The sequence below is a fragment of the Streptomyces sp. NPDC048383 genome (genome assembly GCF_040651775.1).
Lineage (GTDB): Bacteria > Actinomycetota > Actinomycetes > Streptomycetales > Streptomycetaceae > Streptomyces.
This window is the reverse complement of the sequence record NZ_JBEZKS010000018.1, coordinates 1-57,210: the sequence shown is the minus strand read 5'-3', so window position 1 is coordinate 57,210 and position 57,210 is coordinate 1. Positions and strand designations below refer to the sequence as shown.

Below are 57,210 nucleotides of genomic sequence, written 5' to 3'. Positions count from 1 at the left end.
AGCGGCCACGTGGTGGACCGCCGGCAGCGCCGCCCGCATGAAGAACATCCGGGCCGACTCCGGGTCGGTCAGGTCCCGCTCCTGTTCCAGGTACGGGTCCATCTGCTGCTCGACGGCCCGGATCTCGGGCTGCTTCGCCACGTGGCGCAGCGCCGCCGTCAGGTCGCCCTGCACCTCCACGGCGCGGACGACGCGGTTGCCGTACATGAACAGGGACGTGCGCAGCAGCCGGGTGTGCTCGTCGACCTGCGCGGCCGGCGAGGAGTAGGAGGACAGGATCTCGGCGACCTTCGCCTCGGTGCCCGGCTTCACCGTGAAGGTCAGCGCGTGGCGCACGACGCCCGTGCCCAGCCGGGGCGTGGTCTGGAGCCGGCCGCCGAAGCCCTTGGCGGGGGCGTCGTAGCGCCGGCCGGTCTCCTTCAGGACGGTGAACTGCATCGGCCGCATCGTCCGTACGCAGGCGCCCAGCGGGCGCACCTGCTCGGTGTGCTCCTCGCTGTTCACCCAGGCGAGGTACTGCGGGGCGCTCTCCCACTCGCTGGTGATCAGCCACTGCTCGGGGTTCTCGAACGACTGGCAGAGCTGGTCGCCGAGATGGCCGGGGACGGAGGCGATGTCGTGCCGCAGTTGCTCGTAGGCCTCGAAGAACTGCTGCTGGACCCCCTCGTGCAGGTCCATCAGCAGGACGACGCGGAGCATGGAGCCGTCGAAGGCCGACTGCGACACCCGTTCGGACAGTGTGGTTGTCATCTGCTCACTCCTTCGTGAGGGCCCGGAGTCCGGCGCGAACGCGCTCACGTGCGTCATCGGCGGCAACTGCCCGGGTCGTTTGGGGCCGGCGCCCCGCGCGATCGGGGACGGCGGGGCCGGGGAGCCACCGCTGTCGCTCATCGTCATCCGGCCGGGTACGGATCGCTACATCTCCGGATCAAGTGGGTGACAACCGGCGAATCACCACGGCATCGGGACTCATCGGGGGCATAAAACGACCACTGCCCCCAAGACGAAACAGGAGCCCGCAGCTGATGGAAGAGCATGCCGACGTTCGCGTACCGGTCCTGGTCGTGGGCGGCTCCCTCGTGGGCCTGTCCACCTCGCTTTTCCTGAGCCGTCACGGCATCAGGCACCTGCTGGTCGAAAAGCATTCCGGTACCTCCGTCCACCCCCGCGGACGAGGGATCAACGCACGCACGATGGAACTGTTCCGGACGGCGGGAGCCGAGCCCGCCATCCGTAAGGAGGCCTCCGCGCTGGAGGCCAACCAGGGAATCCTGCAGACCCACGCGCTGATCGGCGGAGAGCACAAGTGGCTGATCAAGGCGGTCGACCCCTCCGGGGCCCTCGCCCGCTTCAGCCCGACCGGCTGGTGCCTGTGCAGCCAGAACAACATCGAGCCGGTCCTCGCCGCCCAGAGCCGCGCCCAGGGCGCCGACGTGCGCTTCTCCACCGAACTGATGAACTTCGACCAGGACGCCACCGGAGTGACCGCCCTGGTCAAGAACCGCGACACCGGTGAGCACCTCACCGTCCGAGCGGACTACCTGATCGCCGCGGACGGCCCGCGCAGCCCCGTCCGCGAGGCCCTCGGCATCCGCCAGAGCGGCAACGGCGAGCTGTTCCACAACGTCAGCATCGTCTTCCGGTCCGAGAACCTCGCCGGTCTCCTCGGTGACCTGCGCTTCATCGTCTGCTACCTGATGCGCCCCGGCGCGGACGGCGCCCTGCTGCCGGTCGACAACGAGACCCAGTGGGTCTTCCACGCCCCCTGGCACCCGGAGACCGGCGAAACCCTGGAGGACTTCACGGAGGAGCGCTGCGTGGCGCAGATCCGCGAGGCCATCGGCGTGCCCGACCTGGACGTCGAGATCGGCGGAAAGGCCCCCTGGCACGCCGCCGAACGGGTCGCCGAGCAGTACCGCGTCGGCCGCGTCTTCGTCGTCGGCGACGCCGCGCACGAGATGTCCCCGACCGGCGCCTTCGGCTCCAACACGGGCATCCAGGACGCGCACAACCTCGCCTGGAAGGTCGCGGCGGTGCTGAACGGCTCCGCCGGCCCCGACCTGCTCGACACGTACGAGGCCGAGCGCCTGCCGGTCGCCAAGGCCACCAGCGAGCGGGCCTCCGCCCGGTCGGCCGAGCACAGCCACCCCGGCTACGTACCGCCCCCCACCATGGGCGGCGGCCCCGGCAGCGGCGTCCTGACCACCGCCATGGGCTACGCCTACCCGAAGGGCGCCGTCATCGGCGGCGACCGGGCACGGCCGATCATCCCGGAGAAGATGCGCCTCGCCGGCGACGTCGGCACCCGCGCACCGCACCTGTGGCTGACCCGGGCGGGGGAGCGGATCTCCACGCTCGACCTGTACGAGACCTCGTTCGTGCTGCTCAGCTCCCCGGGCACGCCCTGGCAGGAGGCGGCCGCAAAGGTGGCGCGCGAGCTGTCCGCCCGGCTGGACGCCTGGACGATCGGCTCGGCGCCCGACGCCGACCTGGTCCAGGCACCCGAGGCCGACTGGGCCGCGCTGCACGAGCTGCCGGTCGACGGCGCCGTCCTCGTACGCCCGGACGGGTTCGTGGCCTGGCGCGCCGAGGGCGCCGCGGCGGACCCGCGGGCGGCGCTGCTGGAGGCGATGACGCACCTGCTCGCGCGGTCCTGACCGACGGCGAGGAGTCAGGCGCAGGCCCAGCACCCCGACCAGCATCCGTGGCCCGTGGGCCGCGGCGGCGGGCGGCGGTGCCGGGCCTTCCCGGTGTCGGCGGGCGGTGCGGCGACCCGCCCCGCGAGACAGGCGAACACGACCGCGATCGCGGCCAGTTCCTCGGGTTCGGCGGTTCCCCGGTGGACCCGGAGCAGGCTGGATATGGGGGCGTCGTTTCGCATCGACACGGCCTCTCAGCAGGAGAGTTCACCTGGGCCGGGCCCTCGGGGCCCCGACGCTCACGACGCTACGAGCCCCCCGACGGCCTGTCGTGCCGGGGGACTCCGTCCACACCCATCCGTGCGACACGCCCGGGCCGCCGGGGCCGTGGCGGGCCACCGCCACGGGGGTCAGCGCCGGGCGTCCTGGCGCACGCCGAGTTTCACCCACTTGGCGGCGCTGGGAACGCCCCGCCCGTCGAGCAGGAACAGCATGTAGTAGCCGGGCGGCGCGTCCGCCGCCGACGGCGGGGTCCGCAGCCCGACGACCTCGCCCCGCACCCCGGTGAGACGCAGTTCCAAGTGGCGCTGACTGGTGTTCACCGCATGGGTCACCGTCGTCGGAGCCAACAGCACGGCCCGCCGGACCGAGGCGGCGTCCGCGCTGCGCACCTCGAACGCCGTGTCGTGGGCCAGCTCGCCGCCGGGCACCCTGTCGAGCGCGGGCCGGTGGCCCCGGTGCAGGTAGGCGGGTTCGTAGAGTTCGACGCTGCCGTCCATCGCGTCCCCGATGTCGGGGTCGTTGGCGATCTGCTGGAGCTCGTCCCCGGTCACCATGACCCGGCCGTCGGGCATCACCAGGGCGTTCGAGTGGTAGCCGCGCGGCAGCCGCTGCGCCGGTCCGAGCCGCCAGTGGCCCCGCGCGTCGCGCAGTTCCGTCTGCCGGTACTTGAGGTCGGCCTTCGGGTTGAACGGCCCGTTGCCGTAGTCCCGCGTGCTCAGGGCGCCGTTGACCGTGAGCAGCGTGGCGTCCGGGAGGATCAGCGTGTCGTCCTGGGTACGGCCGAACGCCCTCGGCTCCTCGGTGTTCCACCGGCCTCCCGCGAGCCGGTAGGTGTGGGGGTCGTGCGGGTCGCCGCCGAGGACGAGCACCGAGTCCGGACCGCGGAACCCGGCCGGGAGCGGTACCGCGGAGCCGTAGCCGCGGAAGTCCGCCGGCCGCCGCGGCAGGTCGCGGCGGGTCTCCGCGACGGGGTCGAACAACCACTGCTGGTCGGCGTCCCGGCCCAGCCCGTAGACCATGCCGTCGCGCAGCGAGAACAGGTGCGGGTAGTCGTTGCGGAAGGGCGCGTCGACGCCGAACCGCTCGGCGGCGACGTCCAGCGGGATGTCGTACGGCCGCCAGGGCACCGGCAGGCGCTTGGCCGGGAAACGCTCCACGACGGGCGTGGGGGTGCCCGTACCGCGCTCGGACTGGCCCGACATGATGAGCTGGCGGCCGTCCGCCCCGGTGACCACCGAGGGGTACCAGCGGCCCGCGGCCATGTCGCGGTTGCGGTACCAGGTCTCCGTCCAGGGGTCGAAGACGAAGGACAGCTTCGCGCCGCTGCCCCCCTTGCCGCCCGTGTTGCCGCCGAACACCGCGAGCATGCCGTTCGGCAGGAAGGCGTGCCCGGCGCAGAAGAACGGCGCGGGGCGCGGGACGTGCGTGCCGTCGGGCATCAGGACGGTCGGCGGCCGGACCTCCTTGAAGGCGCGGGCTCCCGTTCCCCGGGCCGGGTCCCACAGGAACGCGCGGCCCGCGTTCGTCGGGCCGATCCGGTCGGTGGGGCCGGTCTCCTTGGTGGGGTCGGTCTCGACGCGTTCGAAGGAGAACAGCAGCACCTTGCCGGTCGGCAACTGGGCGAGGTGGACGCCGAAGTCGGGGGAGGGGAAGAAGTCCGTGAACCGGCCCGACGCCGAGGGCTCGAACCCGGCGTTGGTCCACGCCTGCGATTCCCGCAGGGACTCCAGGCTCGCGGTGCGGGTGGCCTGTGGATACCCGACGGCGCCCCGGACGGCCGCGCGCCGGCCGGCGTGGGCGCGGGCGTGCTCCTCGCCGAGCAGCGCCACCTCATCGGCCGCGGGTTCGGCTGCCGAAGCCGCCGAAGCCGCCGAAGCCGCCGCGGGGCCACGGGAACGGTCGTGGGTCGTCGGGAGCCGGTGGTCGCCGGGGTCGGCCGAGGCCGGGACGGCCAGCGTGGCCGCTACGGCCAGGGCCGAGAGGAACACGCCTGCGGATCGTGCGGCGGACCGGTGTGCTCGGGACACGCCTCTCCTCGGTGCGACAGCCGGGACGGGACGCCCATGCTAGAAGAACCGGGACAAACCACCCCGTCCGACGCGAGGTCACTTCGCGGGGTCCCTCACCCGGGGCTTCGGGTGTCCGCTCCTGCCGGGACCCGTGCGCCGCCCGTCAAGCCTGCCGCCCCGCCCGCGCGTCCCGGATCGCGTTCACCAGTCCGGTGACGAGCCGGGCCCGTTCGGGCATGGCGTCGACGACGAGGTACTCGTGGTCGGCGTGCGCGCCGCCCCCGACCGCGCCGAGACCGTCGAGCGTCGGCACTCCGAGCGCCGCCGTGAAGTTGCCGTCGCTGCCGCCGCCGACGGACATGCCCTCGATGCCCGGCAGCAACTCCCGCGCCACCGCGAAGAGTTCGGCCGAGGCGGACTCGGGCATCGGGGGGCGGCCGATACCGCCCTCGACGGCGATCAGTGCCCCGTCGAGGTGGGGCGCCAGCGCGGCGAAGGCGGATTCGATCCGCTCCTTCTCGCCCTGCGACTCGACCCGCACGTCGACGACGACGGTCGCTCCTGCGGGTACGACGTTGTCCAGGGTCCCGGCGGCGGCGACGGTCGGGGTGACGGTCGTACCGACCTCGGGTCGGCCGAGCGCCGCGATCTCCAGTACCTTATGGGCCGCTTCGACGAGGGCGTTGATCCCGGCGGCGGGTTCCAGGCCGACGTGCGAGGCGCGGCCCGTGACGGAGACCCGGAAGGTGCCGCAGCCCTTGCGTCCGGTCTTGAGGCCCCCGCCGTCGGCGGCGCCCTCGAAGACGAGCACGGCTCCGCAGGCCAGGGCCCGTTCCTCGATGAGCGCGCGGGAGGAGTGGGAGCCGACCTCCTCGTCGGCGGTCACCAGGACCTCGACACCCGAGAGGTCGTCCAGCGCGGCCAGTCCGTGCACGGCCTGGACGAGGCCGCCCAGCATGTCGAAGACGCCGGGGCCGGTGGCGTGTCCGTCCGTGACGGTGAACGGGCGGCGCGCGAGGGTGCCGTGGGGGAACACGGTGTCGTGGTGGCCGAGGACCAGGACGCGGGGCGCGCCGCCGCCCGACCAGTGGACGTGGGGTCCGGCTTCGCTCTCGACGAGGACGGCCTGGCCGCCGAGCCGGCGGTCGAGGAGGTCGGCGACCGCTTTGGCCGACGCCGCCAGCGCGTCGGTGTCGCGGGAGGGGGACTCGATCTCGACGAGTGTCCTGAGGTCCTCGATCATCGCGTCAACGTTCACGTCGGCCGGGTTCTGCGTCGTCATCCCGCAAGAGTACTGCCGGCCCGCGCGGGGCCCGGTGGGCCCGCGGCGCAAAAAATTACCCCGGACGAATTGACGTCCGGGGTGCGTGCCTGCGTATATTCATTGTTTCACGTCATCTTCGCGAATAGGTGCACCATCATGTGCGACGAAGGCGTGAGGGAGTTTTGCAGTGGCATCGTATCGCGTCGGGAGTGGAATTGTCAAACGTGGAACATGAAAATGAGCAGCAATTCATCACCCGGCTGTACGCGCTCCTCGAAGACCGACGGGACCAGGCCGAACGCACGCTGCGGGCGGCCCTGAAGGAGGGCGGAAACGGGTTCCAGGCCCGCATGGAACGCGATGTCGTCGTCGCCGAACAATCCGAGCTGCTTTCCGTACTGAACTCGGCCGAACACGGTCTCTGTTTCGGTCGACTGGAGTTCACCGACGGCCGCGACCACCACATCGGCCGCATTGGAATCAGGCAGGACGACTCCGAACGCACCCCCCTGGTCATCGACTGGCGGGCCGAAAGAGCACGCCCGTTCTACCTGGCGACCGGACACGTCCCCATGGGGCTGCGCCGCCGCCGGCACATCACCACCCGGGGGCGCACGGTCACCGCCCTGCACGACGAGATCCTCGACCTCTCCGACACCGAGCGCACCGGCCACGAGGGCGCCGACGCCGACGCCGTCCTGCTGGCGGCTCTCGACGCCGCCCGGACCGGCCGCATGCACGACATCGTGCGGACCATCCAGGCCGAGCAGGACCGCGTCATCCGCTCGCCCCACCAAGGGGTCCTGGTGGTCGAAGGCGGCCCCGGCACCGGCAAGACGGCCGTCGCCCTGCACCGCGCCGCCTACCTCCTCTACGCCTACCGGGAACTCCTCGCCAAGCGCGGCGTACTGATCGTCGGGCCGAACCCCGCCTTCCTCGGCTACATCGGGGAGGTGCTGCCCTCCCTCGGCGAGACGGGCGTGCTCCTCGCCTCTCCCGGCGACCTCTTCCCCGGGATCCACGCCACCGGAACCGACCGCCCCGGCGCCGCGGCCGTCAAGGGCCGCGCAGCCATGGCGGAGGTCCTGGCCCGGGTCGTCGCGGACCACCAGACCCTGCCCGAGGGGATCCCGGCGGGCAGCGGCGAGGACAACGACGTGGTCCCCGAGCCCGCCCTGGAGATCGACCACGACGACTACGGCACCCTCCTGTTGGACCGCGCCATCGCCCACGAAGCCCGCGACCGGGCCCGCGGCACCGGCCTGCCGCACAACCTCGCCCGCCCCTACTTCGCCTTCTCCGTCATCGACGCCCTCACCGCGCAGCTCACCGACCGGCTCGGCGCCGACCCCTACGGCGGCCCCAACCTCCTCGGCCCGGACGACGTCGCGCAGCTCGGCAAGGAGATCGCCACCAGTACCGAGGTCCACGCGGCCATCGACAGCCTCTGGCCGCCGCTCACCCCCCTCGGCCTGATCGCCGACTTCCTCGCCGAACCGACCCACCTGCCGACGGACGAGGCCGAACTGATCCGACGCACCGGGGGCGACTGGACCCCCGCCGACGTCCCGCTCCTGGACGAGGCCGCCGAACTCCTCGGATTCGACGACACCGCCCGGCGGGCCGCCGAGGAACGCGACCGGCTGGAGCGCATCGCCTACGCCCAGGGCGTCCTCGACCTCTCCCAGGGCTCGGACTCCTACGAGTTCGAGGACGCGGAGAACGAGTACCTCGCCGCCCACGACATCATCGACGCCCAGCGCATGGCGGAACGACAGGAGGAGGCAGACCACCGCACCACGGCCGAACGCGCCGCCACCGACCGGACGTGGGCCTTCGGCCACGTCATCGTCGACGAGGCGCAGGAACTGTCCGAGATGGCGTGGCGCCTGCTCCTGCGCCGGTGCCCCACCCGGTCCATGACCCTCGTAGGCGACCCGGCCCAGACCGGTGACGAAGCGGGCTGCGGCTCTTGGCGGCGGATCCTGGAGCCGTACGTCGGCGACCGCTGGGAGCGGGTGCGCCTGGGGGTCAACTACCGTACGCCCGCCGAGATCATGGAGGTCGCCGCCGCCGTGCTCCGCGCCCACCGCCCCGACTTCGAGCCGCCGCGCTCGGTGCGGTCCACGGGAACACCGCCCCGGATCCGCGCGACGGACGACCTCACCGCCGGCGTGACCGAGGCCCTGCGCGCGACCCGGCCCGCCGAAGGGCGCCTCGCGGTGATCGCGCCGCGCCCGCTGCACGCCGCGCTGGCCGCGGCGCTGCCCGGCGTACGGGTGGGGGAGGAGCCGGACCTGACCCGGCCGGTGGTCCTGCTCGACCCGCGCCAGGCCAAGGGGTTGGAGTTCGACACCGTGATCGTGGTCGAGCCCGCCGACTTCCAGCCGAGCGACCTGTACGTCGCCCTCACCCGGGCCACCCAGCACCTCGACGTGGTCCACACCGGCCGGCTCCCGCAGGGCCTGGCCGACCCGGAACCGACGGTGTAGGCGCCGACCGGCCACCGCCATGCGGGGGAGTGGCCGGTTTCCCGCGCCTTCGGCGGCCGGGGCTCTCGTAGTGTGGCGTGATGGTTGTAGTAGACATCAGGACCGCCGCGCGGGACTTCGACGCCGACCCCCACTCCTTCTACGCCGAGCTGCGCGCCGCCGGGCCGGTGCACGAGGTCAGCGGCATGGCCATGGTGGCGGAGACGAACTGGCTGGTCGTCGGCCATGAAGAGGCCCGCCGGGCGCTGAACCACCCCGACCTCCTCAAGGACTGGCGGACCTCCGGGAGGTACCCGGAGCTCGTGGCCACGTCGGCGGGCACCAACATGTTGGAGTCCGACCCGCCCCACCACACCCGCCTGCGCCGCCTGGTGGCACGGGAGTTCACCGCCCGGCGGGTGGAGGCGATGCGCCCGCGCGTCCAGCAGATCACCGACGAACTGCTGGACGCGATGGCCGCCCGCCCCGAACGGTCCGCCGACCTCATCGAGGCGCTCGCCTTCCCGCTGCCGATGACCGTGATCTGCGAACTGCTCGGCGTACCCGACCTGGACCGCGAGCGCTTCCGCCAGTGGTCCAACGCCGTCGTGGCGCCCGTCGCCCCCGACCCGCACTCGACCGTCCAACAGGAACTGGGCGCCTACCTCGCGGAGCTCGTCGAGGCCAAGTCCCAGGCTCCGGGGGACGACCTCCTCAGCGCCCTGATCCGCACCCGCGACGAGGACGGCGACGCGCTCTCCCCCGACGAACTGATCGGCATGGCCTTCCTGTTGCTCATCGCGGGCCACGAGACCACCGTCAACCTGATCGCCAACGGCCTGCGGGCCCTGCTCGACCACCCGGCCCAACTGGCCGCCCTCCGCGCCGACTACGACGGCCTGCTGGGCGGCGCCATCGAGGAGACGCTCCGCTACGACGGCCCGGTGCAGAACGCCACCTACCGGCACGCCGCCCGGGACGTGGAGCTCGGCGGAAGCGTCATCCCCGCCGGCGCCGTGGTGTTCGTCTCCCTGGCCGGAGCCGACCGCGACCCCGCCCGCTACCCGGAGCCCGACGAATTCGACATCCACCGCGCCCCGCAGGGCCACTTGGCGTTCGGCCACGGCCTGCACTTCTGCATCGGCGCCCCACTGGCCCGCCTGGAGGGCCGCATCGCCCTGCGCGGCCTGCTGGAACGCTTTCCGGACCTGGCCCGTGACACCTCCGCCGCCCCCCTCGAATGGCTCCCCGGCATCCTGATGCACGGGACGACCCACCTCCCCGTGCGCTGGTAGTCCGGTCCCGACCACCACCCCCCTGCGCAGGGTGAACGGCGGCCGCCGCGGACCGTTTTGGATCGGTGCGGGATCCTCACTACGATCCGGCGATGATCACAACCAAACGGCTGGCGGCCGCGGCCTGCGGCCTGCTCGTCGCCCTCAGCGCGGGGCTCCTCCCGACGACCGCGGCCGCGGCCGACGGACCTCGGAAGGAACCGCCCAAGGTCGAACTCGTCCTCGACGTCAGCGGTTCGATGCGGGCCACCGACATCGACGGACAGTCCCGGATGGCCGCCGCGAAACAGGCCTTCAACGAGGTCCTCGACGCGGTCCCCGAGGACGTGCGGCTCGGCATACGGACCCTGGGCGCCGGCTACGCGGGCGAGGACAAGGCGCTCGGCTGCAAGGACACCGCGCAGCTGTACCCCGTCGGACCGCTGAACCGCACCGAGGCCAAGACCGCCGTCGCCACCCTCGCCCCCACCGGCTGGACCCCCATCGGCCCCGCCCTGCTCGGCGCGGCCCAGGACCTGGAGGGCGGCGACGCCACCCGCCGGATCGTCCTCATCACCGACGGCGAGGACACCTGCGCCCCGCTCGACCCCTGCGAAGTGGCCCGGGAGATCGCCGCGAAGGGCATCCACCTCGTCGTGGACACCCTCGGCCTCGTCCCGGACGCCAAGACCCGCGCCCAGCTGACCTGCATCGCGGAAGCCACCGGCGGCACCTACACCTCGGTGCAGCACACCGCCGAACTGTCCGGCAGGGTCAGACAACTCGTCGACCGCGCCGCCGACCCCGTCGTCACCCCGGTGGCGACCGAGGGCGCTCAGCGGTGCGAGAAAGCCCCGAAGCTCGGGGCCGGCCTCTACTCCGACCGGGAGACCTTCGGCGAGCACCGCTGGTACCGGGTCGACGTCCGCCCCGGACAGGAACTGCGCGCCTCCGTGAGCATCGGCGCCGACCGCGCCGTCAACCGCGACTACGGGATCCTGCTGCGCGCGACGACCGTCCACGGACGGGAGATCGTCCGGGGGTCCGAGTCCGGTGACGGCCGCACCGACGTCATCTCCACGGGCCTGCGCCACCCCAAGGCCACCCTGGACGACGCCGACGGCGACGCCGCCGACGCGCCCGAAACCGTCTGCCTCCAGGTCAGCAACTCCTTCTCCGCCGGACCCGCCGTCAAGACCGCACCGGGCATGCCCGTCGAGCTGACCATCGACGTGGTCGACGGCCCCGACGAGGCGTCCGACGTCGCCGCCTTCGGCCTCGGCCGCGGCTGGTGGCCGCTGGCCGTGCTCGCCCTCACCGGCCTGCTCGCGGGCCTCGTTCGGGGCTGGATCTCGCGCTGGCGCATATCCGTCCGGAGGACCAACTGATGCGTACCGCAGGTATCTTGACCACAGCCCTGCTGGCCGGCCCGGCCCTGGTCGGTGCCGCCGCCCCGGCCACGGCGAAGGCACCGGCGACCGCGACGCCCAGCCCCGCCCCGAGCGGGAGCGGCGACACCGCCGGCCCGACCGAGGCCGGTACCGGCTTCCGGACCGCGACCGCCTTCCGGCCCGGCCAAAAGGCCACCGCGGCCGCCTCCACCGGCGACTACCTCTACTGGGTGCTCCCGGCCGACGCCGGGCAACAGGTCACCGTACGCGCGTCGGTGACCCTGCCCGAGCCCGCGCTGCGGCACGGCACGGCCACCTGGCAGCTGGACGTGTACGACGGGTTGCGCCGCCGCCAGGCCTGCGCCTACGGGACGCAGACCCGGGCGGTGGTCAAGGAGGCCGGGGCCGCCGAACTCTCCTGCACCCTGCGCACCGTCCGCGCCGGCGCGGAACCCTGGGCCAACGACCCCCTCCCGGGCAGTTACTACGTACGCCTGACGGTCGTCGGCCTGCCCCAGGACGACCTGGGCCTGCCGGTCCGCGCCCAGGTGGAGGCCGACGTCAAGGACGTCGGCGGGGCCGTGGCCGTGGACGCGACCCTCGCCGAACCGCTGGTCCCGGGCATCGCCGGCGCCTCGCAGGAGCAGCGCGCGGCGCGCGCGCCCGAGGACGGCTGGGCCGGCGGCCGGTGGTCCGACCGCTGGATCTGGACGGCCGCCGGCGGGGTGCTCGCCGCCCTCGCGGGCGTCTTCGGATACACCCTCACCCGGGGCTCGGGCCGCCCCGGGGGCTCCCGTCCCGCCGCCTGAGCGGACGCCGCCGCGCCCCCGGGCGCGGCGGTACCCGACCAGGGAGTTGATCACCGGACACGGAGCGTGGGCTATGTTGGAACACGAGTGACGTGAGAAGGAGGCCCGCCGGTGTCATCGGGGCAGCAGGCACGCGCCCAGGCGGCTGCGATCACGCCGGGCGGACGGGCGCCGGAGCAGGTCAGGCCGCCGGCCGACCGTCTCCTCGCGCTCTTCGACGGGCACCGGCTCTCCCCGGGCCAGCGGCGGATCGCGCAGTACCTGATCGACCACCTCACCGAGGCGGCGTTCCTGTCGATCACCGAGCTCGCCGAGCGGGTCGGGGTGAGCCAACCCTCCGTGACCCGCTTCGCCGCCTCCCTCGGATTCAGCGGCTACCCGGCCCTGCGCGACGTCCTGCAACCGATCGCGCTCAGCGCCGTCGCGGGCACCCCGGACAGCCGGGAGCAGATCCGCCAGAACGAGCTCCAGGCGGCCGTGGACGCGGAGATCGAGAACCTGGAGAACGTGCGCCGGCTGCTCGCCGACACCAACCAGATGCTCGACATCGGTCGCGAGCTGGCCCGCTCCGTCCCGTTGACCGTGCTCGGCCTGCGGATCTCCGTCTCCCTCGCCGAGTACTTCGCGTACGCGGCCCGCCGCATCCACCCCGACGTCCGCCTGGTCACCCGGGGCGGCAGCGTCGCCTACGACGCCCTGCTGCAGTCCCGGGCCGCGGGCGGCAGCTGGGTGTTGGCCTTCGCGATGCCCCGGCACGCGAACGAGACCCTCGCGGCCCTGCGGGCGGCCCGCAGCACGGGCCTGCGCGTGGTCCTGATCACGGACCCGACCCTGGGTCCCCTGGTCGACGAGGCCGAGGTGGTCCTGACGGCCGGTACGGGCTCGCGGCTGGTCTTCGACTCGTACGCCGCCCCCGGCATGCTTTCGGCCGCCCTGCTCCAGGCGATGGCCGACGCCGATCCGGAGCGGACCCAGGCCCGGCTCGAACAGTACGAGCAGGTCGCCGACCAGCACGGTTTCTTCCTCTAGGGTCCGGTCGGACCAAAAATATTCAGTGCCGGCAGGTGCATGAAATTTTTCATACCCTTGCTTACTCGACGGTATATATGTTTACTGACGGCGGCGCTCCGGATCCATCAGATGCCAAGGGTGACGTCCCCACGTCCCCCTCGAACGGACACCCTGTACACCGCTCCTCCTCACGGTGCGACCGGGTGTCGAGTCAGGCTTTCGGATCCCGCAAGGCGCCCCGGCGGCCTCGGTCAACCCCTGGGCCGAGGCCGCCCCCAGCACTGTCTCGATCAGAGTTCGACACCCCTCGGAAGTGACGAGAATGCCCCAGACGGCCACCCTCACGCGCAGCCCGGACTGGCCCCTGCAGGTCAAGAGCCCCGGTACGCACGACTGGGAACGCACCGCCACCCGATGGCTGCGCGACCTCCTCCCGGCCCGCTACGGCGGCTATCTGACCCTGACCCGTCACCACGCCCTCCTCGCCCGCCACGTGCAGCTCCAGCTCCAGCACGAGATGCGGGCCGTGCGCGTCGCCCTCCACACCAGTCGGGCGGAGCTGCCCATGATGGGCATGGCCGAGACGGTCATCGAGAACACGATCCGGATGTACGCGATCGAACTCGAACAGCTCGGCCGACTGGCACGGGGCGTGCGCCTGGTCTCCGAGGCACTCCTCGTCAACACCCCCGCGCAGCGCAAGCGCTAGTGCTGTGACGGCCCCCCGGCCCCACCGCCCCGGGCCGTCGCCGGTCAGTCCTGGCAGAGGCCGCGCGTCCAGTCGTACGTGGCGGTGGCCTGCGAGTAGCGCCACTGGGGTGCCAGCAGGCCGCTCGCCAGCTGACGCGCCGCCGCCGGGCTCTCCACGACGTAGCCGAAGTCCTGGAGCCAGGACGGGTAGAGGTTCTTCGAGCCGATGTAGAAGGCCGAGTCGTCCACCGAGACCAGCTTGTGGTGCTGGGCGTACGGCTTGCCGTCCGCCCAGGTCGCGCTGTCCGAGGAGCGGAACGTCGCGAGCTGGAGGTTCTGGCACATCGCGGCCTTCGACCGGCCCTCGTCGCCGGTCAGCGCCGTCAGTCGGCCGCGCAGGGCGTCGCTCACCTCGTTCAGGGACTTGATCTGCGAGTAGCCGTTGCTGCCGACCGGCCCCCGGTTCGCGGGGTCGCTGACGACGATGCGGACCTTGACCCCCGAGGTGAGCTTCCGCGCGAGCGCGTCGTAGAGCCGGACGTCGTAGCGGGGCAGCGGCGGGCAGGTCGCGTGGACGTCCTGCTGGGAGATCTCGATGTGCTCGGTGGCGCTCGCCACCAGCGCGCGCAGGGCGCTCTCCTCGGGGTTGACCGTGTCGTAGTCCCGGTCGGCGTTGGTCCGGTCGGGCAGACCGATGCCGCACCTGGTGTCGGGGGCGGTCGGCAGGACGGGGCGGAACGTCGAGGACGGGTCGTTCTGTCGGATGCCCACGCCCAGACCGCCGACGGCGAGGACGGGTACGTCGCCCCCCGCGGTCGGCGCGGCGGGCCGCGGCAGCGTGGCGAGGCAGCCCGCGTCGTTCGACGAGGCGAACCAGGCGGCGCTCCAGCCCCAGTTGCCCTTGTTGCGACAGGTCCAGTCCCACAAGGTGTCCAGGTACCGGCCGGCCGAGCCCGCGGCGGGACCCGACAGGGCGAGGTCGACGTCGCTCACCGGGTGGGCGGTGTCCAGGTAGGCGTCCTTCCAGCTGTTGATGCCGCCGGTGATGACCGACCCGCCGTCCACCACGACCAGCTTCGAGTGGTTCCAGGAGAACGCCGTCTTCGAGGTCGTCATCGACGCCACGTTCAGGGTGATGTTCGCGGCGTCCGGACCGAGCCGGCCGACCAGCTCGTCGCGGTACGCGGACGGCAGCACCGTGGCGTGGTAGATCGGCGCGGCGCCGACCATGACGCGGACCTGTAGCCGGTTGCCCTTGCGCGAGGCCTCCTTCAGCCCGGCCACGATCGCGTCCTGGAAACCGCCGTCCGGGAAGGGTGCCAGAGTGGATATGTCGACACTCTCCCGAGCCTGGGAGATGTCCTCCCGCGTCTTGTCGAGCAACCTGCGGGTGCCGGGGCGATCCGCGCAGGACGGGTCGCCCCAGCAGCCGGGCGTCTGGAGCAGCCAGTCGGCGCCACCGGGCGCGGAGGAGCCCAGCCGGTTGCCGGCGGTGCGCTCCCACACGGATCCCTCCAGGCCGGGGGAGACCTGGCGCAGGGTCTGCTCGATGGAGTCCAGGTGGGGCGTGGGCGCGTCGGAGGCGAAGGCCGGAGCGGCGGGGAGGAGGGCGGCGGAGAGGGTGAGGGCGAGGGCCGTCGTGCGGACGGTGCGGGCCAATGTGGTTCCTTGCTCGGGGGGTGGCTCTGCCGGGCGGCAGGGTGCAACCGGACCCCCCGGCCTTGATCAACTCGCGCAAGTTACCAGCCCGTAGCCCTGTGTTCACCCCGGTGGGTCTGCTTCCGGCCACCCCCCCCGAGCGGCTTCCGCACGGCTGGTCCATTCGGATGGGACTCGCTGCCGCGCGGTCGGGCGCCGGGACAGCCGGGCGTCGGTTGCCTACCTTCTCTCCTTGTTCCCTCCCTTTCGAAAGGTGGATCCATGCGATCTGTCCGTTCCGTCCTCACGGTCCTTGCCACCGGCGCCCTCCTCTTCGCCGGCGCGTCCGCCGCGAGCGCCGACGTGACCGTGACCGTTCCGGAAGGCCCCAGCTACAACCTCGTCTTCGGTGACTGGCTCCAGTTCGCCGCGGACGACGTCTTCAACGCCGGTCACGACAACACCGTGGGCTCGAACAACTGACGAGGCCGCACCGGCTCCGGCCGGTCCCGCACCCCGGGTGACCGGGGTGCGGGACCGGCCGTGCGCCGTTCACAGCCAGGGGATCTGCTCGGCCCCGTACCGGTAGGCGCGGAACACCGAGTTCTGGGCGCCGCGCGAGGACTCCAAACCGGTACCGTCGCTGAACGCGCCGAACTCCGGGACGACGAACTCCCACACCACGTCCCCTTCCGGCGTCACCTCGAAGAGCCGCCCGAAGGAACCCTCGGCGATGAACGTGTTGCCGTTCGCCAGCCGCTGCGCACTGGACATGTACGGGCTGTAGAAGTTCTGCGGCGGGTTGTCCTCGTACGCCCACACCTCCTCGCCCGTGATCGGATCCAGCTCCAGCACCCGCGAGTACGGCACGGAGGTGGTGTCGCGGTACGTCCCGTTGTCGAAGACCAGGACGGTGCCGCCCGGCAGCTCGTGCGGATGGTGTTGCTGCGCCAGCACGTCGGGGCCGATCCGCCAGCGCACGGAGCCGTCCGCCCGGTCGACGGCCACCGTCGTGGACGCGCTGCGGAACCCGATCACGACGCCGCCGTCCGCGAGTTCGTTGACGGTGTTGGCCATCGGCCAGTGCTCACGCGCGAAGTGCGGGTTGAGCGCAACCTCCTCGGGGTCGAGGTGCTCGATGGCGGCCCAGCGCCACACCGTCTCCCCGTCCCAGGTGAGTTCGTACACCACGTCCCCGTAGATCACCCCGCCGGCGGCCTCCGAGCCGGGGACGCCGCCGCGGACGCGGGCGGCGTCGGCCGGTGACAGCGGCTCCACCACGGTGATGAGCAGGTTGCCGTTGCGCAGCACGGAGGCGTCGTGGTGGTGGAAGGGGTGCCGGACCTCGCGCAGCACGGTGGAGTCGGGTGCGAGCTCCTGGAAGATGCCGCCGTGGTAGACGTCCCAGATCGGGAAGAGGGTCGGCCCCGAGGTGTCCTTGGCCGCGTAGAAGAGGTTGCCGTTCGGCAGCAACTGGGCCTGGCGACCCGGCGGGTGGGGGGACTTCCAGGTGTGCGCCGGGCGGCCCTCGATGTCGACGAGGTGGATCTCGCCGTTCCCGGTGATCGGGGTGTAGAGGGTGTAGCCGCCGTGGCTGCGCTCGGGATCGTGGGCGCGCAGGCCGGTCCCGCGGCGGCGCAGCGTGTTCTGGTCGACGGTCATGGGGAGCTCCTGAGGTGGGTGTTCATCAGTCGTGGGGCGCTGTGAGGGGCGGTGTCACCGTCAGCCGACGGTGACGGCCGTCGGGTCGACGGTCTTGAGCGGGCCCGGACGCAACCGGCCCAGCAGAGCGTTCCGGTCGGCGTCGCCGGGCAGGGACTGGATGGCCTTGGCCCAGGCGGCCTCGTCCGTCAGCTGCGTCAGCAACTCGGCGGACAGGCTCGCGCCGTAGGTGTAGCGGGGCTCGAAGGCGTCGACGTACGCGGCCTGGAGGGCGCCCTTCGACTGGGCCACCAGGGCCGCCCGGGCGGCCGCCGGGTCGGCGGTCGATGCCTGCTGGGCGCGCAGCACCGTACGCAGGACCGCCGTCACGGCCTCGTCGCTCGCGGCGGGGCCCGCGACGAGCAGGGTCCGCGCGGTGTATCCGGTGAAGGGGAGTTCGGCGTAGCGGCCGCCGAGCGCGGTGCGGGCCGCTCCGTAGAAGCTGGGGAAGGTGACTCCGGCGTCGACGTCCCCGCGGGCCAGCGCCGCCGCGACCTGGTTGGGGGCCAGGTTGACGACGGTCACATCGGCCGCGGTCAGCTGCGCCGAGGCGAGCATCCGGCTCAGGGCGTACTCGACGTTCGTGCCGCGGGGGACCCCCACCTTGCGGCCCTTCAGCGAGGCGAAACCGCTGATCCCGCGGTCGGTCGCGGACAGCAGCCGCCAGTCGGAGAACCGCGACAGGTCGGCGACGATCCGTACGTCGCGCCCGCTCAACGCGGCCGTCACGGCGGGCAGGTCGCCCACGATCCCGAGCTGCGCCTGGCCGCCGAGCACGGCGTTCAGCGCGTCGCGGCCGGTGGGCAGGGTGGTGACGGTGGCGTCGACTCCCTCGGCGGCCCACAGGGCGCGCTCCTCGGCGATGTGGACGGGGGCGCCGCCCAGGTGGTCGCTGCCGGCCACGGTGACCGCGAGGCGCCCGCCGGAGGTCGAGGGGGCGCCGGCCCCGCCGGCGCAGGCGGTGGCGAGCGCGCACAGCAGGGAGGCCAGGAATACGGCGGCCACCGCGCGGGTTCCGGGAACGGATCGGGCTGCGGGCATGGTTCGGGTCCTTCCGAGGGGGAGTGTGGAGGGGCGTGGATCGTCGCGGCGCTCAGCCGGCGCCGAGTCGCCGGGCGATCAGCGCGCGCAGGTCGGGGTCGGGCGGACCGGGCGTCACCGCGTGGTCGGCCAGGACCCGGCCGGGGGAGCCGCCGAGGACGACGACCCGCTCGGCGAGGGCGAGCGCCTCGTCGATGTCGTGCGTCACGAAGAGGACGGTGGTGCCGCTGCGTCGCCACAGCTCCCGCAGCAGGCCCTGCATCCGGGCCCGGGTCAGCGCGTCCAGTGCGCCGAACGGCTCGTCCATCAGTAGGACTTCGGGACGCGCGGCGAGGGCGCGGGCCAGTGCCACGCGCTGTTGCATGCCTCCCGACAGTTGCGCCGGGTACTTCTGCGCGCCGTCGGCCAGCCCCACCTCCTCCAGCGCTGCCAGGGCCCGCTCGCGACGCTCGGCCCGGCTCAACCCGAGCCGCTTGAGAGCGAATTCGACGTTGCCGCGGGCCGTGCGCCACGGGAACAGCGCGTAGTGCTGGAAGACCACGCCCCGGTCCGGACCCGGACCCCGTACGGTGTCCGGTCCGGCCGTCACCCGCCCCGCGGCCGGGCGGACGAAGCCGGCCACCGTGTTCAGCACCGTGGACTTGCCGCAACCGCTCGGCCCCAGCAGCGCGGTGAACGAACCGGCGGGGAACTCCAGGTCCGTGGGTTCCAACACCGGGGTGTCGCCGTAGCCGACCGACAGTCCCTCCAGTCGCACCGTCAGGCTCATGGCGCGCTCCAGTGCACGAAGCGGCGACCCACGGCGGCGAGCACGAGGTCCGCGGCCACCCCGAGCAACCCGAGGACGAGCAGCCCCGCGAACATCCTGTCCACCCGCAGGAACTGTCCGTCCACCTGGAGTCGGTACGCCAACCCCGCGTCCGCGCCGCCCAGTTCGGCGGCGACCAGCGCCAGCAGCGCCACGGACGCGCCGTAGCGCAGCGCGGCGAGCAGGGCGGGGGCGGCCGCCGGCAACAGCACCTCGGTGAAGCGCCGGTGCAGTGGCGCCCCCAACGAGCGGGCCGCCCGCAGGTGGGATACCGGGACGCGGGACACCCCGTCGTGGACGTACAGCCAGACGGCGAGCAGGACGGCGTAGGCGATCAGCAGCCTCTTCGCGCTCTCGCCGATCCCGAACCAGGCCGTAGCCAACGGGACGAGCGCGATCGCCGGGATCGGCCGGAGGAAGGAGACCACCGGGGTCACGGCCGCCGACAGCCGGGGCAGGTAGCCCGTCGCGAAGCCCAGCGCGCCCCCGATCACCGCGCCGAGGGCGAAGCCCTGACCGGCCCGGGCCAGACTGGCGCTCAGGTCGGTGGCCAGCACCCCGCTGCGGGCGCTGTCGACGAGCGCCGCGACGGTCTCGACGGGGGTGGGCAGCAGCCCCGGTGCCACCGCGCCGGACCAGGCGGCCAGTGACCAGAGGGCGAGCACCGCGCCGGCCGCGCCCAGGGCGGGCCCGAGCCGGCCGAGGGCCCGGCCCACGGGTGAGGGGGTGGCTTGCACGCGAGGACTCCTTCGTTGATAAGTGAGGTCAATAATTGACCACGCTTATGAACGGGGTGTTGCAACGGTGCGAAACCTCCCGGGGCCTCCCGGGCGAAGATCGGCGATGGGGTACGTTCACCAGCGTGTCTCGACCCGAACCCACGCCCGAAGCGATCGAGGTCGGGCGGGCGATCCGCGGCTGCCGCACCGCCCGCCGCGTCTCCATGGCCGTACTGGCCACCCGCTCGGGCCTCTCGCAACCCTTCCTCAGCCAACTGGAACGCGGACTCGCCACGCCCAGCCTCAGCTCGATCTACCGCATCGCCGAGGCCCTCGACGTAGCGCCGGGAACCTTCCTGCGCCGCCCCGACCGGCCCGGCGTCGTCAGCCACGAGAGCGATCCGCAGGTCATCCGCGTGAGCGAGGCCGCCGGGCAGATCGCCCGGGTGCTCATCCCCGGTGGGAGCAGCGGGCTGATGGAGGCCTACGAACACCACTTCGAAGCCGGCCGGGGCGAACGCGGCTGGTTCGAGCACCCCGGCGAGGACTTCCTCTACGTCCTGGAGGGGGAGATCGTCCTGGAGGTCGAGGGCGAGGAACCGCTCGTCCTGCGCGCCGGTCAGAGCGCCCACCACCGGGGCGAGATCCCGCACCGCTGCGGACTCGGCGGGCGCACGGCGCCGGCCCGTACCCTGCTCGTCATCGCGAACGGATAGGCGGGGCGGGCGCGTTCGGCCGTCCGGACGGGCGCGTGGCGCGCGCCGTCCGAACGGCCGTGGGTGGGGGCGGGGCCAGGGAGAGTGCCTGTGCCCCGGTGATCAGGACAGGCGCGTCACCCGGGCGCCGAACGACGGCCCGTCCAGCGTGCTCCCGACCGCGACCGGCACGGACTTCGCCCCATCGCCCTCGCCCACGGTGAGCACGCCGACCTCGGTACCGGCCTTCGCCTCGTGCGGAACGGCCTTGGAGCCCGGGGCGAGCGACAGCCGCAGCTCCTGCCCCGGTACACCGATGACGTTGACGTCCTTCGTGGCCACCAACGGCGTCGAACCCCCGAGGCCGTCCGACAGGTGCCCGACGAGCTCGCCCTTGCGGATGACCGTCGTGGAGTTCAGCGCGCTGCGGACCGCCTCGATGACCTTCCGGCTGTTCTCCTTCACCAGCCCCAGCGCCTTCGTGGCGTTCGGGTCCGGGCCGTCCACCCGCTGCTCCATCATCGCGCCGAGTATCAGCTGCGTCTCGCTGCCGACCGTCTTGTACGCCGCCCAGAGCAGGGTGCCGCCGGCGGGCGTGCTCGACCCGGTCTTGATGCCCTTGATGCTCAGGCCGTTGGCCAGCAGCAGGTTGTCGTTGTTGTTGTTGATCGGCTTCGGCAGGCCCTCGATGGTCGCGTTGGGCATCGCCACGACCGCGCGGAACGCCTCCTCCTTCATCACCGCCTCGCCCAGCTTGATCTGGTCGGCGGCCGTGCTGACGGTACCGGCGTCCAGCCCGCTCGGATCGGTGTACGTGGTGTCGTTCATCCCGAGTTCCTTGGCGGCCGCGTTCATCTTCGCGACGAACGCGTCCGTGGAGTCGGTCCCGGTGTCCCAACGGGCCAGCAGGCGGGCGATGTTGTTGCCCGAGGGGATCATCAGCATCTTCAGCATGTCCTGCTGGCTGAAGGTCGTCCCGGCCTTCAACCCCTCGATGCGCGACTCGTCCTCGGCGGTACCGTCCGCCACCGCCGCCGCGTCGACCTCGATGCGCGGACCGGGTTCGTTCTTGCGCAGCGGATGCCCCTTGAGGATGACGTAGGCGGTCATCACCTTCGCGACGCTGGCGGTCGGCACGGGCTTCTGCTCGCCGAACGAGCCGACGTCGCCGGCGCCCGGGACCCGCACCGCAGCCTGGCCCTTGGCGGGCCAGGGGATCTGCGTGCTGCCCTCCAGGGCGTACGTGGTCGAGTTCGCGACGAGCTGCGGCGCCGGCAGGGGACGCAGCAACTGCCCCCCGACGGCGGCGGCGCCGAGCAGCAGCACGATCGGCGTCCACACCTTGACGCGGCGCGTGATCGTGCGACGCGGGGTCTCCGGCGGGGGAGCGGTGTTGGTCAGCTCGGCCAGCAGGTCGAGCGGGGGCATCGGCGCGGGGGGCGCTTGGTGCGCCGGGGATGCGACAGCGGGCCGCGCGGGCGCGGGGGCCGCCGGTGCGCGGCCCGAGCGGTGGTCCTTGAGCGCGAGGAACGTGCTGGTGCGCTCGGGGTCGTCGGCGGGTTCGGGGGCCTCGTGCGCGGGGGCGGGCGCGGGGTCGGCGGTGGCCGCGTCGGCGGCGCCGGCTTCGGGGTCGGTGGCATCGGCGTCCGCGGAGGCGGGGTCCGTGCCCTTGGGGTCGGGTTCCGGCTCGGGTTTCGGGGTGCCGGAGTCGGTCCCGTCGGCCCGGGCATCGACTGCGGGGGTCGAGTCGGGGGCGTCGTTCTGGCTGCGGAGGGCCGTGCGGGGGTCGGTGGGGGCGTCGGTGTCGGCCGGGGTTCGCGATCCTGCGGCGTCGGCGTGGTCGGCACCCCGCTCGGCGGCGTCGGGCTCGGTGCGGGCGCCGGCTGCGGTGGCGGAGTCGGCCGCCGGCGCCCTTTGCTTCTGCGGCGGTTCAACCGGGGGCCGCGCCTCGCCGGCTCCGTCCCGGGAGGTGTCCGCCGAGCCGCCGGACGCCTGCTCCGGGGAGTCCGCGTCCGCCGGTGCGGCGGCGTCCGGGTCCGGGTCCGCGCTCGCGCTCGGGTCCGGGTCCGCGCTCGCGCTCGGGTCCGGGTCCGCGCTCGCGCTCGGGTCCGGTTCGGCAGCGGCGATGGTGCTCGGGTCGGCGTCGGCCGGCGTGCCCGCGCGCGGCTCGGCGCTGTCCGGGTGCGCACCCGCGTCCCGGTCGGCGTTGACGCCGGCAGGCGTGTCGCTCGCGTCGGCGTCGGCCTCTGCGTCGACGTCCGCGTCCGCGTTATCGCTCGCGTCGGCGTCGGCCTTGGCGATCGCGTCGGCCTCTGCCTCTGCGTCCGCACCGCGTGCGCCCGCGTCGCCGCTCGCATCGACGTCGGCCTCTGCCTCTGTGTCCGCGTCGCCACCCGCGCGGTCGTCCGCAGGGCCGCCCGCGTCGGTGGCGGTATCCGGGGGCGTGCCGGTGCCTGTGTGGTTGCTCGCGTCGTCGCTCGCGTCGGCGTCGGCGGCCTTGTCGGTGCCCGCGTCGCCGCGCGCGTCCGTGTCGGCACCCGGGTCGGGCTCGACGCTCGGGTGCGGGTCCGCACCCGCGTCCGGGTCGGCTCCTGTGTCCGCATCCGCGTGAGAGCCGGCGGTGGAGGAGTCGGTGGGCGTGTCCGCCTCGGCGTCGGCCTCCAGGGTGCTTGCCGGCGCGGCCTCGTCACCGGGGCCCGGGGTCGTGTCCTGCGCGTCGTCGGCGTCGGTCGGTTGCCCGGAAGCGTCGGCCGGGCTCGAACTCCGAGCCTGTCGCGCCGATGCCTCGGTCGGGGTCGGGGTCGGGGTCGTGGTCGGGGTCCTTGACGGGTCCCCGGCGTTGTCCTCCCGGCGTGGAGAACCCGCCCGCTCCTGCGAAGTGTTCGCCCCGTCGTCGGTGTTCTCCGCTTGGCCCGGGGTCGGGGTCCGTTCCCCGGCGTGCTCCCGCGCCGGGGTGTCCCGCGGGGTGCGGTCCGGGGCCGGAGCGGCCGTTCCGTTCCCCGACCCCGACCCCGAACCCGCCGCTCCGTCGCCGCCGGCCGCCGTCGCCTCGCCCGCCACCGATTCCGCCTTCATCTCCAGCGCCCACCTTGCTGCTCACGACCGGTCGGGCCGCTCCCGCGGCGCCGAACCGGCCGGTTCTTGCCGACACGTCGGCGCGCTCCTCCGGAGCCCGCCGCATCCCTAGATGTGCGTTCCCGCCCCCGCGTTCCCCGCGCCGGAAGCTGTGACCGTTCGGTCATACTCCGCCGCCGGGGTTTGACGATCACCGTTCCACCCTGCACTATTCCACTAACGTGTTAGTGGAATGAGGTGGAGCTGATGGAATTCCGAGTCGACCGTCGTAGCGGCGTCGCCACCTATCTGCAGCTCGTCACCCAGGTCAAGCAGGCGCTGCGCCTGGGTGTGCTCGAACCGGGTGACCGGCTGCCGACGGCCCGCGAAGTGGTCGCGGCGACCGCCATCAACCCGAACACCGTCCTCAAGGCCTACCGGGAGCTGGAGCGCGAGGGGCTCGTGGAGCCGCGCCCCGGCGCCGGAACCTTCGTACGCCGGTCCCTGTCCCACCCCGGCGCGGCGGCCGATTCGCCGCTGCGCCTGGCCCTGGCCGCCTGGATGCTCCGGGCGCGCGAGGCGGGTCTGGGTCGGGAGGACATCACGGCGCTCGTGGCGGCGGCCGTGGACGACAGCTTCAGCACCTCCGGACCCGACGGGTCCGGTACGTCGAGAGAGGAAACGGCGTGAGCGATCCGACCCACGCGCCGGCACTACGGGCGACGAACCTCCGCAGGGAGTTCCGCGGCAGGCCGGCCCTACGCGGGTGCGACCTGGAACTGCCCCCCGGGCGCATCACCGCGCTCGTCGGCCCCAACGGCGCGGGCAAGAGCACGCTGCTCCAACTCGCCGTCGGGCTGATGCGCCCGACCGGCGGGCGCATACGTGTCTTCGACGCCGCCCCCGGCACCCGCGAGGCGCGCCGGCGCACGGCCTACCTCGCGCAGGAGAAACCGCTCCACAGCGGGTTCACCGTCGAGGAAACCCTCGGACTGGGCCGCAGGCTCAACCCCGGCCAGTGGGACCAGGCCGCCGCGGAACGGCTCGTACGCCAGGGGAACGTATCCTTCGGCGCCCGGATCGGTTCCCTCTCCGGTGGCAACCGGACCCGGGTCGCGCTGGCGCTGGTGCTCGGCAAGCGTGCCGACCTGCTCCTGCTGGACGAACCGCTCGCCGACCTCGACCCGCTCGCCCGGCACGAGGTCATGTCCCTGCTGATGACGGAGGCCGCCGAACGCGGCACCGGCATCCTGATGTCCTCGCACGTCCTGGCCGAGATGGAGGACGTCTGCGACCACGTGGTCCTCCTCCAGGACGGCGCCGTCCGGCTTGCCGGGGACGTGATGGAACTCTGCGACGCGCACACCTGGCTCACCGGCCGGGCCGACCCGATGGAGCCGGACGGCTTGCCGCGCGCGTTCGACCGCGACGCCGTCGTGCACGCCGCCGCCAGTGGCCGTCAGGTCACCGCCCTCGTCCGTACGTCCCCCGGCGCCCCCTTCGCACCGGGCGACCGGTGGATCGCCGAAACCCCCTCCCTGGAAACCCTGTTGCTCGCTCACCTGCGCTCACCGCGACCCACCGTCGGCGACGCCGACGCCGACGCCGACACCGACGCCACGACGACGGAGGTCGCCGCATGAAGGGCGCCCTCTGGCTGGCCTGGCGCCAGCAGCGGCTGTTGATCCTGGCCGCCACGGCCCTGCTCGTCGGCTGCGCGGTCTGGGTCGCGTACCAGCGCTCCGGGATGATGCAACTGATCGAGGAGTACGGGTGGGTGCCCTGCCCGGGGTGGAACGGCGGCTGCGAGGGCGTCGCCACCTACGAGATCATGAACGGCAACGTCGACGGCATCCGCATGCTCGGCACCTTGGGGTTCACGATCCCCGCCCTCATCGGCGTGTTCTGGGGCGCCCCGCTCATCGGCCGGGAGTTGGAGAGCGGCACGTTCAAGGTGGCCCTGACCCAGGGCGTCGGCCCGCGTGGTTGGTTCGCCGCCCGCTTCGGCCTCGCGGCGCTGTTCGCCCTGCTGGCCTCGGCGGTCCTCGCGGCCCTCGTCGCCTGGTGGTGGCTGCCGATCGCCAACACCCTCGAAGGCCCCTACTGGCACGACGCCGTCGTCTACAACGCGACCGGACCGGCCCCGCTCGCCACCGCCCTGTTCGCCCTCGCCGTCGGCACCCTCGCGGGGCTGCTCGTGGGCAAGGTGCTACCGGCCATGGGAGCGGCCTTCGGCGTGATCGGCACGACCATGCTCGCGGTCACCTACTTCCGTACCTCCTGGATCGACCCGGAGGTCCGGATCACGCCGGGCATGACGCCCAAGCGGCTCGTCGGCAGCGCCTGGTCCACGGGCGAGTTCGGCTACCGCACGCCGGACGGCCGGGAGTTCTCCATCGGCGAATGGTGCCAGACGTCCGGGTGGGACGCCCAGCAGTGCATGGACGAGAACGGCTTCACCAGCCGCTACCACAAGGTCTATCCCAGCAGCGACTTCTGGACCTTCCAGTGGATCGACACCGCGCTCTACCTGGGCCTTGCGGCCGTCCTGATCGCCGTCACGCTGGCCGTCCTGCGCCGCCGCACCGCCTGACGGCCGCCCGCGCCGAGGCGCGGTAGGGGCTGGGCCCTCTTACCGGCCGACCGCCTGACCGCGCCGCCGACCGCCCTACCCGAACCGCCCCATCACCTGTCCGCCGTACGGCCCGACCGGCCGCACGGCGTGCGCCGCACCACCCCGCACCTCTTCTCCGTACCCCAGGGGGGACCCCTCATGGCCACCAAGAAGAACCTCACCGCCAACCGCGCCGGCGTCGGGCACAAGGTCCGCTACGCGCTGGGCAACCCGACCCGCATCGCCCCGTACGTCCGGCGGGCCGCCCGGGACGGCTGGCTGCGCTTCAAGCACCCCGACCACGTGGGGTACTACCGCGCCGTCATGGCCTCCGACACCGGCCGCAACCCGGAGGCGGCCGTCGGCAGCCAGAGCCACGACCGGTGGCTGGCGCTCGGCAAGATGCAGTTCGACTACCTGGTGCAGCACGGCCTGACGCCCCGGCACCGGATGCTCGACATCGGCTGCGGCAACCTGCGGGCCGGTTGGCGCTTCATCGAGCACCTGGACGCGGGCCACTACTACGGCATCGACATATCGCCCGACATCCTCATCGCCGCCAAGCAGACCCTGACGGGCCGCGGACTCCAGGCCAAACTGCCGCACCTGACGATCACCCAGGACCTGACCCTGGACTTCCTTCCCGACCACCACTTCGACGTGGTGCACGCTCACAGCGTCTTCTCGCACTCGCCGCTGCACATCATCGACGAATGCCTCGCCCATGTGGGGCGCGTGCTGGCGCCCGGCGGCCGGTTCGACTTCACCTTCGACCGGACGGAGGGCGTCGAACACCAGGTCCTGCGCGAGGACTTCTACTACCGCACGCAGACCCTCGTGGACCTCGCGGCCAAGCACGGTCTGCGGGCCCGCTTCATGGAGGACTGGGAGCACCTCGGTCACGGCCAGTCCAAGATCCGCGTCACCGCCGCCTGAGCGATCCGCCCCGGGGAGCCGTCGCAACGGCTCCCCGGGGCGGACGGGGGCGAGCACGTCTGCGTGAAGTGCTCAAAAGTGCGTGGTACGAGACGACTTCGAGCAACTTCCTTCAAACGGACCCTCGGGACCGCTATGTTGCCGGGAGCATGCCAAAGCGGTGTGTCCGTGATCCGGACCGCACGAGGAGCTGCCCGATGACACCGAACACCAGGCGCGACCGGCACGTCCCCCCACCCTCGCCCCCACCCCGGCCCCCGCGCCGGAGCGCCCGCCCCCGCCGTCGGGCCCCGCTCAAGGCCCTGCTGGCCGCCGCCCTAACCGTCGCGGGACTCGCCGCCGTCGGCCCGGCGACCGCCCGCGCGGCGGGAACCGTACCGGCCCGGGCCGCGAGCGCCCCGACGGTGACGGCGGGCGACGTCACCGGGATCACCCGGGCCGGCAACGCCTTCACCATCAGCACGTCCAGCGGGGCCAAGGCCCGGGTGACGATCGCCCGCGCCGACGTCTTCCGGATCCGGATCTCGCCCGACGGCTCCTTCACCGACGACCCGGCCGGCTCCGACCTCGCGCCCACCACCGACTTCGGCCCGGTGAACGCCGACTGGACCGACGCCGGCGCCCACCACCGGATCACCACCGCGGCCGTTTCCATCCGCGTCGAGAAGTCACCCCTGCGGTTCTCGGTCCACCGCGCCGACGACTCCACCCTCATCTGGCAGGAGACCCGGCCCACCAGTTGGGGCGGCGGAAAGACCACCCAGTACCTGGCCCGGGGAGCCGACGAACAGTTCTACGGCACCGGCTTACGGCTCGGCGAATGGGCGCTGCGCGGCAAGACCGTGCCCGTCGCCGTGGACAACACGTGGCGCGAGAACGACAACGCCAGCCCGGCCCCCTTCTACATGTCGACCAACGGCTACGGCGTCATGCGCAACACCTGGGCCCCGGGCTCGTACGCCTTCGACGCGCCCACCGCCCTCACCCATGACGAGGACCGGTTCGACGCCTGGTACTTCACCGGGGACTCCCTGAAATCCGTCCTCGACGCGTACACCGACGTCAGCGGCAAACCCTTCATGGCGCCCCTGTGGGGCTTCGAACTCGGCAACGCGGACTGCTTCAACGCCTCCAACCCCGACTACCAGGGCCGCCACGACCGCCTTCGGCACCAGAGCACCCCCGATGTCGTCGGCTACGCCACCGACGCCCGCGCCGCCGACATGCCCTCGGGTTGGTTCCTGCCCAACGACGGCTACGGGTGCGGCTACACCGCACCCCTGAAGTCCACCGTCGACGCCCTCGCGGCCAAGGGATTCCGGACGGGCCTGTGGACGTCCACGGGCCTGGGGTCCATCGCCGAAGAGGTCGGCAAGGCCGGCAGCCGCGGCGTCAAGACGGACGTCGCGTGGATCGGCGGCGGCTACAAGTACGCCTTCGACGGGGTCCGGCAGGCCGTCGAGGGCATCGAGAAGAACTCCGACGCCCGCCGCTACGTCTGGACCGTCGACGGCTGGGCGGGCACCCAGCGCAACGCCGTCGTCTGGACCGGCGACACCCACGGCACCTGGGACGACATGCGCTGGCACGTCCCCGCCCTCGCCGGAGCCGGCCTCTCCGCCCTCAACCACGCCGCCGGCGACGTCGACGGCATCTTCGGCGGCAGCCCGAAGACGTACGTCCGCGACCTCCAGTGGAAGGCCTTCACCCCGGCCTTCATGACCATGTCCGGTTGGGGCGCCACCAGCCCGTCGGCGGGCTACCAGGACAAGCAGCCCTGGCGGTTCGCCGAACCGTACCTGTCCATCAACCGCACATACCTCCAGCTGAAGATGCGGCTGATGCCCTACCTGTACACGATGAGCCGCGTCGCCCACGAGAGCGGCGTGCCCAGCACCCGCGCCCTCGTGCTGGAGCACCCCGACGACCCGGTGGCCCGCGGCAACGCCACCAGCGGCCAGTTCATGGCGGGCGACTCCTTCCTCGTCGCGCCCGTCGTCTCCGACACCTCGGTGCGCGACGGCATCTACCTGCCCGCGGGGACCTGGACGGACTACTGGAGCGGGCGGACGTACGCCGGACCGGGCTGGTTGAACGGCTACCGGGCGCCCCTCGACACCCTGCCGCTGTTCGTGAAGGGCGGCGCGATCGTCCCGATGTGGCCGCAGATGAACCACACCGGCGAGAAGCCCGTCTCCACCCTCACCTACGACATCCACCCGCGCGGGGCCTCCACCTTCACCCTCTACGAGGACGACGGCCTGACCCGGGCCCACGAGTCGGGCGCCTTCGCCCGCCAGCGCGTGGACGTCACCGCCCCCACGACCGGAACCGGCTCGGTCACCGTCGCCGTCGGCGCCCCCACCGGCCACTACACCGGCAAACCCGCCTCGCGCGGCTACGAGTTCAGCCTGCACGTGGCCTCCGCACCCACCGCCCTCACCCTGGACGGCGCCCCCCTTGCCCGCCTCGCCGACCGGAGCGCCTACGACGCGGCCACGACGGGCTGGTACTTCGACCCGTCCGACCGCGCCGGCATCCTGTGGGTCAAGTCCGGTGTGAGGTCGGGGGCGTTCACCGTCACCGCCGCCGGGGTGGCCGTCCCGGCGGCCGATCCGGTGCCGGCCGGCTCGCCGCCCCTGGACCCGTCGCGGTGGAGCCTGGTCTCCGCCGACAGCCAGGAGGCCGCCGCGGAGAACGGGGCCGCGCGCAACGCCTTCGACGGCAACCCCGCCACCCATTGGCACACCGCGTGGTCCACCGGCGCGCCGGCCACGCTGCCGCACGAGATCGTCCTCGACCTCGGAGCCCGCCACACGGTCGACGGGCTCGGCGTGCTGCCCCGCCAGGACGGCGGCGTCAACGGCCGGATCGGCGGTTACGAGGTGTACGTATCGGACTCCACCGCAGACTGGGGCATCCCGGCGGCCACCGGGGCCCTCGCCGACGTCGCGGGCCCGCAGAGCGTCTCCCTCGCCCCCCGGACCGGCCGCTACGTCAGGCTCCGGGCCCTCACCGAAGCCGGCGGCCGCGGACCCTGGACCAGCCTGGCCGAACTCACCCTGACCGGTCGGCCGGCACCGCTCCCGGCCGACGTCACCCTCGTCAACGCCGCCTCGTCGCGCTGCGCGGACCTCCCGCACAGCGCCACCACCCCCGGCACCGAGCCCGCCCTGTACTCCTGCCACGGCGGCCCGAACCAGCGCTGGACGTCACATCCCGACGGCCGCCTCACCGGCCTCGCCGGGGTCTGCCTCGATGGCGCCGACCCGGCGAAGGTCACCGTACGGGGCTGCGACGGCAGTCCCGGCCAGAACTGGCGGACCGCCCCGGACGGCAGTCTGCGCACCGCCGACCAGTGCCTCACCCCGGCCGGGTCCGGCACCGCCAACGGCACCCGGCTCACCCGGACCACCTGCACCGGCACCCCGTCCCAGCGCTGGACGCTCACCCCCTGAACCGTCACCCGGCCGGGGGCGCCCCGGTGCTCCATCGGGTCACCAACTCACCGCACTGAAAGGTGAGGTTGACATCCACCCCTGCCTTGTACCACCCTTTCACTACTTCATTAGTGAAAGGGTGGTGCGAGGGCGTGCTGGAGTACCGCATCGACCGGCGCAGCGGCATGGCCACCTACCTCCAGATCGTCCAGCAGACCAAACAGGCCCTGCGGCTCGGCCTGTTGGAACCCGGCGATCAACTGCCCACCGCGCGCGAGGTCGTGGAGGCGACCGCCATCAACCCGAACACGGTCCTCAAGGCCTACCGGGAGTTGGAGCGCGAAGGCCTCGTCGAAGCGCGACGCGGCATGGGCACCTTCGTCCGCCGGACCCTGGGCGCCGCGCCCGCCGGTTCGCCCCTGTGGGAGGAACTGGCCGACTGGGCGCGGCGCGCCGGCGAGGCCGGCCTCGCGCGGGACGACGTGGCCGCCCTCTTCACCGCGGCACTCGACGAACACTTCGAGCTCGACGAACACTTCAAGGGGGACGACGCGTGAACGACATGGCGATCGAGGCGGAAGGCCTCGGTCTGCGCTACGGACGGAAGGGGGCCTGGGCCCTGCGCGACTGCTCCTTCCGGCTCCCCGCGGGCCGGGTCTGCGCGCTCGTGGGCCCCAACGGCGCGGGCAAGTCCTCCCTCCTCACGCTCACGGCGGGCCTGGAACGCCCGACCGAGGGCTCCCTCACCGTCGCCGCCTCCCGCGAGACGCTGGCGTACGTGGCCCAGGACAAGCCCCTGTACCCGCAGCTCACCATCGGCGAGACCCTGCGCATGGGCCACGAACTCAACCCCGACCGCTGGGACGCCGCGAAGGCGGCACGCATCGTCGAAGCCGGCGGACTGCGCGAGGACACCCGCATACGAACGCTCTCCGGAGGCCAGCGCACCCGCGTCGCCCTCGCGCTCGCCCTGGCCAAGCGGCCCGCGCTGCTCCTGCTGGACGAACCGATGGCCGACCTCGACCCGCTCGCCCGGCAGCAGCTGATGGGCGTCCTCATGGGCGACGCCGCCGAGAACGGCACCTCCGTGGTGATGTCCTCGCACATCCTCACCGAGCTCGAAGGGGCCTGTGACCAGCTGCTCCTCGTCGACGGCGGCCGGATCCGCCTCTCCGGTCCCATCGAGGACGTCATCACGGCCCACAGCCTGCTCACCGGCCCCGCCGCGGCCGCCGGCGAACTCGCCGCGCACACCGTCGTCGAATCCCGCACCACCGGCCGACAGCTGATCAGCCTCGTACGGCCGGTCGGCCCGGTCGACACCGGCACCTGGCACGCGGCGCACCCGACCCTGGAGGAACTCCTGCTCGCGCATCTCCGCGCCCCCGACGCCCCGCCCCTGGTGCTCCAGCCCTCCGGCGCCGAGGCGGTGCGGGGATGAGCGCGCTGACCCTGAAGGGCCCCCACTGGGTCACGGTCCGCCAACACCGGCGCGCCCTGTGGGCCCTGCCGGCCGCCGTCGCCGCGAGCCTCGTCGTCGCCGTCGCCCTGCGCGTGCTGTCCTCGCCGCGGGGCACCCTGGATCCGAACATCTGGTACGACCTGCGGCCCAGCGCCTTGGAAGGCGCCGGGCGCGGCATGCTGCTCCTGCCGGTGCTGATCGCCGCGTTCGTGGCCGGCCCGATGCTGGCCCGGGAGATGGAGAGCGGAACGTACCGGCTCGCCCTGACCCAGTCGACGACGCCGAAGGCCTGGCTCGCCTCCAAGGTCGTGGTCGCCGCGGTGCTGTCAGCCGCCTGTGCGGCCGCCATGATCGGGGTGTACCGCTTCGGTTGGGCTCCGGTGGCCGGCAATTATCAGCTCTCCTGGGCCGACCGGGGCACCTACGAGGCGACCGGACCGGTCGTCGTCGCCTACTGCCTGCTCGGCGTGGGCGTCGGAGCCGTCGTCGGGCAGTGGATCCGACGCACCCTGCCCGCCCTGCTCGTCGCCGGCGCCGTCACGGGCCTGGTGGTCGTGGTGTTCGGGTTCCTGCGCTGGTCCGTCCTCCCCCCGGTGACCATCACCACCCCGCTCGCCGAACGGCCGGAAATGGGAATGCCCCGATCCGCATTCCTGATGGAATCCGGCCTCCTCAAGGCCACCGGCGAGCGCATGCCCGGTTGGGGCTGCCACAGTTCGTCCGGCGACCTCGCGTCCTGCGCCGCGGACCTCCAGGTCACCGGCCGGTACGTCGACTACCACCCGTACGCGCACTACTGGCAGACCCAACTCATCGAAACCGCCGCCGTCCTGGCACTGACGGCCCTCGCCCTCCACGCCGCCTTCCGCATCCTGCGCGCCCGTCGGGGCTGACGCCGGCGCGGGCCGTACGCGTCGAGCCGCCCCGGCGGCCCGCCGCGTACGGCCCGCCAATCCGTTGGCGACCGTCCCGCCGCATGGGTGATCATGCACGCCATGACCACAGAATCGACCCACGCATCGGCTTCGGGGACCTGGAAGCTCGGCGACCTGGAGATCAACCGCATCGGCTTCGGCGCGATGCGCCTCCCGCAGAACGGCGCCGCGCTGCGCGCCGACGCGGTATCGGGGGACCGCGACCGGGCGATCGGCGTCCTGCGCAAGGCGATCGACCTCGGCGTCAACCACATCGACACCGCCACGTTCTACTTCTCCCCGCTGCGCTCCGCCAACGAACTGATCAACAGCGCCCTGGGCGGCCCCTACCCGGACGACCTGGTCATCGCCACCAAGGTCGGACCCGGCCGCGACCAGTCCGGCGCGTGGACCGCCCACGCCGGCCCCGCGCAACTGCGGGGCCAGGTCGAGGAGAACCTGCGCCAGCTCGGCCGGGACCACCTCGACGTGGTCAACCTGCGCATCCTCGGCACCGACTCCGTCGCCGAACGCTTCGGTGCCCTCGCCGACCTCCGACAGGCCGGACTCATCCGGCACCTCGGCGTCTCCAACGTCACTCCCGAGCAGCTCGCCGAAGCCCGGGCCATCGCCCCGGTGGTCTGCGTGCAGAACCCGTACGGCATAGGGATGCGGCCCGACCAGGACGAGTTCGTACGCTCCTGCGGCGAGCAGGGCATCGCGTTCGTCCCGTTCTACTCGATCGCCACCACCGGACGCGAGGGCGGCGCGAGCGGCGCCGAGAGCGAGGAGGTGCTCACCGTCGCGAGGGCGCACGGCGCGAGCGCGGCCCAGGTCCGCCTGGCCTGGACCCTGCACCGCGGCCCGCACGTGCTGGCCATCCCCGGCACCGGCAACCCCGACCACCTCGTCGCCAACGTCGCGGCGGGCGCCCTGCGCCTGACCGGGTCCGAACTGGCCCTCTTGGAAGGCCTCCACCGGCGCGAGGCCTGATCAACCCGGCCCCGGGGCGCGGGGTGTCGGTGGTCCGTGGTGGGATGAGCGGGCTCTATTGTCGTGAACCTGCTGGGAGATCACCCTCATGCCCGTGTACCCGTCGCTGACCCACGCCTTGGCCGAGGCCCTGGTCGACGTAATCCGTTTCGTCGAGGACAGCGAGGAGGAGCCCATGGACGCGGACGACGCCGTCAAGGTCCTGGAGGGGGTCGCCCACCTCGTGGGCGAGCTGTCGGCCGACCAGCGCGGCGAACTGGCGGACATGCTGGGGACGATGGCCGAGGCCGAGGTCGACCCGGACCGCCGCGAGTTCCTGGAGGAGTTCCCCGAGGGCTTCGGACTCCTCGACGACTGACCCCTGACGCCGACGGGCCGGCACGGGCCGGGTTCCGGCCGGTCCGGCCCGGGAGGCGCACGTCGCCCGGCCGGGCCTGCGGCACAATCGGCGGATGAGCGAAGAAGCCCCCAACGACCCTTACCTCTGGCTGGAGGACGTGACCGGCGAAGCGGCCCTCGACTGGGTCCGGGACCGCAACGCCGAAACCGTGGCCGCGCTGACCGCCTCTCCCGGCTTCAAACCGCTGGAGCAGGACGTGCGCGAGGTCCTCGACGACGACGGCCGGATCCCGTACCCGGTCCGCCGCGGCCGGCACCTCTACAACTTCTGGCAGGACGCCGACCACGTCCGCGGGATCTGGCGGCGCACCACCCTGGAGGAGTACCGCACTGAGCACCCGGCCTGGGAAACCGTCCTCGACCTCGACGCGCTCGCCGACGCGGAGGGCGAGAAGTGGTCCTGGGCGGGCAGCCGCGTCCTTGCCCCCGACCACCGGCACGCGCTGCTGCTCCTCTCGCGCGACGGGGCCGACGCCAGTGTGGTGCGCGAATTCGACCTGGAGACGAAGGAGTTCGTCGAAGGCGGCTTCGAGGTCGCGGAGGCCAAGACCCGCATCGGCTGGATCGACCACGACCACGTCTGGATCGGCACCGACTTCGGCCCCGGCTCGATGTCCCCGTCCGGCTACCCGCTGCAGGCCCGCCGCTGGCGCCGCGGCACCCCCCTCGACCGGGCCGAGACCGTCTGGACGGGCGAGCCCACGGACCTCTCCGCGAGCGGCTGGCACGACGACACCCCCGGATTCGAAAGGGACTTCGTCCACCGGCAGATCGACTTCTGGAACCAGCAACTGTTCCTCCTGCCGCAGGACGGCGACGCCCCACCGCTGCGGATCGACGTACCCGACGACGCGCACGCCTCCGTCCACCGCCGGTGGCTCCTGGTCACCACCCGCTCGCCGTGGCTCGGCCACGCACCCGGCAGCCTCCTGGCGTTCGACTTCGACGCCTACCTGGCCGGCGCGCGCGAGCCCGCCGTCCTGTTCACCCCCGACGAACGCACCGCCCTCGCCGACTTCAACTGGACCCGCAACCACCTCATCCTCAGCATCCGCGCCGACGTCTGCTCCCGCATGGAGCTGCTCACCCCCGGCCCGGACGGCTGGCGGCGCCGCCCCCTCGCCGGGGTGCCCCCGCTGTCCACGGCGTCCGTCGTGTGCACCGACCCCGACGTCGGCGACGAATACTTCCTGAACGTCTCCGGCCACCTCCAGCCCTCCACCCTCCACCGCGGCACCGCGGGCGCCGACGACGGCGGCGAGAGCGTCAAGCGGGGCCCGGCCCTCTTCGACACCACCGGCCTCACCGTCCACCAGTACTTCGCCACGTCCGCGGACGGCACCCGGGTCCCCTACTTCGTCATCGGCCCCGAGGACCGCCCCGGCCCCGGACCCACCCTCCTCTACGGGTACGGCGGCTTCGAGATCTCCCTCGCCCCGCACTACAGCGCCGTCACCGGCCGGACCTGGCTCACGCGCGGCGGCACGTACGTCGTCGCCGGCATCCGCGGCGGCGGCGAGTACGGCCCGGCCTGGCACCAGGCCGCCCTCGGCGCCCACCGCGTCCGCGCCTTCGAGGACTTCGCCGCCGTCGCCCGCGACCTCACCGCCCGCGGCATCACCACCCCCGCCCAACTGGGCATCGAGGGCGGCAGCAACGGCGGCCTGCTGATGGGCGCCGTCCTCACCCGTGACCCCGACCTGTTCGGCGCCGTCGTCGCCCACGTACCGCTCCTGGACATGCTCCGCTTCCACAAGCTCCTCGCCGGGGCCAGCTGGGTCGCCGAGTACGGGGACCCCGACGACCCCGCCGACCGGCCCCACCTGGAGCGGATCTCCCCGTACCACCGGATCCGCGCCGAGGGCCCCCCGTACCCTCCGCTGCTGCTGCTCACCTCCACCCGCGACGACCGCGTGCATCCCGGGCACGCCCGGAAGATGGCCGCCCGACTGCGGGAACACGGCCACCCCGTGCTCTTCCACGAACACCTCGGCGGCGGCCACGCGGGCGCCACCGACCACGCGCAGACGGCCTTCAACGAAGCCCTCGTGCACACCTTCCTGTGGGAGCGGCTCACCCCCGGGCACTGAAACCCCGGCGCGCTGCCCGGCCCGTCCGCCGCCGCGGCTGGTGGAATGGGCGGGCCGGCGGCCCGCACGGGGCCGCCCCACGGGCGGAGGCACTGTGTCGGAACACGACGGCGCGCACCCCCACCCCGACTCCCGGCCGTCCCCCGACCGCGGGCCGCACGTCCCACCTACCGTCACCGAGACCCTCGACGCGATCGGCACGACCGACGACGAACGCACCACCTGCCGCGAACTGGCCGCGTACGTCTTGCGCACCCTGGGCGACGCCGCCGCCGTCGACCTGACCATCGACGGCGTCACCGAACGCGTCGCCGTCGCCGGGGCCGCCCACCTGCTGCGCGCCCCCCTGCGCGCCGTGCGGCCCGCGGTCCGGGCCGTCGACGGCGGACACCCGATGCGCAGCTGGACCCAGCGCCCGGGCCGCGCCCCGGTGCACGGCCTGTCCGTCGCGCTCGCCCGGCAGGGCGCCTCGTACGGGACCCTGCTGGCCGTCCGTTCCGGAACCGGCTTCACCGACGCCGAAGCGGCGGTCCTGCACTTCGCCGCCCGGGTCGCCGCCGTCCACGTACGCCACGCCCGGCGGCTCGCCGCCACCGAGAGCATCGCGCTGAACCTCCAGCGGGCCCTCGTCGCAGACCCGGGCAGGCCGCACCCCAACCTCCTCGTCGCGGGCCGCTACCTGCCCGTCGGGACGAGCGCCCTCGTCGGCGGCGACTGGTTCGAGACCGTACGGCTGCACTTCGGCCGGACCCTGCTCGTCGTCGGCGACGTCATGGGGCACGGCCTAGACGCCGCCGTGGACATGAACGCCTACCGCTCCACCCTGCGCGAGGTCGCCTCCACCGACCTGCCCCCGCACCGGGTGCTGCGCCAGCTCGACTCCCTCGTCGCCGAGGACGCGGCCCGCCGACCGGCGACCTGCCTCCTCGTACGGGTCGACCCGGCGCGCGGCACTGCCGTGTACGCCAGTGCCGGTCACCTGCCGCCCGCGCTGTTCGGGGCCGACGGGGTCGGCCGGCTGGTCGACCTCCCGGTGGGACCGCCACTGGGCACCGGCCTCGGGGGCTACGAGTCCGTGGCCCATCCGCTCGGCGAGGACGACACCCTGCTGCTGTACACGGACGGACTCGTCGAGCGGCGCGGGGAGGACATCGACACCTCCCTGGACCGCCTCACGGCCCTGCGGATCCCGGCCGGCGGGGGAGTGGCCGAGGTCGCCGACGCCGTCGTGATCGGCCTGGACGCACGGCACGCGGAGGACGACGTCGCCGTCCTCGCCGCCCGCGTCAGGGCCCGCGCCCCGCACGGCTGACCGGTGCCGACCGGTCCACGGGCAGGCCTACGGCAAGGCGCGGGCGATGAGGAGGGCCACGTCGTCGTGCGTGTCGGGGCGGCGCAGGGCCGACAGCAACAGGTCACAGGTGTCCTCCAGCGGGCGGTGCGGTCCCGCCAGCAGGTCGGTCAGGGTGAGCAGCCGGGTGTCGATGTCCTGGTCACGGGTCTCGACCAGGCCGTCCGTGTAGAGGACCAGCTCGTCACCGGGACCGAGGGTCACGCTCGTGGTGTGGAAGGGCACCCCGCCCACGCCCAGCGGCACCGCCGTCCTCAGCCGCAACAGCCGCGGATGACGGCCGGGGCGCAGGTGCACGGGCGGCAGGTGCCCGGCCGTCGAGATGTGGCACAGCCGGGTGTGCGGATCGTAGACCCCGTACACGCAGGTGGCCATGGCCTCGCCGAGGTCGGCGGTCGCCGCGTCGAGGTGGGTGAGGACCGTCGCGGGCTCCAGCCCGAGGCGGGCCAGCGCCCGCGCGGTGGCCCGCAGCTGCCCCATGGTGGCGGCGGCGTTGATGCCGCTGCCCATCACGTCGCCGACGACCAGCGCGGTCCGGTCCCCGGGGAGCGGGACGACGTCGAACCAGTCGCCGCCGGTCTCGTCGGCGGCCCCGGCCGGCTGGTAGCGGTAGGCGATCTCCAGTCCCGGGGCGGTGCGGGGGTCCTGCGGCAGGAGGTGGCGCTGGAGGGCGAGGGCGGTGTGCCGCTCGCGCTGGTACCAGCGGGCGTTGTCGATGGACACGGCCGCGTGCGCGGCCAGCTCGGAGGCGAGCAGGACGTCGTCCTGCCCGAAGGGCGCGGAGTTGCGGGTCCGTTTGAGGTCGAGGGCGCCGAGGACCTGCCCGCGGGCGATCAGCGGGACCGCCAGGTAGGAGTGCAGCCCGGCCGCGCCCAGCATCCGGGCCGCCTCCTCGTTCCGGGCGATGCGCGGCAGGTCCGCGGGGAGCACCCGCGGTACGAGGACCGGCCGGCCCGTACGGACGCAGCGCGTCACCAGCCGGCCCGGACCGTACAGCGTCACCTCCCCGACGGGGTCCGCGGCGTCCTCGGCCGCATTGCGGTAGCCCGACTTCAGCGCCAGCGCACGGAACCGCACGGAGCCGTCCCGCGACGCCTCACCGGGCCGGGTGCCGGTCAGGATGGTGTCGAGCACGTCGACGGCGGCGATGTCGGCGACCTCCGGGACGACGACGTCGGCCAGTTCCCGGGCGGTGATGTCGAGGTCGAGGGTGGTGCCGATGCGGACGGAGGCGTCCGCGATCAGGGACAGCCGGCGCCGGGCGTGCGCGGCGGACACGGCCGTGCGGTGCTGCTCGGTGACGTCCACGACGGACACGGCGACCCCGATGGTCCGGGAGGCCTGGTCGTCGAGCCGGTAGATCGACACCAGCCAGGCGTGCTCGTCACCGCTGTCCCCCGGGATCCGGCCGGTGGTGAACTCGTCGAGCATCGGTACGCCGGTCTCCATGACGCGGCGCATCCGCGCCTCGATGGCGGACGAGCCGAGGAAGGGCAGCACCTCCCCGATCCGCCGACCCAGGTGCTGGTCCGCGGGGACCCCGTTGATCCGCTCCAGGGCGGGGTTGATCAGGACGTACCGCAGGTTCGTGTCGAGGACGGCCAGGCCGATGGGGGACTGGTCGACCAGGCGCAGCGACAGGGCCAGGTCCCGCTCGACGCGCCGCAGGGTGGCCTGCTCGGACGCCAGACCGAGTGCGTACCGCCGACCGCTCTCGGCCTCCAGCCGCATGTTGCGGAACTCCACGATGACGGTCCGGCCGTCCCGGTGCCGGGTGGGGAACGATCCGGCCCAAGCGCCCTCACCGGTCATGACGTGGGCGAACAGGGTGAGCACTTCGTCGCGGTGGCCCTCCTCCACCAGCAGCTGCGCCGCGTACTGGCCCAAGGCCTCCTCGGCGGTGTACCCGAAGAGGGTCTGGGCCTGCGGGCTCCACAGCCTGATCCGGCCCCGGTCGTCCAGGACGATGGAGGCCACGCCGAGGACGTCGAGCAACCCTCCTGCTGTCGCCGCCCCCACCAGGGGACCGGCGGCATGCTGAGGGGAGTCCTCCTCGGCCATGACCGGCCTCCTCGTCCAGGGCGCGTGCTTCCATGCTGCGGCCCCGTGCGCCGACCTGCGAGCCCGGTGTGGCGGGCGGGGGGCCGCGGGGGCGGTACGGGCCCGGTTCCGGGCGGGGGCGGTCCTGCTCGGAACCGGGAACGATCGGCCGTTCAGCGGTCAGCGGAACAGCATGGAGGCGCCGCCGGCCGGGGTGGCGACGGAACCCGGGCACAGGAAGCTGCCCGAGGCCTTGGTGGCGGTGAAGGGCTGGTTCACGTACGTACGGGTGGCGCCGTCGCGGTCCCAGACGATGTTCGACGCCTTGTAGCGACAGGTGATGAAGCTCGCCTGCCCGGTGATGTCGATGAGGTCGGCCCGGGCGGTGGCGGCCGCGTCGTCGAAGGTGAACGCCGGGTTGTTGTTGAGGGTGGCCTTGATGCCGCCGTCGCAGGCGAGGTTGCCGCCCGGCTTGTTGATGGTGGCCCGGTCGACCGTCAGGGCGGCGGGCGGTTCGGCGCTGGTGCTCGCGTTGGTCCAGGTGCAGGTGTTGCCCGCGACGACGATGACGCCGTCGACCTTGCGGTCGGCGGCGCCACCGGACGCTGCGGCGGTCGTGGCGGCGCCGACCGTGGCCGCGACGGCCACCATCGTCACGGCGAATTTCGCGAGGTGCTTCATGTCGCTCCTCCTTGACACGTCCTTGTGGGGGTGTGGCGCGAGGGCGGTGCGGAGTGCGGAGCGCGCACTGCGGTGCACTGCGGTGCGTGCGCCAGGGAGATTCCCACAGGGGTCTTGAGATGTCATGAGCACAACATGAATTGGCCGGAATTCGGCCGCCGGCGCGGGTGGCGGGGGAGAACCGCTCCGGAGACCGACGCGGCGACGGTCAGGGCAGGTCGGACGGGACCGGATCGGCCTCGGCCTCGTAGACGTGCGGCCCGTCGCCCTGCCACTCCAGCAGGGTGGAGTCCCCGCCCAGCACGAGGTCGTCCGGGTCGGGCACCGCCGCGCGGCGCAGGAACTCGATCACGTCGCGGTCCTCGTGCGCGACACCGAGGGCCGCCTCGCCCCCCGGGGTGCGCAGGGTCACCCGCCGACCCCCGGACGGCGAGATGCGGTGTACGACGATCGGTGCGTGCTCCATCCCCCCACCCTCCCGCCCCACCCGCACCCCCGCATCCGGACACCCCTGGCGCCCGGCGGGTACCTGCGGATCCGCGTCGCCGGAGTCCGGTCGCCCGAGGCCGGCTCGGGCCGTGGCGCGGATCCGCTTCGTGCGGCCGTGCTCGTCCAGGAGCGCGAGGGCGTCCGGGTTCGCCGCGCCGACGGCCGCCCGCCGGCGACCTCGGGCGGTCCCGGCCCGTGCGATCGCCGTTCCGTGGGATGTCACCACGGGCCGTCGCCGGTCGGGTGGAGGAAGGCCGCGGCGATCTCGCGCACGCGGTCCCACGTGATGCCCGTCCGTTGCTCGACGGCGAGGGGATGGTCGGTGAGCTCCAGTTCGACGGAGGGGCGTTCGCCGACCGGGCGGGTGTGGACACGGGTCTTCAGGTTGAGGGTGGTGCGCGGGTAGAGCCGCAGGTCGGTGGTGAGCCAGCCGAAGTACGGACTCTCGGACTCCCGGCCCTGCGTGTTCCACAGGTCCGCCGTGCGGGAGAAGTTCTCCGGGCTGAGGGAGACCCAGACGCCCCAGGAGAACACCTCCGTGCTGCCGATGACCGGTATCTCGATCATGCCCTTGACGAAATAGTGCTGTGCGTTGATCACGCACTGCTCCGAGGAGAGCAGGCAGCCCTCCGCGTCGGCCAACGCCGCGTCCCACCCGGCCGGAGCCTGCGCCGTGTAGTTCATCGGCACCTCCGCATGGTGCGCGCCGCAACGGACGCAGGAGAATCCGAGATCATCACTCATGCCACCGAGCCTAGTGCTGTGGCCGGAAGGGTTTGCCGGGTCGCGGTGTTCGGTGCGGTGCATCGCGAGGCGGAGGGCCGCGGTTCGTACTGGACGTACTTCCGTGGTCCGACAACGCGGCGAGGTGCCGTGCCGGGCGCCGCGACCCGGTGGACCTTTCCGGTCACAGCACTAGTGACCACCCCCACCACCCGGGGAGGCACCTGCCGGGTCCGAAGAACCTGCGCCGGTGGGCGGCGGGGTCGGGGCGTGGGGGTGGAGGGCGTGGCAGGGTGGGGGGATGTGCGGTCGATACGTAGCCACCCGGGGGCCCGAGGACCTGAGCGGGCTGTTCGGGGTCACCCGGTGGGAGGGCGACTCCGAGGTTCCCCCCAGCTGGAACGTCGCTCCGACCGACCCGGTGTGGGCGGTGCTGGAGCGAGCGGACCGAGAGAGCGGGGTGTGGGAGCGGCAGCTGCGCCCGCTGCGGTGGGGGTTGGTGCCGTCCTGGTCGAAGGCCCCGAACAGCGGGGCCAAGATGATCAACGCCAGGGTCGAGACGGTCGAGGAGAAGCCCGCCTACCGGCGTGCGTTCGCCAAGCGCCGCTGCCTGTTGCCCGCCGACGGCTTCTACGAATGGCAGCCCGTGGCGGCCACCGAGCACGCGAAGGCGTACAAGCAGCCGTACTTCATCCGCCCCGAGGACGGCGGGATCATGGCGATGGCAGGCCTGTACGAGTTCTGGCGCGATCCCTCCGTGGCCGACGCGGATGACCCGGCCGCCTGGTGGGCGACCTGCACCGTCATCACCACCGAGGCCACCGACGCCGCCGGCCGCGTCCACCCCCGGATGCCGCTCGCCCTCGCGCCGGCCGACTACGACAGCTGGCTCGATCCCGGCCACCAGGACCCGCACGCCCTGCGCGCCCTCCTCGCGGCCCCCTCCGGCGGCCGGCTGGACGTCCGTGCCGTGTCCACCGCCGTGAACAACGTCCGCAACAACGGCCCCGAGCTGCTGGCCGACGCGTAGAGCGGCCCGCCTTGCCCGCAAGCCCGCCCCGGAGGCCCTCGTCGCGGCTCAGCGGCAGCACAGCACCGGTACCCGCTGGACCAGGTTGTTGCCGAAACCCCCGAGGTTCCAGGGCTGTTCCAAGGGTTGGGCGCGGCCCTCGGCGTCGGTGGCGCGGGCCGCGAGGGTGTGGGTGCCGGGAGTGGCCGTCCAGTCGCAGCGCCACGCCTGCCAGGCCCACCCGCCTGGCTCCCGGGCCGCCAGCCGGGCCCGTACCCAGGACGTGCCCCCGTCCGTACTCACCTCGACCCGTACGACGGGCCCGCCGCCCGACCAGGCACGCCCCTCCAACCGCACCGGGCCCGGCCGTACGACGCGGGCCCGCGACATGAAGTCGGGGAAGCCCGGCGGAACCATCAGGGCCCTCGGCAGGATCCGGGTGACGGGAACCCCGGGGTCGTCGGGGAGGTCGGTTGCCTGCCGGTACCGGTAGGCGACGCTCTGCTGGAAGCCGGTGAACGGAACGTCGGTCAGGGTGATGTCCCGCAGCCACTTCACGTGCGCCATGCCGTACCAGCCCGGTACGACCAGCCGCAGCGGGTACCCGTGCTGCGGCGGCAGGGGTACCCCGTTCATCGTGTGGGCGAGCAGCACCGGCGGGTCCTCGCCGGTGGCCACCCCCAGCGGCAGACTGCGCCGGTAGTCCTGCTCCACGCCCCGCTCGACCCCGTGATCGGCGCCCGTGAAGACGGCTTCGACCGCTCCCGGCAGCGCCCCGGCCTCCGCGAGGACCGTCCGCAGCGGGACGCCCGTCCAGTCCGCCGTGCCCACCGCCTCGAGCAGCCACGGCTGGCTCACGGGCCGGGGCGACAGCCGGGCCCTACCGTTGCCCGCGCACTCCATCGTCACCCGGTGGGTGACGGCGGGCAGGGCGCGCAGCGCCGACAGGTCCAGCTCCAGGGGTCTGCGCACGAGCCCGCCGACACACAGCCGCCAGCCGGCGTCGTCCGCCAGGGGTATGTCGTAGTGCACGAGCACGTAGTGCAGCCCGGCCGGGGTGACCTCGTAGCGCAGGGCCTCCAGCGGGAGCCCGTGGTTGCGGGCGGCGAGGGCGAGCTCCTGCGCGCTGATGCCCTCCCCGTCGTCCGCGATCCGCCCCGGGGTGCTGACGTCGCTGAGGGAGCCCTCCATCACCCCATCGTCGCGCGCGCGAAGGGGTTCGGCACGCCGTCATCGTCGCGCTCGCGAAAGGGTTCGGCACGTCGTCGCCGACGCCCTGCGGGGTCGGTTCGACGGCGCTCCGGTGAGGGGAGCCGCACGACGGGGCTTCGCCGACCTGGTCCGGGTCCGGGCGGTGGTGCGTGCCGGAACCCTCCACGAGCGCGCCGAACCGGAGGCGCCCCCGACCGGCCGGCGCGCCGCCGGTCCGGCGGCCCCGCCCGAGGACGGTTGGCGGGCGGTGCGGGACCGGATGCGCCGCGACGGCTTCCGCTCCTCGCACGAACCCTTCCCGTGAGCCCGACCTGACGGCGCCCGCCGGCGGCCCGCGCGGCACCGGCCGTCGCCCCTGTGGGCCCCGTCCGCCCTGGGCCGAAAGCTTGGTCGTTCGTGTCGGTGCCGGGGCGGGCGCACACCGTCCGGCACCGTGGGCGCGGTGGGCGGCCGTCCGCGTGCGACGGTCCCGGAACGCTGCGAGGGGTTCGCATGGCCGAGTACGACGACACCTCCCTGACCCGCCGTCGCGCCGTGCTGCTGGCGGCGGGAACGGCCGGGGCGGCCGCACTGACCGCCGCCTGTTCGAGCGCGACCGGGGACCGCGGGTCCCCGGCGCGGCGGACGCCGGCCGACCCCGCGGCGCTGCCGTCGGCCGGCTCCACCGCCCCCGGCTGCGTGCTCACGGCCGAAGCCGGCGAAGGCCCGTACTACCTGGACCTCGACAAGGTCCGCTCCGACGTCACCGAGGGCCGGGGCGGCGTACCCGTGCGGCTCGATCTGACGGTGGTCCGGATGTCGGCGGGCTGCCGGCCCCTCGCGGACGCCGCCGTCGACATCTGGCAGGCCGACTCCTCGGGCACCTACTCGACCGGCAAGGCCACCTTCCTGCGCGGGACGCAGATCACCGACGCCGGCGGCCGCGCCGTGTTCCGTACCATCGTGCCCGGCTGGTACGCGGGCCTGGCCCCGCACATCCACTTCAAGGTGCGTCCCGACGCGGGCGCCGGGACCACCTCGCAGTTCTTCTTCCCCGAGGACCTCCTCCTGCGGGCGTACGCCCTCGCCCCCTACGACCGCCGGCGGGCCCCGAAGCACCCCAACGAGCGCGACGACCGCTACCGGGCCGCCGGCGCCGACATGACGTTGAAGCCCGTCGCCGACGGCAGGGGCTACCGCGCCTCCTACACCGTCGGCATCGCCTGAACCCTCGCCGGTGGCACCGGAGTCAGGCGCCCCGTGCGGTGCAGCGCGTACACCGCCGCGGTGCAGCCCAGGCCGAGGGCGCAGAGCGCGAGCCAGGGCAGCGCCGACAGGCCCGCGGCCCGCGCGGCGTCCAGCGCGGCCCCGGTGAGCAGGTTGCCGAGGGCGATGCCGAGGCCGCAGACGGTGTTGTAGAACCCGTAGTGCGTCGCGACGAGACGGTCCCCGCAGAGCCGGACGATGGTGTCCATCTCGAAGGGGTAGGCGATCATCGTGCCCAGCGCCAGCATCAGCGCCGACACCGCCGGCGGCCCCGCGGCCAGCACCTTCGCCCCCGCTCCGGCCGGTTCCACGGTCACCAGCGAGGCGGCCAGCAGCGGCAGGAACGCCGCGCCCATGACGAGCAGCCCCCAGGTGAGGGCGCGGCCCGGCTCCATCCGGGCCCTGCACCACGCGGTGACCCGGGTCTGGAGGAGGATCGTGCTCAGCCCCGACACGGCGAACAGGGCCGCCACCGAGGCCGTGCCGAACCCGCCGTCACCGCCGAGGCGCCGCACCTCCAGGGGGAGCGCCAGATACACCTGGAAGGTCATGACGTACGAGCCGATCATGGCCAGGGAGAACAGCAGGAACGACCGGTTGGCGAGGATGCCGCGCCACTGGACCAGCACCCGCTCGCGCGGACCGGACGCCCGGTCCCCGGCGTCGTTGCCCCGCCGCGCGGGCAGGGCCCGGATCTGCACGACGCCCAGTACGGCGAACACCGCCGCCGCGGTCAGGCAGGTGACGCGGAACCCGATGCCCGTCAGCACCATCCCCACCAGCGGGCCCAGCAGGATGCCCGCCTGGTAGAAGACGTTGAACAGGGCGAACGCCTCGACCCGGCGTTCGCCCGAGGCCGCGGCCAGGTAGGCCCGGGTGGCCGGGTTGAACAGCGCTCCGGCCAGGCCCGTCGCCGCCGAGGCGGCGATCAGCGCGGGCACCGATCCGACCAGCCCGAGCGTGGCGAACCCGGCGACGCGCAGCCCCAACCCCGCGATGATCATCGGCTTGTAACCGAACCGGTCGGCCAGCGTCCCGCCGATCAGGAACATCCCCTGCTGACTGAAGTTGCGCACGCCCAGGATCAGACCGACCGTCCACCCGGCGAGCCCGAGCGGCCCCGCCAGGTGCGCGGCCAGATAGGGCATGAGCATGTAGAACCCGAGGTTGATGGTGAACTGGTTGACCATCAACAGTTGGACGCAGCGGTCGTACGAGCGGACCTGCGCGAGGGTGCCCTGCATCAGGCCCGCTCCTTCGCACCGGCCGTGCCCGCCGCGTCGGGGGAGCCACCCGACCCGCCCACCGCACCGGGCGCCAGCGGATCGACGACGTCGGCGCACCGGGTCCAGCGGGTCACCTCCCGTTCGTCCGGGCGGCGGATCGAGTCGGGTTCGGCAGCCGGCGGGGCGTCCAACAGGCCGTGGTCGGCGCAGTAGTCGTCGTCGTACACGGTGCCGAGGTAGCGCTGCGGGCCGTCGGGGAAGACGGCCGCGATGCGGGCGCTGCGGGGCAGCGTCCGGGCCAACCAGCCGGCGACCAGGGCGACCGCGCCGACGCTCCAACCGCCCGCCGCGTAGTGCGAGGCGGCGAGCCGGCGGCAGGTGTGGACGGCTTCCGCCGGGGCGACCCAGTGCACCTCGGAGAACTGCTCGTAGGCGACGTTGCGCGGATGGATGCTCGAACCGAGGCCCCGCATCAGTCGGTTCCGGGCGGGCTGCCCGAAGATCGTGGAACCCACCGTGTCCACCCCGACGAGCCGCAGCCCCGGATACAGCTGGCGCAGGACGCGGGAGACGCCCGCCGAATGCCCTCCGGTGCCGACGCTGCACACCAGGACGTCGATGTGCCCCAGCTCGGCGGCGAGTTCCAGGGCCAACCCGGTGTACGCGGTGGTGTTGTCGGGGTTGTTGTACTGGTCCGGGCACCACGAACCCGGATGGCGTCGCGTCAGCTCGGCGACCCGGTCCCGGCGCGCCTGCTGCCACCCGCCGACGGGATGCGGCTCGGCGACGACGTCGACCCGCGCCCCGTACGCGGTCAGCAGGCGGGTCATGGAGGGCTCCAGACCGGGGTCGGTGACCAGGGTGACGGGATGCCCGTGGACCATGCCGGCCAGCGCGAGCCCGAGGCCCAGGGTGCCGCTGGTGGATTCGATGACCCGGGCCCGGGGCGCGAGGTCGCCCCGGGCGCGCGCCCGTTCGACCATGTGGAGGCCGGGGCGGTCCTTGATGCCGCCGGGGTTGAAACCTTCGAGCTTCGCCCAGAACCCGCGGTCGGTCCGGGACAGCGGGTCCGAGACGCGCAGCAGGGGAGTGTTGCCGACCAGCCCGGACAGGGAGGCGCGGCTGGGGGGTGTGAGGCCGGTGATGGGGGGATGCATCGTTTCCGCTCTCGGTCGATGGAACCGGTGGTCGCACGGGCGGGCGTCGTCGGGCCTTCCCACGGGCGAACGGTCCTGCGGGATCGGCCGGGGCGGCGGATCCCGTGTGGGGAGGCACGGGTCGAGAACGCCGGCGGCTGCCGCCGGTCGGGGCGGGGCTGACGGCGGGCGGACGGCGGGCGGGGGGCTGTACCGGGGCGCGGGCGGAGCCGTCGGCGGATCGCCGGGCCGCGCGCGTACGGCGTACGGGGCGGGGCGATCGGGCGGCTCGAACCGTGGGGCGGGCCCGGCCGTTCGGCGTCGGTGCGCGCGGCACCCCGGACCCGCCGCCCCGCCCTCCCGGGCCGGGCGGGGCCCCTACATCCGCAGGACGGCCGAGGTGACGGGAGGTACGGGCCCCGGCGCGGCCTGAGCGAGCCCGCCGCAGTGGTCGTGAGGGCCCGCCCGTACGCATCCGGGTTCGGTGTGCGGGGCGGCGGTCGAGGCCTCCGACACGGCTCCCTGGTGCGGCGGCAGCGGGGCGCACTCGTGCGCCGGATGCACGGGATCACGGCCCGGGTCGGGCACCTCGGCCGGCGCCGCATGGGTGACGGCGTGGGTCACCGATACGCCCGGGGCGCCGGGGCCCGCATGGAGGGCGCCGTCCTGCGCGGCGGTGCCGTGCGCGCAGAACAGGCCCGTCAGCAGCACGGTCAGAGCGAGCAGGCGCAGCAGGCCCGCGCGAGGGCGGGCCCGCGAGGTGCGGTGCGGGCGGGCTGTGACCATGCCGTGATGCTAGCGCTCCCTTCCGTCCGACGGTGGATGTCGATTCGGACATGGGAAAACAGGCCTCGTGAGGGTGAGGATCGTCAATTGAGTGCCGTTCGCCGTGCGCGGGCCCTCCACCGCGTGTACGGACCGTCCTGCGGATCCGCGCCGCGCCGAAGCCGGCCGGGAGGCCGACGTCACGGCCATTGGACGTTAAATTCCGTCAGGGAAAGTGCAATTCCATGTCAAGGAATGCATATTTCAAAACAGCGAATGGCTGCCCGTGGGTACGGTTCGATCAAGAACGGGCGCGTGGGGACCTGCCGGTCGGGCGCGACACCCGACCGGATCGAAGGAGGAGCCTCCGTGACCGCCCCCGGTGCGCAAGCGAGCAGGCTCAAGCGCACCTTCGAGGCCCTGTCCGTACGCAACTTCCGGCTCTTCGCAGGCGGCCAACTCCTGTCCGTCACCTGCACCTGGATGATGATCGTCGCCCAGGACTGGCTCGTCCTGTCCCTCTCCGGGGACTCGGGCACGGCCCTCGGTCTGGTCACCGCCCTGCAGTTCACTCCGGTCCTGCTGCTCACCCTCACCGGCGGCAGGCTCGCCGACCGGTACGACAAACGCGTACTCCTCATCTGCGCGAACGCCGCCTCCGGAGTCCTGTCCCTGCTGTTCGCGCTCGCGGTCCTCCTCCCGGGAGCCGAACTGTGGCACGTCTACCTCTTCGCCCTCGGACTCGGCACGGTCAACGCGGTGGAAGTGCCGACCCGGCTGTCGTTCATCAGCGAAATGGTCGGCGCCGAACTCCTGCCCAACGCCTCCGCCCTGAGCGCCGCCTACTTCAACGCGGCACGCGTCGTCGGCCCCGCCCTCGCCGGCCTGCTCATCAGCGGCCTCGGCACCGGCCCCGTCATCGTGCTGAACGCGGTCAGCTACCTGGCCACCGTGCTCAGCCTGCTGGCCATGCGGCCCGCCGAACTCCAACGCGGCACCGCCCCGAAACCCGGCGCCACCCGGGTCGCGGACGGACTGGCGTACGTCCGGGGCCGACCGGACCTGCTGTTGCCCATGGTGCTGGTGGGGGTCGTCGGGATGTTCGGCTTCAACTTCCAACTCACCCTCCCCCTCCTGGCCAAGACCGTGTTCCACGCCGACCCGCGCGCGTTCGGGCTGCTCGCCAGCGCGCTGGCGGTGGGCTCGCTGCTCGCGGCCTTCGTCACCACCGCGCGTCGGGGCCGACCCTCCGCCTCGCTGGTCGTCGCGTCCGCCATCGCCTTCGGCCTGCTGGAGACCCTCACCGCACTGGCGCCCACCTTCGCCGCCGCGCTGGTCCTGCTGGCCGCCACCGGATTCGCCTCGATCACCTTCGCGCAGGCCACGAACCACCGCATCCAACTCGGCAGCGATCCGCAGTTCCGCGGTCGGGTCATGTCCCTCTACGCGCTGATCATGCAGGGCACCACCCCCGTGGGGGCGCTCCTGCTCGGCTGGCTCGCCGAACACTGGGGAGCCCGCTCGGGCCTGTGGGTCGGCGGGCTCGTCTCCCTGACCGCCGCCCTCGCCGTGCTCGTCGTCCAACGCCGCGGCACCCGCGACGCCGCGACACCGGACGCGGACCGTCGCGCCGACCACCCGGGACGCCGTTGAGCGGGGACGCCGTGCGCTGCCCCACGAGGCCCACGGATCCTGTGCCTCGGACACCGCCGCCGGGCGCCGCGTCCGCCCTCGGCCGTGCCCGTCGAACCGTCAGGCGTCCCCGCCCGACACCTGGTGCAGCCGGAGCGCGAGTTGCAGTTCCAGGGAGCGGTCGGGGGACTGCCAGTCCGGGCCGAGCAGTCGGCCGATGCGCTCCAGGCGCTGGACGACCGTGTTGACGTGGACGTGCAGCAGGTCCTTCGCCCTGGACTGGCTCATCCCCGCCGCGAAGTAGACCCGCAGGGTGTGCACGAGCTCGCTGCCACGCCGCTCGTCGTACTCCAGTAGGGGCCCGAGCGTGGTGCGTACGTAGGACGGCAGGTCAGGGCCCTCACCCAGGAGTACCCCCAGGAATCCGAGACCGGCCAGCGTCCCGCCCTCCCCGGCGCGCCCCAGGGCCCGCAGCGCCGACAGGCAGCGCAGGGCCTCCGCGTGCGCCGCCGGCAGCACGGCGGGGTCGCCGTCCGCACCCGCCGCGCCGACCGTGACCGGGCCTCCCACCGCCCGCCCGAGCGCCGAGGCCAGCGCCACGGCGTCGGGACCGGGCGCCCGCGACGGGGCCAGAAGCACCGCGTGGTCGTGGTGGACGCCCGCCAAGCCCCGCCGCGCCCGCGCTTGGTGGGCCGCCGCGGCGAGCAGCCGCGGCCGCGGCGCGGCGTCGCTGTGCAGGACGAAGAGGGCTTGGGGCCGCGCGAGGTCGACGCCCAGCCGGCGGGCGCGGACGGCCAGGGCGGCCGGATCCGCCGCGGGACCGAGCAGGTCACCGAGGAGTTCACCGCGTATCCGGTCCTCGGTCTCGGCGACCGAACGGCGCAGCAGCAGCAACAACGCCGCGACCGTCGCGGCCCGTTCGAACAGGCGGCGCCCCGCGTCGTCGAGCCCCGGACGGCCGGTCAGGGTGACGCTGCCCAGGATCTCCGGACCGGCGAGCACCGCGCACACCCACGTACCGTCCAGCGGAACGGCCCGGCCGCCGGCCCGGGAGGCCGCCACGGCCTCGGCGGGCGCGGGCCGGGAACCGGTCCGGGAACGGGCCAGCTCCGTCCCGTCGGCGTCGTGGACGAGGGTGCCCCCGTCGAGGAGCGTCCCGATGGCCGCGGCCACCTCCGCGATGTCACCGCCCCGCAGGACGAGCCCGGTGAGCCGGTCGTGGGCCTCCTCCGCGCGGCGCAGCGCGTCGCTGTTCTCCTGGATGGTCCGGGAGGCGACGCCCAGTTCGGACAGCGCCCGGCGGGTCTCCTCCAGGAGGCGGGCCCCGTCGATGGCGATCGCCGCGTGGTCGGCGAGCGAGGACAGCAGCGCCACCTCCCGTGCGGAGAACTCGCGGGGGCTGCGGTCGGCGGCGAACAGGACACCGATCACCTTCGACCCGAGCCGCAGCGGCACCCCCAGGATGGCGTGCAGTTCCTCCTCGCCGACCGCCTCGTCGATCGGACGGGTGTGCCGGAAACGCGGGTCGGTCTGGTAGTCCCCGGTGGCGTACGGGCGGGCGGTCTGGGCGACGAGCCCACCCAGCCCCTCGCCCATGCCCAGCCGCAACTGCTGGAACGCGGCCGACACCGAACCGTCGGTGACCCGCATGAAGGTGTCGCCCGCGCCCTCGTCGTTCAGCGAGAGATACGTGACGTCCGTGTGGAGCAGTTGCTTGGCGCGGTGGGTGATCGCCCGCAGGACCGCGTCCAGGTCGCGCAACGCCGCGAGGTCGCCCGCCGTGTCGAACAGTGCCGTCAACTCGGCCTCGCGGGTCCGGTGCTGGGCCAGCGTGCGATGGACGTCCAGCGCCGCGCGCGTGGCGTCCTCCAGCTCGGCGAGCACCCCCGCAGGGGCGCCGGCGGCTCGGGCGTCCGCCACCGGCCGGGCGAGGTCCTCGGCGGGAGCGCCTTGGGCCAGCAGGCCGAGCAGGTCCCGTACGCCTGCCCGGGTCCCGGGGCCGTCCGCGTCCGTCACGGGCGTGAGCCTACGGGCGGCGGCCGGTCAGCGGCCGACGGGGGCCGACTCCGGACGGGCCGCCCCGGTAGGAGCGCGGTCCGTACCGGTCAGGCTGCGGCCCTTGGTCTCCCGGGCCAGCAGCACCGTCACCGTCGTGACCAGCGCCGCCGCGCAGAGGTAGAGGGAAACGGGGAGGGAGGAGTCGTACTCCCGCAGCAGCTCGACCGCGATGATCGGGGCCAGGGCGCCGCCCAGGATGGAGGCCAACTGGGATCCCATGGAGGCGCCGGAGTAGCGGACCCGGGTGTCGAACAGCTCCGAGATGAAGGCCGCCTGGGGGCCGTACATCGCCCCGTGGAACAGCAGCCCGGCCGTCACCGCGACCGCGATCACCGGGAACGACCTGGTGTCCAGCAGGGCGAAGAAGGCGAAGGCCCAGCCGGCCATGCCGACCGACCCGACGAGCGTCACCGCCCGGCGGCCGATCCGGTCCGACAGGGCGCCCCACATCGGGATCGTCACGAAGTGCACGGCCGAGCCGATCAGTACCGCGTTCAACGCGTCGCTCTTCGGCAGTTGGAGGTGCACGGTGACGTACACCAGCAGGAAGGCCGTCAGGATGTAGTACGAGACGTTCTCCCCGAGCCGGGTCCCGATCGCGGTGAGGATGCCGCGCCGGCCGGTGCGCAGCACCTCGACGACCGGCGGCTTGCGCCGCTCGCCCGCCGCCTCCTCGGCCTCGGCCCGCGCCCGGGCCTCCAGGAACGCGGGCGACTCCGACACCGAGACCCGGATCCACAGCCCGATGACCACCAGCACCCCCGACAGCAGGAACGGCACGCGCCACCCCCAGGCGAGGAACGCCTCGTCGGACTGCACGGCCGCGAGCAGCGCGAGGACGCCCGTCGCGAGCAGGTTGCCGCCCGGGGCGCCGGCCTGCGGCCACGACGCCCAAAAGCCCCGGTTGCGGTCGTCGCCGTGCTCGGCGACGAGCAGGACGGCCCCGCCCCATTCGCCGCCCAGCGCGAAGCCCTGCACCAGCCGCAGCACCGTGAGCAGGATCGGCGCGCCGACCCCGATGCTCGCGTGGGTGGGCAGCAGTCCCATCGCGAAGGTGGCGCCGCCCATCAGCAGCAGGCTGAGCACCAGCAGCTTCTTGCGACCTATCCGGTCGCCGTAGTGCCCGAAGACGATCCCGCCCAACGGGCGGGCGGCGAAGCCGACGGCGTAGGTGAGGAACGCGAGGAGGGTCCCGACCAGGGGGTCGCTGGAGGGGAAGAACAGCGTGTTGAAGACGAGGGCGGCGGCGGACCCGTAGAGGAAGAAGTCGTACCACTCGACGGTGGTGCCGACGAGGCTCGCGGCGACGATGCGCCTGATGCCGGAGGGACCGGTCGGGGCGGTTCCGGAGGAGACCATGTGCACCACTTCCAGGGGGTCTACGGGGGCGTCGGGTGTGGCCACAACGTAGGAGTACCCAGGTCGGCGTCATATGGTGCTCGTCATCACAATCAGGCACCGCCGGGTGTGTCCGGCCACCACACGGCCCGAACCGATCCCCTCGGCGTGCCTCGACGAACTGGAAGCGGCCCACCGGAACCCTCGCGACGGAGGACAGCTCCGGTGGGCCACTTGGAATGAGTCGGTTACCGGCCCGCGATGAAGGAGGCGGGGCCGCCGACCTTGTGCCAGGTGGTGCCGTTGCCGGACCACTTGAAGACCGCGTCGCTGTTAGGTGACAGGCCGTAGATCGCGTCTGCGGCGACGGCGAACTGGTGGCCGGCTCCGCCGATCTTGGCCCAGTTGTCGGGGCCGTTCATTTTGTAGAGGTCGCCGTTGGTGGGGTTGGTGGCGAAGAGGCCTGCTCCGCCGGCGAAGATTGTTCCGGCTGCTCCGCCGACTTTGTTCCAGGTGGTGCCGTTGCCGGTCCATTGGAAGATGGCGGTGCCGTCGGGGGAGAGGCCGAAGATGGCGTTGCCGGTGACGGCGAAGGCTTTGGCGGGTCCGCCGATCTTGGCCCAGTTGTTGGGGCCGTTCATTTTGTAGAGGTCGCCGTTGGTGGGGTTGGTGGCGAAGAGGCCTGCTCCGCCGGCGAAGATTGTTCCGGCTGCTCCGCCGACTTTGTTCCAGGTGGTGCCGTTGCCGGTCCATTGGAAGATGGCGGTGCCGTCGGGGGAGAGGCCGAAGATGGCGTTGCCGGTGACGGCGAAGGTTTTGGCGGGTCCACCGATCTTGGCCCAGTTGTTGGGGCCGTTCATTTTGTAGAGGTCGCCGTTGGTGGGGTTGGTGGCGAACACGCCCGCTCCGCCGGCGAAGAGGGTTCCGGCTGCTCCGCCGACCTTGTTCCAGGTCGTCCCGTTGCCGGACCACTGGAACACGGCGGAACGGTCCGGGGACTGGGCGAACAGGCTACTGCCGGCGGACACACCGCAGTTCGTGCTCGTCTCGTAGTGCTGGTTGTACTCCCATTTGACGGGAACGAGGCGCCCGTCGAAGGTGGTCTGCACGACGGAGCCGTTCAGCTTCTGCTCGTAGTGCAAGTGCGCCCCGGTGGTCCAGCTGCCGGTGTTGCCAACGGTGCCGATCTGCCGGCCCTGCTCCACGTCGTTGCCGACGGCGACATCGCGCCGGTCCAGGTGCAGGTACCGGGTCTGCCAGCCGTCGCCGTGGTCGATCACGATGAAGTTTCCGGCTTGGCTGTCGAACTGTGAGGTGACGACGCGCCCGCCCGCCGAGGCCAGGGCGGGTGTGCCCTGGGTGGCTCCACCGGCCGAGACCATGTCGAGCATGTACTGGCTCGCGTGTCCATCGTGCGTGGACGTCGTCCACCGTTGCCCGCAGGGAATGGGAAGCTGGAACGGGGGCGTATTGGCGACCGCGGCGTCCGCCTCCGGGGCTGCCGAGGTCGAGGCCGAGGCCGCGGCCGGGGCGGCGGGCAGGAGGGCTGTGACCGGAGCGAGCAGCAGTGCTGCCGCCGCCAGGAAGCCGGCCCATCTGATCTTCATACGTCTCCTTGGGACGAGGGTGCGATACGGGAGGGGGAAGCGTGGGGCGATCGCTAGTGCTGTGACCGGAAAGGTCCACCGGGTCGCGGCGCCCGGCACGGCACCTCGCCGCGTTGTCGGACCACGGAAGTACGTCCAGTACGAGCCGCGGCCCTCCGCCTTGCGATGCACCGCACCGAACACCGCGACCCGGCAAACCTTTCCGGCCACAGCACTAGTCGGTGACGATGCTCGCGGCGGGCCCGCCGACCTTGGTCCATTGGAAGGTCGCCGACCCGGACCACTGGAAGACGCCGCTCTTGTCGGAGCTCAACCCGAAGAGCCGGTCACCGGCGACCGCGAAGGCGTTCCCGGGACCACCGACCTTGGACCAGTTGTCCGGTACGCCGCTGAACCTGTAGAGGTCGCCGTTGGTGGGGTTGGTGGCGAACAGCCCTGCGCCACCGCCGAAGAGGGTTCCGGCCGGTCCGCCGACCTTGACCCAGGTCGTGCCCGACCCGGTCCATTTCAGGGCCGCACCCCCGTTGGGCGACAGGCCGTACAGTGCCTCGTTGGTGACCGCGAAGGCCTTTCCGGGTCCGCCGACCTTGGTCCAGCTGTCCGAGGTGCCGTTGTACTTGAGGATGTCGCCCGTGGTCGGGTTGGTGGCGAACAGGCCGGCGCCGCCCGCGTACAGCGTGCCCGCCGGTCCGCCGATCCTCGTCCAGGTGGTTCCTGATCCGGTCCACCGGAAGACGGCCTTCCTGTCCGGGCCGAGCCCGTACAGCGTGCCGTCGGTGACGACGAACTGGGCTCCGGGTCCACCGACCTTGGTCCACCTGTCCGGGGTGCCGCTGTATGTGAAGATGTCGCCGGTGGTGGGGCTGGTGGCGAACAGGCCACCGTCGCCGCCGATCAGTGTGCCTGCCGGTCCGCCGATCCTCTTCCAGGAGTTTCCGCCCGTCCGCTGGTGGACGGCGCTCTTGTCGGGACTCAGCGCGTACAGATGGTGCGGGGTGTAGGGCCGTGCCCGCCACGTGAGCGGAGCCAGGTCCACTCCGCCGGTGCCCCAGCCCGCGCTGCTCAGCCATTGGCTCCCGTCGTGGTCGGTGACGACCTCGGCGGCGTGGGACGGCAGGCGGCCCACTTGGCCGGTGGCCGGGAAGTGCAGCGGATCGGAGCCGGCGTACACCTCGGCCCCGACGTAATCGGCCGTTGCGGAGCCGCCGATGAACAGGTACCAGAGGCCGTTGCGCTGTATCACGTACGGGGATTCGGTCCAGCCGTCGCCGAGGGCGGTGAACGCGGTCTTGCGCGGGCTCCAGGTGATCAGGTCCGGACTCGTCCGGTACGCGACGATGCTGCGTCCCCCGGTGGCCGTCTCCGTGGCGGTGTAATACATCACCCACTGGGAACCGACCCGGGTGACCATCGGATCGCGTGCTTCTTGTCCGTCACGGAACAGTGGCCCTCCGGGCCGCCGTTCCCAGTGGATCAGGTCGGTGGAGGTGGCCAGGTTGATCTGGCTCCTGGACGGGTCACCGATGGTTTGCCCGCCCGCGTAGAACATGTAGTACGTGGAGCCGGAGCGGATGACGTGCGGTGCCCACAGGTGCGACTCTCCGTAGGAGGGGTCGACCGTCAGGGCCATGGGTTGCTTGGTCCACGGCCCGCGCAGGCCGGGTGCCGTGGCGTGTGCGAACGAGTCCTCGTTCTCCGGGTCGGCCGGTTCGGCGTGGGTGATGCCGAACAGGTGCCAGGTCCCGGTGGCCTCGTCACGGATCAGGGTGTGGTCGTTGATGTACCAGGATTGTGACTCCCCGGCGCCGGGGTCGTAGACGCGGACGAAGTCTCCGGTGGTCACGGAGCCGGAGTTCGCCGAGGCGGCGTTCATCGAGGCGGTGTCCGTCGAGGCGGTGTTCGCGGAGGCGGTGTTCGCGGAGGCGGTGGAGGGGAGTCGGTCAGGTGCCGGGGCGGCGACGGCGGGGAGTACCCCGAGTGAGACCGCGACCAAGGCAGCGGCAGCCAGGGTGATGCGTGATAACACGTGGCTCCAGAGAGAAGGGCGGACGGGCCCGGCCCGGTAAGCCCGGGTCCGTCCGCTGATGACGTCGCCGACTACCGGCCCGCGATGAAGGAGGCGGGGCCGCCGACCTTGTGCCAGGTGGTGCCGTTGCCGGACCACTTGAAGACCGCGTCGCTGTTGGGTGACAGGCCGTAGATCGCGTCTGCGGCGACGGCGAACTGGTGGCCGGCTCCGCCGATCTTGGCCCAGTTGTCGGGGCCGTTCATTTTGTAGAGGTCGCCGTTGGTGGGGTTGGTGGCGAAGAGGCCTGCTCCGCCGGCGAAGAGTGTTCCGGCTGCTCCGCCGACTT

The 57,210-nt window shown here is 73.0% G+C and carries 48 protein-coding genes (1 of these 48 only partly in view); 25 read left to right on the top strand and 23 right to left on the bottom strand.

Going from position 1 to position 57,210, the window contains the following annotated elements:
* A protein-coding gene (locus AB0D46_RS15215) for a SchA/CurD-like domain-containing protein (RefSeq protein ID WP_362877779.1) crosses the window boundary here: on the bottom strand, window positions 1–750 show its 5' portion. The gene continues 351 nt to the left of window position 1, outside the view; 750 of the gene's 1,101 nt are visible here — the first part of the coding sequence; it begins with the start codon at window positions 748–750; the stop codon falls past the left edge of the window.
* 275 nt (window positions 751–1,025) lie between these two features.
* Between AB0D46_RS15215 and AB0D46_RS15210 the strand changes: the two genes are divergently transcribed.
* Window positions 1,026–2,657, top strand: coding sequence for an FAD-dependent monooxygenase (locus tag AB0D46_RS15210; RefSeq protein ID WP_362877778.1), 1,632 nt, complete (start codon window positions 1,026–1,028; stop codon window positions 2,655–2,657).
* A 14-nt stretch (window positions 2,658–2,671) separates the two neighbouring features.
* On the opposite strand, the gene AB0D46_RS15205 is transcribed toward AB0D46_RS15210, so the two are convergent.
* From AB0D46_RS15205 to AB0D46_RS15195, 3 genes are all read right to left on the bottom strand, one after another.
* Window positions 2,672–2,881 carry an acyl-CoA carboxylase subunit epsilon gene (locus tag AB0D46_RS15205; protein ID WP_362877842.1) on the bottom strand — a complete coding sequence of 70 codons (210 nt, stop codon included), beginning with the start codon at window positions 2,879–2,881 and terminating at the stop codon, window positions 2,672–2,674.
* Window positions 2,882–3,049: 168 nt separating this feature from the next.
* Window positions 3,050–4,909, bottom strand: a complete 1,860-nt coding sequence (locus tag AB0D46_RS15200; protein WP_362877777.1) for a galactose oxidase early set domain-containing protein — start codon at window positions 4,907–4,909, stop codon at window positions 3,050–3,052.
* 184 nt (window positions 4,910–5,093) lie between these two features.
* Window positions 5,094–6,212: a M20 family metallopeptidase gene (locus AB0D46_RS15195; RefSeq protein ID WP_362877776.1), complete on the bottom strand. Its 1,119-nt coding sequence runs from the start codon at window positions 6,210–6,212 to the stop codon at window positions 5,094–5,096.
* A gap of 197 nt (window positions 6,213–6,409) precedes the next feature.
* On the opposite strand from AB0D46_RS15195, the gene AB0D46_RS15190 reads away from it, so the two are divergent.
* From AB0D46_RS15190 to AB0D46_RS15165, 6 genes are all read left to right on the top strand, one after another.
* Window positions 6,410–8,686 (top strand): ATP-binding domain-containing protein, encoded by a 2,277-nt coding sequence (locus AB0D46_RS15190; RefSeq protein ID WP_362877841.1) that lies wholly within the window; start codon window positions 6,410–6,412, stop codon window positions 8,684–8,686.
* A gap of 80 nt (window positions 8,687–8,766) precedes the next feature.
* Window positions 8,767–9,960, top strand: a complete 1,194-nt coding sequence (locus AB0D46_RS15185) for a cytochrome P450 (protein WP_362877775.1) — start codon at window positions 8,767–8,769, stop codon at window positions 9,958–9,960.
* Between the two features lie 92 nt (window positions 9,961–10,052).
* On the top strand, window positions 10,053–11,327 hold the full coding sequence (locus AB0D46_RS15180) for a VWA domain-containing protein (RefSeq protein WP_362877774.1): 1,275 nt from the start codon (window positions 10,053–10,055) through the stop codon (window positions 11,325–11,327).
* Window positions 11,327–12,139, top strand: coding sequence for a hypothetical protein (locus AB0D46_RS15175; RefSeq protein ID WP_362877773.1), 813 nt, complete (start codon window positions 11,327–11,329; stop codon window positions 12,137–12,139). Before AB0D46_RS15180 ends, AB0D46_RS15175 begins: the two co-directional genes overlap by 1 nt.
* 111 nt (window positions 12,140–12,250) lie before the next feature.
* Entirely contained in the window at window positions 12,251–13,168 is a 918-nt protein-coding gene (locus AB0D46_RS15170; protein ID WP_362877772.1) for a MurR/RpiR family transcriptional regulator, read from the top strand.
* 304 nt (window positions 13,169–13,472) lie between these two features.
* Window positions 13,473–13,859, top strand: a complete 387-nt coding sequence (locus AB0D46_RS15165) for a hypothetical protein (protein WP_362877771.1) — start codon at window positions 13,473–13,475, stop codon at window positions 13,857–13,859.
* 44 nt (window positions 13,860–13,903) lie between these two features.
* Here the strand turns inward: AB0D46_RS15165 and AB0D46_RS15160 are convergent, their stop codons facing one another.
* Window positions 13,904–15,499, bottom strand: coding sequence for a phospholipase D-like domain-containing protein (locus tag AB0D46_RS15160; RefSeq protein WP_362877770.1), 1,596 nt, complete (start codon window positions 15,497–15,499; stop codon window positions 13,904–13,906).
* Window positions 15,500–15,760: 261 nt separating this feature from the next.
* Between AB0D46_RS15160 and AB0D46_RS15155 the strand changes: the two genes are divergently transcribed.
* Window positions 15,761–15,961 (top strand): hypothetical protein, encoded by a 201-nt coding sequence (locus AB0D46_RS15155; RefSeq protein ID WP_362877769.1) that lies wholly within the window; start codon window positions 15,761–15,763, stop codon window positions 15,959–15,961.
* 69 nt (window positions 15,962–16,030) lie between these two features.
* Here the strand turns inward: AB0D46_RS15155 and AB0D46_RS15150 are convergent, their stop codons facing one another.
* Genes AB0D46_RS15150 through AB0D46_RS15135 form a run of 4 tightly spaced genes read right to left on the bottom strand, consistent with a single transcriptional unit; the run spans window position 16,031 to window position 19,765 of the window.
* Window positions 16,031–17,140, bottom strand: a complete 1,110-nt coding sequence (locus tag AB0D46_RS15150) for an aryl-sulfate sulfotransferase (RefSeq protein WP_362877768.1) — start codon at window positions 17,138–17,140, stop codon at window positions 16,031–16,033.
* Window positions 17,141–17,200: 60 nt separating this feature from the next.
* Window positions 17,201–18,220 (bottom strand): NrtA/SsuA/CpmA family ABC transporter substrate-binding protein, encoded by a 1,020-nt coding sequence (locus AB0D46_RS15145; RefSeq protein WP_362877767.1) that lies wholly within the window; start codon window positions 18,218–18,220, stop codon window positions 17,201–17,203.
* Window positions 18,221–18,272: 52 nt separating this feature from the next.
* Entirely contained in the window at window positions 18,273–18,989 is a 717-nt protein-coding gene (locus AB0D46_RS15140) for an ABC transporter ATP-binding protein (RefSeq protein WP_362877766.1), read from the bottom strand.
* Entirely contained in the window at window positions 18,986–19,765 is a 780-nt protein-coding gene (locus AB0D46_RS15135; RefSeq protein WP_362877765.1) for an ABC transporter permease subunit, read from the bottom strand. Before AB0D46_RS15135 ends, AB0D46_RS15140 begins: the two co-directional genes overlap by 4 nt.
* A 125-nt stretch (window positions 19,766–19,890) precedes the next feature.
* Here AB0D46_RS15135 and AB0D46_RS15130 point away from each other — a divergent pair, with 125 nt between their 5' ends.
* A complete protein-coding gene (locus tag AB0D46_RS15130; RefSeq protein WP_362877764.1) occupies window positions 19,891–20,463 on the top strand; it encodes an XRE family transcriptional regulator in 573 nt (190 codons plus the stop codon).
* A gap of 102 nt (window positions 20,464–20,565) precedes the next feature.
* Here the strand turns inward: AB0D46_RS15130 and AB0D46_RS15125 are convergent, their stop codons facing one another.
* Complete coding sequence (locus AB0D46_RS15125; protein WP_362877763.1) at window positions 20,566–23,517, bottom strand: serine hydrolase; 2,952 nt, start codon at window positions 23,515–23,517, stop codon at window positions 20,566–20,568.
* 246 nt (window positions 23,518–23,763) lie between these two features.
* Between AB0D46_RS15125 and AB0D46_RS15120 the strand changes: the two genes are divergently transcribed.
* The 12 genes from AB0D46_RS15120 (at window position 23,764) to AB0D46_RS15065 (ending at window position 37,656) form a co-directional block, all read left to right on the top strand.
* The gene (locus AB0D46_RS15120) at window positions 23,764–24,186 is read left to right on the top strand and encodes a GntR family transcriptional regulator (protein ID WP_362877762.1); all 423 of its coding nucleotides are present in this window, start codon (window positions 23,764–23,766) and stop codon (window positions 24,184–24,186) included.
* Window positions 24,183–25,139: an ABC transporter ATP-binding protein gene (locus AB0D46_RS15115; protein ID WP_362877761.1), complete on the top strand. Its 957-nt coding sequence runs from the start codon at window positions 24,183–24,185 to the stop codon at window positions 25,137–25,139. The genes AB0D46_RS15120 and AB0D46_RS15115 overlap by 4 nt, the downstream gene beginning before the upstream one ends.
* Window positions 25,136–26,089 carry a transporter gene (locus AB0D46_RS15110; RefSeq protein ID WP_362877760.1) on the top strand — a complete coding sequence of 318 codons (954 nt, stop codon included), beginning with the start codon at window positions 25,136–25,138 and terminating at the stop codon, window positions 26,087–26,089. The genes AB0D46_RS15115 and AB0D46_RS15110 overlap by 4 nt, the downstream gene beginning before the upstream one ends.
* A 180-nt stretch (window positions 26,090–26,269) precedes the next feature.
* The gene (locus tag AB0D46_RS15105; protein ID WP_362877759.1) at window positions 26,270–27,046 is read left to right on the top strand and encodes a class I SAM-dependent methyltransferase; all 777 of its coding nucleotides are present in this window, start codon (window positions 26,270–26,272) and stop codon (window positions 27,044–27,046) included.
* Window positions 27,047–27,243: 197 nt separating this feature from the next.
* Entirely contained in the window at window positions 27,244–30,504 is a 3,261-nt protein-coding gene (locus AB0D46_RS15100) for a TIM-barrel domain-containing protein (RefSeq protein WP_362877758.1), read from the top strand.
* Between the two features lie 134 nt (window positions 30,505–30,638).
* Complete coding sequence (locus AB0D46_RS15095) at window positions 30,639–31,043, top strand: GntR family transcriptional regulator (RefSeq protein ID WP_362877757.1); 405 nt, start codon at window positions 30,639–30,641, stop codon at window positions 31,041–31,043.
* Window positions 31,040–31,927 (top strand): ABC transporter ATP-binding protein, encoded by an 888-nt coding sequence (locus AB0D46_RS15090; RefSeq protein ID WP_362877756.1) that lies wholly within the window; start codon window positions 31,040–31,042, stop codon window positions 31,925–31,927. The genes AB0D46_RS15095 and AB0D46_RS15090 overlap by 4 nt, the downstream gene beginning before the upstream one ends.
* Entirely contained in the window at window positions 31,924–32,841 is a 918-nt protein-coding gene (locus AB0D46_RS15085; protein ID WP_362877755.1) for an ABC transporter permease subunit, read from the top strand. Before AB0D46_RS15090 ends, AB0D46_RS15085 begins: the two co-directional genes overlap by 4 nt.
* Before the next feature lie 102 nt (window positions 32,842–32,943).
* Window positions 32,944–33,855 carry an aldo/keto reductase gene (locus AB0D46_RS15080; RefSeq protein ID WP_362877754.1) on the top strand — a complete coding sequence of 304 codons (912 nt, stop codon included), beginning with the start codon at window positions 32,944–32,946 and terminating at the stop codon, window positions 33,853–33,855.
* A gap of 88 nt (window positions 33,856–33,943) precedes the next feature.
* Window positions 33,944–34,213: a hypothetical protein gene (locus tag AB0D46_RS15075; protein ID WP_362877753.1), complete on the top strand. Its 270-nt coding sequence runs from the start codon at window positions 33,944–33,946 to the stop codon at window positions 34,211–34,213.
* Between the two features lie 94 nt (window positions 34,214–34,307).
* A complete protein-coding gene (locus AB0D46_RS15070) occupies window positions 34,308–36,344 on the top strand; it encodes a prolyl oligopeptidase family serine peptidase (RefSeq protein ID WP_362877752.1) in 2,037 nt (678 codons plus the stop codon).
* A 94-nt stretch (window positions 36,345–36,438) separates the two neighbouring features.
* Window positions 36,439–37,656 (top strand): PP2C family protein-serine/threonine phosphatase, encoded by a 1,218-nt coding sequence (locus AB0D46_RS15065; protein WP_362877751.1) that lies wholly within the window; start codon window positions 36,439–36,441, stop codon window positions 37,654–37,656.
* Window positions 37,657–37,683: 27 nt separating this feature from the next.
* Here AB0D46_RS15065 and AB0D46_RS15060 read toward each other — a convergent pair whose 3' ends face one another.
* From AB0D46_RS15060 to AB0D46_RS15045, 4 genes are all read right to left on the bottom strand, one after another.
* Window positions 37,684–39,756, bottom strand: a complete 2,073-nt coding sequence (locus AB0D46_RS15060; RefSeq protein ID WP_362877750.1) for a SpoIIE family protein phosphatase — start codon at window positions 39,754–39,756, stop codon at window positions 37,684–37,686.
* A 159-nt stretch (window positions 39,757–39,915) separates the two neighbouring features.
* Window positions 39,916–40,416: a hypothetical protein gene (locus tag AB0D46_RS15055; RefSeq protein ID WP_362877749.1), complete on the bottom strand. Its 501-nt coding sequence runs from the start codon at window positions 40,414–40,416 to the stop codon at window positions 39,916–39,918.
* A 208-nt stretch (window positions 40,417–40,624) separates the two neighbouring features.
* Window positions 40,625–40,882, bottom strand: coding sequence for a hypothetical protein (locus AB0D46_RS15050; protein ID WP_362877748.1), 258 nt, complete (start codon window positions 40,880–40,882; stop codon window positions 40,625–40,627).
* A gap of 242 nt (window positions 40,883–41,124) precedes the next feature.
* Window positions 41,125–41,589 carry a DUF2199 domain-containing protein gene (locus tag AB0D46_RS15045; protein WP_362877840.1) on the bottom strand — a complete coding sequence of 155 codons (465 nt, stop codon included), beginning with the start codon at window positions 41,587–41,589 and terminating at the stop codon, window positions 41,125–41,127.
* Between the two features lie 340 nt (window positions 41,590–41,929).
* Between AB0D46_RS15045 and AB0D46_RS15040 the strand changes: the two genes are divergently transcribed.
* A complete protein-coding gene (locus AB0D46_RS15040) occupies window positions 41,930–42,658 on the top strand; it encodes an SOS response-associated peptidase (protein WP_362877747.1) in 729 nt (242 codons plus the stop codon).
* 48 nt (window positions 42,659–42,706) lie between these two features.
* Here AB0D46_RS15040 and AB0D46_RS15035 read toward each other — a convergent pair whose 3' ends face one another.
* Window positions 42,707–43,828 carry a sulfite oxidase gene (locus tag AB0D46_RS15035; RefSeq protein ID WP_362877746.1) on the bottom strand — a complete coding sequence of 374 codons (1,122 nt, stop codon included), beginning with the start codon at window positions 43,826–43,828 and terminating at the stop codon, window positions 42,707–42,709.
* Between the two features lie 112 nt (window positions 43,829–43,940).
* Between AB0D46_RS15035 and AB0D46_RS15030 the strand changes: the two genes are divergently transcribed.
* Window positions 43,941–44,153, top strand: a complete 213-nt coding sequence (locus AB0D46_RS15030) for a hypothetical protein (protein WP_362877745.1) — start codon at window positions 43,941–43,943, stop codon at window positions 44,151–44,153.
* Window positions 44,154–44,341: 188 nt separating this feature from the next.
* Window positions 44,342–45,055, top strand: a complete 714-nt coding sequence (locus AB0D46_RS15025) for an intradiol ring-cleavage dioxygenase (RefSeq protein ID WP_362877744.1) — start codon at window positions 44,342–44,344, stop codon at window positions 45,053–45,055.
* Here AB0D46_RS15025 and AB0D46_RS15020 read toward each other — a convergent pair.
* The 3 genes from AB0D46_RS15020 to AB0D46_RS15010 all read right to left on the bottom strand — a co-directional run bounded on the left by AB0D46_RS15020 (window position 45,034) and on the right by AB0D46_RS15010 (window position 48,242).
* A complete protein-coding gene (locus tag AB0D46_RS15020) occupies window positions 45,034–46,338 on the bottom strand; it encodes an MFS transporter (protein WP_362877743.1) in 1,305 nt (434 codons plus the stop codon). The two genes, AB0D46_RS15025 and AB0D46_RS15020, sit on opposite strands and share 22 nt — an antisense overlap.
* On the bottom strand, window positions 46,338–47,477 hold the full coding sequence (locus AB0D46_RS15015) for a PLP-dependent cysteine synthase family protein (protein ID WP_362877742.1): 1,140 nt from the start codon (window positions 47,475–47,477) through the stop codon (window positions 46,338–46,340). The genes AB0D46_RS15020 and AB0D46_RS15015 overlap by 1 nt, the downstream gene beginning before the upstream one ends.
* A 357-nt stretch (window positions 47,478–47,834) precedes the next feature.
* Window positions 47,835–48,242, bottom strand: coding sequence for a hypothetical protein (locus AB0D46_RS15010; protein WP_362877741.1), 408 nt, complete (start codon window positions 48,240–48,242; stop codon window positions 47,835–47,837).
* 348 nt (window positions 48,243–48,590) lie between these two features.
* Here AB0D46_RS15010 and AB0D46_RS15005 point away from each other — a divergent pair, with 348 nt between their 5' ends.
* A complete protein-coding gene (locus AB0D46_RS15005; protein ID WP_362877740.1) occupies window positions 48,591–49,874 on the top strand; it encodes an MFS transporter in 1,284 nt (427 codons plus the stop codon).
* Between the two features lie 99 nt (window positions 49,875–49,973).
* On the opposite strand, the gene AB0D46_RS15000 is transcribed toward AB0D46_RS15005, so the two are convergent.
* From AB0D46_RS15000 to AB0D46_RS14980, 5 genes are all read right to left on the bottom strand, one after another.
* Window positions 49,974–51,869 (bottom strand): GAF domain-containing protein, encoded by a 1,896-nt coding sequence (locus AB0D46_RS15000; RefSeq protein ID WP_362877739.1) that lies wholly within the window; start codon window positions 51,867–51,869, stop codon window positions 49,974–49,976.
* Between the two features lie 27 nt (window positions 51,870–51,896).
* Window positions 51,897–53,270 carry an MFS transporter gene (locus tag AB0D46_RS14995; RefSeq protein ID WP_362877839.1) on the bottom strand — a complete coding sequence of 458 codons (1,374 nt, stop codon included), beginning with the start codon at window positions 53,268–53,270 and terminating at the stop codon, window positions 51,897–51,899.
* A gap of 227 nt (window positions 53,271–53,497) precedes the next feature.
* On the bottom strand, window positions 53,498–54,856 hold the full coding sequence (locus tag AB0D46_RS14990) for a peptidoglycan DD-metalloendopeptidase family protein (RefSeq protein WP_362877738.1): 1,359 nt from the start codon (window positions 54,854–54,856) through the stop codon (window positions 53,498–53,500).
* Window positions 54,857–55,070: 214 nt separating this feature from the next.
* Complete coding sequence (locus AB0D46_RS14985) at window positions 55,071–56,882, bottom strand: family 43 glycosylhydrolase (protein WP_362877737.1); 1,812 nt, start codon at window positions 56,880–56,882, stop codon at window positions 55,071–55,073.
* Between the two features lie 71 nt (window positions 56,883–56,953).
* Window positions 56,954–57,210: hypothetical protein (locus tag AB0D46_RS14980; protein ID WP_362877736.1), on the bottom strand; the 257-nt coding region annotated here is incomplete at its 5' end.

Bases quoted from the DNA above. Each gene is read 5' to 3' on its own strand.
- AB0D46_RS15210 (WP_362877778.1), top strand. From the start codon at position 1,026: ATGGAAGAGCATGCCGACGTTCGCGTACCGGTCCTGGTCGTGGGCGGC.
- AB0D46_RS15205 (WP_362877842.1), bottom strand. From the start codon at position 2,881: ATGCGAAACGACGCCCCCATATCCAGCCTGCTCCGGGTCCACCGGGGA.
- AB0D46_RS15195 (WP_362877776.1), bottom strand. From the start codon at position 6,212: ATGACGACGCAGAACCCGGCCGACGTGAACGTTGACGCGATGATCGAG.
- AB0D46_RS15185 (WP_362877775.1), top strand. From the start codon at position 8,767: ATGGTTGTAGTAGACATCAGGACCGCCGCGCGGGACTTCGACGCCGAC.
- AB0D46_RS15180 (WP_362877774.1), top strand. From the start codon at position 10,053: ATGATCACAACCAAACGGCTGGCGGCCGCGGCCTGCGGCCTGCTCGTC.
- AB0D46_RS15175 (WP_362877773.1), top strand. From the start codon at position 11,327: ATGCGTACCGCAGGTATCTTGACCACAGCCCTGCTGGCCGGCCCGGCC.
- AB0D46_RS15165 (WP_362877771.1), top strand. From the start codon at position 13,473: ATGCCCCAGACGGCCACCCTCACGCGCAGCCCGGACTGGCCCCTGCAG.
- AB0D46_RS15155 (WP_362877769.1), top strand. From the start codon at position 15,761: ATGCGATCTGTCCGTTCCGTCCTCACGGTCCTTGCCACCGGCGCCCTC.
- AB0D46_RS15150 (WP_362877768.1), bottom strand. From the start codon at position 17,140: ATGACCGTCGACCAGAACACGCTGCGCCGCCGCGGGACCGGCCTGCGC.
- AB0D46_RS15145 (WP_362877767.1), bottom strand. From the start codon at position 18,220: ATGCCCGCAGCCCGATCCGTTCCCGGAACCCGCGCGGTGGCCGCCGTA.
- AB0D46_RS15140 (WP_362877766.1), bottom strand. From the start codon at position 18,989: ATGAGCCTGACGGTGCGACTGGAGGGACTGTCGGTCGGCTACGGCGAC.
- AB0D46_RS15125 (WP_362877763.1), bottom strand. From the start codon at position 23,517: ATGAAGGCGGAATCGGTGGCGGGCGAGGCGACGGCGGCCGGCGGCGAC.
- AB0D46_RS15120 (WP_362877762.1), top strand. From the start codon at position 23,764: ATGGAATTCCGAGTCGACCGTCGTAGCGGCGTCGCCACCTATCTGCAG.
- AB0D46_RS15110 (WP_362877760.1), top strand. From the start codon at position 25,136: ATGAAGGGCGCCCTCTGGCTGGCCTGGCGCCAGCAGCGGCTGTTGATC.
- AB0D46_RS15105 (WP_362877759.1), top strand. From the start codon at position 26,270: ATGGCCACCAAGAAGAACCTCACCGCCAACCGCGCCGGCGTCGGGCAC.
- AB0D46_RS15100 (WP_362877758.1), top strand. From the start codon at position 27,244: ATGACACCGAACACCAGGCGCGACCGGCACGTCCCCCCACCCTCGCCC.
- AB0D46_RS15085 (WP_362877755.1), top strand. From the start codon at position 31,924: ATGAGCGCGCTGACCCTGAAGGGCCCCCACTGGGTCACGGTCCGCCAA.
- AB0D46_RS15080 (WP_362877754.1), top strand. From the start codon at position 32,944: ATGACCACAGAATCGACCCACGCATCGGCTTCGGGGACCTGGAAGCTC.
- AB0D46_RS15075 (WP_362877753.1), top strand. From the start codon at position 33,944: ATGCCCGTGTACCCGTCGCTGACCCACGCCTTGGCCGAGGCCCTGGTC.
- AB0D46_RS15070 (WP_362877752.1), top strand. From the start codon at position 34,308: ATGAGCGAAGAAGCCCCCAACGACCCTTACCTCTGGCTGGAGGACGTG.
- AB0D46_RS15060 (WP_362877750.1), bottom strand. From the start codon at position 39,756: ATGGCCGAGGAGGACTCCCCTCAGCATGCCGCCGGTCCCCTGGTGGGG.
- AB0D46_RS15055 (WP_362877749.1), bottom strand. From the start codon at position 40,416: ATGAAGCACCTCGCGAAATTCGCCGTGACGATGGTGGCCGTCGCGGCC.
- AB0D46_RS15050 (WP_362877748.1), bottom strand. From the start codon at position 40,882: ATGGAGCACGCACCGATCGTCGTACACCGCATCTCGCCGTCCGGGGGT.
- AB0D46_RS15045 (WP_362877840.1), bottom strand. From the start codon at position 41,589: ATGAACTACACGGCGCAGGCTCCGGCCGGGTGGGACGCGGCGTTGGCC.
- AB0D46_RS15040 (WP_362877747.1), top strand. From the start codon at position 41,930: ATGTGCGGTCGATACGTAGCCACCCGGGGGCCCGAGGACCTGAGCGGG.
- AB0D46_RS15035 (WP_362877746.1), bottom strand. From the start codon at position 43,828: ATGGAGGGCTCCCTCAGCGACGTCAGCACCCCGGGGCGGATCGCGGAC.
- AB0D46_RS15025 (WP_362877744.1), top strand. From the start codon at position 44,342: ATGGCCGAGTACGACGACACCTCCCTGACCCGCCGTCGCGCCGTGCTG.
- AB0D46_RS15020 (WP_362877743.1), bottom strand. From the start codon at position 46,338: ATGCAGGGCACCCTCGCGCAGGTCCGCTCGTACGACCGCTGCGTCCAA.
- AB0D46_RS15015 (WP_362877742.1), bottom strand. From the start codon at position 47,477: ATGCATCCCCCCATCACCGGCCTCACACCCCCCAGCCGCGCCTCCCTG.
- AB0D46_RS15010 (WP_362877741.1), bottom strand. From the start codon at position 48,242: ATGGTCACAGCCCGCCCGCACCGCACCTCGCGGGCCCGCCCTCGCGCG.
- AB0D46_RS14995 (WP_362877839.1), bottom strand. From the start codon at position 53,270: ATGGTCTCCTCCGGAACCGCCCCGACCGGTCCCTCCGGCATCAGGCGC.
- AB0D46_RS14990 (WP_362877738.1), bottom strand. From the start codon at position 54,856: ATGAAGATCAGATGGGCCGGCTTCCTGGCGGCGGCAGCACTGCTGCTC.